The 45,835-nt window shown below is 62.8% G+C and carries 46 protein-coding genes, 3 tRNA genes and 1 pseudogene; 40 read left to right on the top strand and 10 right to left on the bottom strand.

All coding sequences use genetic code 11. The features are described from left to right. The 16 genes from V7N12_RS03685 to V7N12_RS03760 all read left to right on the top strand — a co-directional run. Nucleotides 1-537, top strand: a 537-nt coding sequence (locus tag V7N12_RS03685) for a DUF1326 domain-containing protein (RefSeq protein WP_333712777.1), incomplete at its 5' end; no start/stop codon positions are given. Between the two features lie 11 nt (nt 538-548). Further along, nucleotides 549-1,049 carry a DinB family protein gene (locus tag V7N12_RS03690; protein WP_333712778.1) on the top strand — a complete coding sequence of 167 codons (501 nt, stop codon included), beginning with the start codon at nt 549-551 and terminating at the stop codon, nt 1,047-1,049. Nucleotides 1,050-1,054: 5 nt separating this feature from the next. Then, nucleotides 1,055-2,155, top strand: coding sequence for a dimethylsulfoniopropionate demethylase (locus V7N12_RS03695; RefSeq protein ID WP_333712780.1), 1,101 nt, complete (start codon nt 1,055-1,057; stop codon nt 2,153-2,155). Nucleotides 2,156-2,220: 65 nt separating this feature from the next. Beyond that, nucleotides 2,221-3,204 (top strand): acryloyl-CoA reductase, encoded by a 984-nt coding sequence (gene acuI / locus V7N12_RS03700; RefSeq protein WP_333712781.1) that lies wholly within the window; start codon nt 2,221-2,223, stop codon nt 3,202-3,204. Between the two features lie 268 nt (nt 3,205-3,472). After that, the gene (locus V7N12_RS03705; RefSeq protein ID WP_333712782.1) at nt 3,473-3,892 is read left to right on the top strand and encodes a universal stress protein; all 420 of its coding nucleotides are present in this window, start codon (nt 3,473-3,475) and stop codon (nt 3,890-3,892) included. Between the two features lie 47 nt (nt 3,893-3,939). Continuing rightward, nucleotides 3,940-5,592: a BCCT family transporter gene (locus tag V7N12_RS03710; RefSeq protein WP_333712784.1), complete on the top strand. Its 1,653-nt coding sequence runs from the start codon at nt 3,940-3,942 to the stop codon at nt 5,590-5,592. Between the two features lie 73 nt (nt 5,593-5,665). After that, the gene (locus V7N12_RS03715; protein ID WP_333712785.1) at nt 5,666-6,883 is read left to right on the top strand and encodes an aminotransferase class V-fold PLP-dependent enzyme; all 1,218 of its coding nucleotides are present in this window, start codon (nt 5,666-5,668) and stop codon (nt 6,881-6,883) included. 19 nt (nt 6,884-6,902) lie between these two features. Continuing rightward, nucleotides 6,903-8,321, top strand: coding sequence for a cryptochrome/photolyase family protein (locus tag V7N12_RS03720; RefSeq protein WP_333712787.1), 1,419 nt, complete (start codon nt 6,903-6,905; stop codon nt 8,319-8,321). A gap of 125 nt (nt 8,322-8,446) precedes the next feature. Beyond that, a complete protein-coding gene (locus V7N12_RS03725; RefSeq protein ID WP_333712789.1) occupies nt 8,447-9,658 on the top strand; it encodes a cyclopropane-fatty-acyl-phospholipid synthase family protein in 1,212 nt (403 codons plus the stop codon). A 41-nt stretch (nt 9,659-9,699) separates the two neighbouring features. Continuing rightward, nucleotides 9,700-10,140: a TrgA family protein gene (locus V7N12_RS03730; RefSeq protein ID WP_333712791.1), complete on the top strand. Its 441-nt coding sequence runs from the start codon at nt 9,700-9,702 to the stop codon at nt 10,138-10,140. Nucleotides 10,141-10,143: 3 nt separating this feature from the next. Beyond that, entirely contained in the window at nt 10,144-11,262 is a 1,119-nt protein-coding gene (locus tag V7N12_RS03735) for a gamma-glutamylcyclotransferase (protein WP_333712793.1), read from the top strand. Between the two features lie 54 nt (nt 11,263-11,316). After that, nucleotides 11,317-12,345, top strand: coding sequence for a cysteine synthase A (locus V7N12_RS03740; protein WP_333712794.1), 1,029 nt, complete (start codon nt 11,317-11,319; stop codon nt 12,343-12,345). Further along, nucleotides 12,342-14,702, top strand: coding sequence for a mechanosensitive ion channel domain-containing protein (locus tag V7N12_RS03745; RefSeq protein WP_333712796.1), 2,361 nt, complete (start codon nt 12,342-12,344; stop codon nt 14,700-14,702). The genes V7N12_RS03740 and V7N12_RS03745 overlap by 4 nt, the downstream gene beginning before the upstream one ends. After that, nucleotides 14,699-15,415, top strand: coding sequence for an alanyl-tRNA editing protein (locus V7N12_RS03750; RefSeq protein WP_333712797.1), 717 nt, complete (start codon nt 14,699-14,701; stop codon nt 15,413-15,415). The genes V7N12_RS03745 and V7N12_RS03750 overlap by 4 nt, the downstream gene beginning before the upstream one ends. A 14-nt stretch (nt 15,416-15,429) precedes the next feature. Continuing rightward, the gene (locus V7N12_RS03755) at nt 15,430-16,062 is read left to right on the top strand and encodes a M35 family metallo-endopeptidase (protein ID WP_333712799.1); all 633 of its coding nucleotides are present in this window, start codon (nt 15,430-15,432) and stop codon (nt 16,060-16,062) included. Between the two features lie 79 nt (nt 16,063-16,141). After that, nucleotides 16,142-16,231, top strand: a tRNA-Ser gene (locus tag V7N12_RS03760). A 32-nt stretch (nt 16,232-16,263) separates the two neighbouring features. Here V7N12_RS03760 and V7N12_RS03765 read toward each other — a convergent pair. Further along, nucleotides 16,264-16,872 carry a response regulator transcription factor gene (locus tag V7N12_RS03765; RefSeq protein WP_333712801.1) on the bottom strand — a complete coding sequence of 203 codons (609 nt, stop codon included), beginning with the start codon at nt 16,870-16,872 and terminating at the stop codon, nt 16,264-16,266. A 192-nt stretch (nt 16,873-17,064) separates the two neighbouring features. On the opposite strand from V7N12_RS03765, the gene V7N12_RS03770 reads away from it, so the two are divergent. The 4 genes from V7N12_RS03770 (at nt 17,065) to V7N12_RS03785 (ending at nt 22,518) form a co-directional block, all read left to right on the top strand. After that, nucleotides 17,065-17,547, top strand: coding sequence for an oxidoreductase (locus V7N12_RS03770; protein WP_333712802.1), 483 nt, complete (start codon nt 17,065-17,067; stop codon nt 17,545-17,547). A gap of 78 nt (nt 17,548-17,625) precedes the next feature. Next, a complete protein-coding gene (locus tag V7N12_RS03775) occupies nt 17,626-20,139 on the top strand; it encodes a hybrid sensor histidine kinase/response regulator (RefSeq protein WP_333712803.1) in 2,514 nt (837 codons plus the stop codon). A 59-nt stretch (nt 20,140-20,198) separates the two neighbouring features. Continuing rightward, the gene (locus tag V7N12_RS03780) at nt 20,199-20,393 is read left to right on the top strand and encodes a hypothetical protein (RefSeq protein WP_333712804.1); all 195 of its coding nucleotides are present in this window, start codon (nt 20,199-20,201) and stop codon (nt 20,391-20,393) included. Continuing rightward, the gene (locus V7N12_RS03785; protein WP_333712805.1) at nt 20,368-22,518 is read left to right on the top strand and encodes a methyl-accepting chemotaxis protein; all 2,151 of its coding nucleotides are present in this window, start codon (nt 20,368-20,370) and stop codon (nt 22,516-22,518) included. The genes V7N12_RS03780 and V7N12_RS03785 overlap by 26 nt, the downstream gene beginning before the upstream one ends. A 502-nt stretch (nt 22,519-23,020) precedes the next feature. Here V7N12_RS03785 and V7N12_RS03790 read toward each other — a convergent pair. After that, a tRNA-Asn gene (locus V7N12_RS03790) sits at nt 23,021-23,095 on the bottom strand. A gap of 88 nt (nt 23,096-23,183) precedes the next feature. After that, a complete protein-coding gene (locus tag V7N12_RS03795) occupies nt 23,184-24,086 on the bottom strand; it encodes an MBL fold metallo-hydrolase (RefSeq protein WP_333712806.1) in 903 nt (300 codons plus the stop codon). A 50-nt stretch (nt 24,087-24,136) separates the two neighbouring features. Between V7N12_RS03795 and V7N12_RS03800 the strand changes: the two genes are divergently transcribed. The 6 genes from V7N12_RS03800 to V7N12_RS03825 all read left to right on the top strand — a co-directional run bounded on the left by V7N12_RS03800 (nt 24,137) and on the right by V7N12_RS03825 (nt 30,382). Then, nucleotides 24,137-25,453 (top strand): ATP-binding protein, encoded by a 1,317-nt coding sequence (locus V7N12_RS03800; protein WP_333712807.1) that lies wholly within the window; start codon nt 24,137-24,139, stop codon nt 25,451-25,453. Between the two features lie 99 nt (nt 25,454-25,552). Beyond that, complete coding sequence (locus tag V7N12_RS03805) at nt 25,553-26,977, top strand: circularly permuted type 2 ATP-grasp protein (RefSeq protein WP_333712808.1); 1,425 nt, start codon at nt 25,553-25,555, stop codon at nt 26,975-26,977. A gap of 1 nt (nt 26,978) precedes the next feature. Continuing rightward, nucleotides 26,979-27,920 carry an alpha-E domain-containing protein gene (locus V7N12_RS03810; protein WP_333712809.1) on the top strand — a complete coding sequence of 314 codons (942 nt, stop codon included), beginning with the start codon at nt 26,979-26,981 and terminating at the stop codon, nt 27,918-27,920. Beyond that, nucleotides 27,920-28,717: a transglutaminase family protein gene (locus tag V7N12_RS03815; RefSeq protein WP_333712835.1), complete on the top strand. Its 798-nt coding sequence runs from the start codon at nt 27,920-27,922 to the stop codon at nt 28,715-28,717. Before V7N12_RS03810 ends, V7N12_RS03815 begins: the two co-directional genes overlap by 1 nt. Before the next feature lie 35 nt (nt 28,718-28,752). Further along, a complete protein-coding gene (locus V7N12_RS03820) occupies nt 28,753-29,484 on the top strand; it encodes a peptidase (RefSeq protein WP_333712810.1) in 732 nt (243 codons plus the stop codon). A gap of 130 nt (nt 29,485-29,614) precedes the next feature. Next, nucleotides 29,615-30,382 carry a hypothetical protein gene (locus V7N12_RS03825; RefSeq protein WP_333712811.1) on the top strand — a complete coding sequence of 256 codons (768 nt, stop codon included), beginning with the start codon at nt 29,615-29,617 and terminating at the stop codon, nt 30,380-30,382. A gap of 85 nt (nt 30,383-30,467) precedes the next feature. On the opposite strand, the gene V7N12_RS03830 is transcribed toward V7N12_RS03825, so the two are convergent. The 3 genes from V7N12_RS03830 to V7N12_RS03840 are packed head-to-tail and all read right to left on the bottom strand — an operon-like array spanning nt 30,468 to nt 32,666. Then, nucleotides 30,468-30,692, bottom strand: coding sequence for an acyl carrier protein (locus tag V7N12_RS03830; RefSeq protein ID WP_333712812.1), 225 nt, complete (start codon nt 30,690-30,692; stop codon nt 30,468-30,470). Then, nucleotides 30,682-31,299, bottom strand: a complete 618-nt coding sequence (locus V7N12_RS03835) for a GNAT family N-acetyltransferase (RefSeq protein WP_333712813.1) — start codon at nt 31,297-31,299, stop codon at nt 30,682-30,684. The genes V7N12_RS03830 and V7N12_RS03835 overlap by 11 nt, the downstream gene beginning before the upstream one ends. Continuing rightward, nucleotides 31,290-32,666 carry a class I adenylate-forming enzyme family protein gene (locus tag V7N12_RS03840; RefSeq protein ID WP_333712814.1) on the bottom strand — a complete coding sequence of 459 codons (1,377 nt, stop codon included), beginning with the start codon at nt 32,664-32,666 and terminating at the stop codon, nt 31,290-31,292. The genes V7N12_RS03835 and V7N12_RS03840 overlap by 10 nt, the downstream gene beginning before the upstream one ends. Before the next feature lie 177 nt (nt 32,667-32,843). Here V7N12_RS03840 and V7N12_RS03845 point away from each other — a divergent pair, with 177 nt between their 5' ends. After that, nucleotides 32,844-33,104 (top strand): hypothetical protein, encoded by a 261-nt coding sequence (locus V7N12_RS03845; protein ID WP_333712815.1) that lies wholly within the window; start codon nt 32,844-32,846, stop codon nt 33,102-33,104. 218 nt (nt 33,105-33,322) lie between these two features. Here V7N12_RS03845 and V7N12_RS03850 read toward each other — a convergent pair. Next, a tRNA-Ser gene (locus V7N12_RS03850) sits at nt 33,323-33,412 on the bottom strand. Nucleotides 33,413-33,558: 146 nt separating this feature from the next. On the opposite strand from V7N12_RS03850, the gene V7N12_RS03855 reads away from it, so the two are divergent. Continuing rightward, nucleotides 33,559-34,395 (top strand): DUF2059 domain-containing protein, encoded by an 837-nt coding sequence (locus V7N12_RS03855; protein WP_333712816.1) that lies wholly within the window; start codon nt 33,559-33,561, stop codon nt 34,393-34,395. Here the strand turns inward: V7N12_RS03855 and V7N12_RS03860 are convergent. Then, the gene (locus tag V7N12_RS03860) at nt 34,392-34,721 is read right to left on the bottom strand and encodes a hypothetical protein (protein ID WP_333712818.1); all 330 of its coding nucleotides are present in this window, start codon (nt 34,719-34,721) and stop codon (nt 34,392-34,394) included. The genes V7N12_RS03855 and V7N12_RS03860 overlap by 4 nt on opposite strands. Nucleotides 34,722-34,895: 174 nt before the next feature. Between V7N12_RS03860 and V7N12_RS03865 the strand changes: the two genes are divergently transcribed. The 6 genes from V7N12_RS03865 (at nt 34,896) to V7N12_RS03890 (ending at nt 40,003) form a co-directional block, all read left to right on the top strand. After that, the gene (locus V7N12_RS03865; RefSeq protein ID WP_333712820.1) at nt 34,896-35,516 is read left to right on the top strand and encodes a 50S ribosomal protein L21; all 621 of its coding nucleotides are present in this window, start codon (nt 34,896-34,898) and stop codon (nt 35,514-35,516) included. A 12-nt stretch (nt 35,517-35,528) separates the two neighbouring features. Then, nucleotides 35,529-35,798, top strand: coding sequence for a 50S ribosomal protein L27 (gene rpmA / locus V7N12_RS03870; protein ID WP_333712822.1), 270 nt, complete (start codon nt 35,529-35,531; stop codon nt 35,796-35,798). A 123-nt stretch (nt 35,799-35,921) separates the two neighbouring features. Beyond that, nucleotides 35,922-36,464, top strand: a complete 543-nt coding sequence (locus V7N12_RS03875) for a GNAT family N-acetyltransferase (RefSeq protein ID WP_333712823.1) — start codon at nt 35,922-35,924, stop codon at nt 36,462-36,464. Nucleotides 36,465-36,582: 118 nt separating this feature from the next. Further along, on the top strand, nt 36,583-37,632 hold the full coding sequence (gene obgE / locus V7N12_RS03880) for a GTPase ObgE (protein WP_333712825.1): 1,050 nt from the start codon (nt 36,583-36,585) through the stop codon (nt 37,630-37,632). After that, a complete protein-coding gene (gene proB, locus V7N12_RS03885; RefSeq protein ID WP_333712826.1) occupies nt 37,620-38,726 on the top strand; it encodes a glutamate 5-kinase in 1,107 nt (368 codons plus the stop codon). Before obgE ends, proB begins: the two co-directional genes overlap by 13 nt. Before the next feature lie 14 nt (nt 38,727-38,740). Further along, nucleotides 38,741-40,003, top strand: coding sequence for a glutamate-5-semialdehyde dehydrogenase (locus V7N12_RS03890; RefSeq protein WP_333712827.1), 1,263 nt, complete (start codon nt 38,741-38,743; stop codon nt 40,001-40,003). Here V7N12_RS03890 and V7N12_RS03895 read toward each other — a convergent pair. Next, entirely contained in the window at nt 40,000-40,590 is a 591-nt protein-coding gene (locus tag V7N12_RS03895) for a histidine phosphotransferase family protein (protein ID WP_333712828.1), read from the bottom strand. The two genes, V7N12_RS03890 and V7N12_RS03895, sit on opposite strands and share 4 nt — an antisense overlap. Nucleotides 40,591-40,619: 29 nt before the next feature. On the opposite strand from V7N12_RS03895, the gene V7N12_RS03900 reads away from it, so the two are divergent. The 3 genes from V7N12_RS03900 (at nt 40,620) to V7N12_RS03910 (ending at nt 42,514) form a co-directional block, all read left to right on the top strand. After that, nucleotides 40,620-40,814: a DUF3553 domain-containing protein gene (locus tag V7N12_RS03900; protein WP_333712829.1), complete on the top strand. Its 195-nt coding sequence runs from the start codon at nt 40,620-40,622 to the stop codon at nt 40,812-40,814. Nucleotides 40,815-40,892: 78 nt separating this feature from the next. After that, entirely contained in the window at nt 40,893-41,687 is a 795-nt protein-coding gene (locus tag V7N12_RS03905; protein WP_333712831.1) for a GNAT family N-acetyltransferase, read from the top strand. Continuing rightward, nucleotides 41,684-42,514 (top strand): lysophospholipid acyltransferase family protein, encoded by an 831-nt coding sequence (locus tag V7N12_RS03910; RefSeq protein ID WP_333712832.1) that lies wholly within the window; start codon nt 41,684-41,686, stop codon nt 42,512-42,514. Before V7N12_RS03905 ends, V7N12_RS03910 begins: the two co-directional genes overlap by 4 nt. Here the strand turns inward: V7N12_RS03910 and V7N12_RS03915 are convergent. Beyond that, complete coding sequence (locus V7N12_RS03915) at nt 42,491-43,117, bottom strand: thiamine phosphate synthase (protein WP_333712833.1); 627 nt, start codon at nt 43,115-43,117, stop codon at nt 42,491-42,493. The two genes, V7N12_RS03910 and V7N12_RS03915, sit on opposite strands and share 24 nt — an antisense overlap. Before the next feature lie 136 nt (nt 43,118-43,253). Here V7N12_RS03915 and V7N12_RS03920 point away from each other — a divergent pair, with 136 nt between their 5' ends. From V7N12_RS03920 to V7N12_RS03930, 3 genes and pseudogenes are all read left to right on the top strand, one after another. Beyond that, complete coding sequence (locus V7N12_RS03920; protein ID WP_333712836.1) at nt 43,254-43,994, top strand: RNA methyltransferase; 741 nt, start codon at nt 43,254-43,256, stop codon at nt 43,992-43,994. Nucleotides 43,995-44,078: 84 nt separating this feature from the next. Next, nucleotides 44,079-45,212, top strand: coding sequence for a heme A synthase (gene ctaA, locus V7N12_RS03925; protein WP_333712834.1), 1,134 nt, complete (start codon nt 44,079-44,081; stop codon nt 45,210-45,212). Nucleotides 45,213-45,214: 2 nt separating this feature from the next. Beyond that, nucleotides 45,215-45,835, top strand: a pseudogene (locus V7N12_RS03930) (carboxypeptidase M32); the annotation flags it as partial.

Here is a 45,835-nt window from a genome sequence, read left to right on the forward strand (position 1 = left end):
CTTGGCAAACACGCGCCGACCGAAGGCTATTGCCAGGCTTGGTCGGGCATCCGCATCGACAGCGGCCATTACGGCGACGAGGACCTGAGCGGGCTGAACGTCGGGCTGGTGCTGGAAATTCCGGGCCTGATGGCGCGCGGCAACTGGAAGGCCGCCGCCTATATCGACGAGCGCGCAAGCGAGGCGGCCTATGACGGATTGCTGAATATCTTTACCGGCAAGGCGCGCGGGACCACGGGGCTCTTCAAGGTGCTGGTCAGCGAGTTCATCGGTGCCGAGCGCGCCCCCGTGATCTTCGAGACCGAAGGCAAGACACGCCGCCTGATGGTCGGCAAGGCCATTCAGGGCGAGGTCGTCCCCGTCGAGGGCAAGCGCGCGGATGAGGACATCGTCGTCACCAACACCGGTTACTGGATGGGGCCGGACATCACCGTCGCCACCGCCAACAAGGGCCGCGTGCGCGCCTATGGCCGCGTCTGGGATTTCGATGGCCGCAGCGCCGAGATCTGCCAGATCGACTGGCATGGCCCGAACTGACGGGTGCCGTGATGATCACGCCGGAATACTGCCGTTTGATGGCGCGCTACAACGCGTGGCAGAATGACGGGCTGCGCGGGATGGTCGGCGGTATGGACCGCGAGACACTGTTGCATGATCGCGGCGCCTTTTGGGGGTCGATCATGGGCACGCTGAACCATCTGCTTTGGGCGGACCTGATGTGGATCAGCCGTCTCGATGGCGAAGAGGGAACGGATGTGCGCTTGAAGGGCAGTCCCGATTTCACCCCGACACCTGCGGTCTGGGCCGCGGAGCGGTTCCGGATGGATGCGCGGATCAGGCTCTGGGCCGATGCGGTGCATGCGCTGGATCTTGTCGGTGATCTGGCGTGGTATTCCGGCGCGGCTGGCCGCGAGATCACCAAGCCCAAGGCGCTTTGCGTCATACAGATGTTCAATCACCAGACCCATCATCGCGGTCAGGTCCACCAGATGCTGACGTCGCTGGGGCTGAAGCCCGGCGACACCGATCTCCCTTTCATGCCGGAGTAGCCACCATGGCCACCATCGCCCCTTCCCGCCGCGTGCGGCGCACGCCTTTTTCCGACGGTGTCGAGGCCGCCGGTGTCAAGGGCTATACCGTCTACAACCGGATGCTGCTGCCGACGGTCTTTCGCAGCATCGTCGAGGATTACCATCACCTGAAATCCGCCGTGCAGGTCTGGGATGTCGCCTGCGAGCGGCAGGTGGAACTGCGCGGCCCCGATGCCGCGCGCCTGATGCAGATGCTGACGCCGCGCGATCTGCGCGGGATGCTGCCGGGGCAGTGCTTTTATCTGCCCATCGTCGATGAAACCGGCGGCATGTTGAACGATCCGGTGGGGCTGATGCTGGCGGACGACCGCTGGTGGATTTCGATTGCCGACAGTGATCTTCTGTTGTGGGTCAAGGGCCTTGCCTATGGCTATCGTCTCGATGTGCTGGTGGATGAGCCCGATATTTCGCCCTTGGCCGTGCAGGGACCGCAGGCCGAGACGCTGATGGCGCGGGTCTTCGGCGATGCGGTGCGGGCGATCCGGTTCTTCCGGTTCGGCTGGTTCGATTTCAACGGTGTCAGCATGGCCATTGCGCGCTCGGGCTATTCCAAGCAGGGCGGCTATGAGATCTACGTGGACGGGACGCAAAACGGGATGCCCTTGTGGCATGCGCTGATGGAGGCGGGCAGGGATCTGGATGTGCACGCCGGTTGTCCCAACCTGATCGAGCGGATCGAGGGTGGCTTGCTGTCCTATGGCAACGACATGACCCGCGAGAACACGCCGCATGAATGCGGGCTGGGCAAGTTCTGTTCCACCCAGACCGCGATCGGTTGTGTCGGGCGCGATGCGCTGTTGCGCGTGGCCAAGGAAGGGCCGACGCAACAGATCAGGGCGATTGCGATCGATGGCGACATACCGCCTTGCGACCGCGCCTGGCCCTTGATGGCGAAGGGCAAGCGCATCGGGCAGGTGACATCGGCGGCGAAGTCCCCCGACTTTGGAACGAATGTGGCGATCGGCATGGTCCGCATGACCCATTGGGACGCAGGCACCGCTTTCGAGGTGCACACACCCGACGGGGTCCGTGCCGCGACGGTGCAGGACAAATTCTGGCTATGATCACGGGGGCACGCGCCGGAGCCTCCGGCGGGAGTGTCCTGGGAGAAAGAAGAGGAGAGACGGGAATGTTCAACGCTTTGGTGGTCGAGAAGACCGAAGACGGAAAGACCAGCGCGTCGGTGCGGCAGATCAGCGAGGATCAGTTGCCCGAAGGGGACGTGACCGTCGCTGTCGACTATTCGACGGTGAACTACAAGGACGGGCTCTGCATCGGTCCGGGCGGCGGGCTGGTGCGCAACTATCCCCATGTGCCGGGGATCGATCTTGCCGGGACGGTCGCGGCCTCGGAGGATGCGCGTTACAAGCCAGGCGACAAGGTGGTTCTGACCGGCTGGCGCGTGGGCGAGGTGCATTGGGGCGGCTATGCCCAGAAGGCGCGGGTCAAGGCCGACTGGCTGGTGCCGCTGCCTGCGGGGCTGGATACGCGCGCGGCGATGGCGGTGGGCACGGCGGGCTTTACCGCGATGCTGGCGGTCATGGCGCTGGAGGATCACGGCATTAAGGACGGCCCCGTTCTGGTGACCGGGGCCGCGGGCGGTGTCGGGTCCGTGGCGACCGCGATCCTTGCCAATCTGGGCCACGAGGTAGCCGCAGTCACCGGGCGGCCCGAGACGGCGGATTACCTCAAGGGCCTCGGGGCCAGCCGGATCGTCGCCCGCGACGAGATCAACGAGACGGTGAAACGCCCGCTCGAGGCCGAGACCTGGGGCGGCTGCGTCGATGCCGTCGGTGGCGAGATGCTGGCGCGGGTTCTGGGCCAGATGCAATACGGCGCCTCGGTCGCGGCTGTCGGTCTTGCGGGCGGGGCGGGTCTGCCTGCGACGGTCATTCCATTCCTGCTGCGTGGGGTGAACCTTTTGGGCATCGACAGCGTGATGCAACCCTACGCCAACCGTCTGCGCGCATGGGAGCGGATCGCGCGTGATCTGCCGCTCGACAAGCTGGAGGCGATGATCCAGCCCGCGACTCTGGCCGACCTTCCGGACCTCGGGCGGGGTATCCTGAAAGGCCAGGTGAGGGGCCGTGTCGTGGTCGATGTGAACGCCTGAAAAAGGGGCCTTTGCCAAACAAGCGGGCCGCGCGGGCATCACCTGCGCGGCCCTTTTCTGTCTGGGTCTGGTGGTGGTTTGACAGGTCCGAAACCGACATGGGATGTCGCGAAATCTTCTTTTCCTGTCCCGTTTGGTTGTGAAAGGGGGTGTCTTGCTGTTAGGCTTTGCCTGAAATCGCGGGTTTTCCGCTGTTTCGGGAACAAGGCAACACCCGCCGAAACTGCGCAAACGACGCGAGGCGGCAAGGTTGCGACAGGAGGGAAAGATGTTTGACAAGATCATGGTGCCGATTGATCTGGCACATGTCAGTCGCATGCAGAAAGCCGTCGATATGGCGGCGGATCTTGCGAAGGTCTACAAGGCGGATGTCTGCTATGTCGGTGTGACCAGCGCCCCCCCGAGTGCCGTGGCGCATACCCCCGAAGAGTATCGCAGCAAGCTCGATGAGCTTGCCCGAAAGCAGTCGACCGCGCATGGCCAGCGCGGCTCGGCCCATGTCGTGATTTCGCATGACCCTGTCGCCACGATGGACGATGATCTGGTGCAGGCCGTCGACGAGGTCGGCGCCGATCTGGTGGTCATGGCCACGCATGTTCCGAATGCCGGTGATCTGGTCTTCGCCTCGAACGGCGGCAACCTTGCACGGCACACAAACGTATCGGTTTGCCTTGTGCGCGCCGCCTGAGACGCGCGCGACGGGACACCAAAGAACAATCAAAAAAGGACGCCAACATGGCAGAAAATACCACCAATCTGGGAATACCCGAACCGGAGGGCGTGTCGGATGTGATCGAGACCGATTACGAGATCGGTCAGGACAATATCGAAGCGCAGGTCGGACCGTTCGGGCTGGACATCCACAATCCGGTCTTTCTGATATCGGGCCTTTCGGTCGTGGTCTTCGTGGCCTACGCGCTGATCGCGCCGACACAGGCGGCTGAATTCTTCGGCTGGCTGCGTCCGGCCCTGACATCAACCTTTGACGGCTTCTTTCTGGTCTCTGCGAATATCTTCGTGATCTTCTGTCTGCTGCTGATCGTGTCGCCCTATGGGTCGGTGCGTCTTGGCGGTGCGGATGCGACACCGGATTACGGCTATCCGGGCTGGTTCGCGATGCTGTTCGCGGCTGGTATGGGTATCGGGCTGATGTTTTTCGGCGTGCTGGAACCGGCCTATTACTCCGGCACCCCCTGGGGCGACGAGCCGCTGCGCGCTGTCCGGCCCTTTACCGAGGACGGTGTGCTGATCCCCGAGAACGTCGAGGCCGCCAAACGCATGGCGCTGGCCGCGACCTCTTATCATTGGGCGCTGCACCCTTGGGCGATCTATGCGGTCGTTGCACTGGCGCTGGCGCTGTTCAGCTACAACAAGGGTCTGCCGCTGTCGATCCGCTCGGCCTTCTATCCGATCCTGGGCGAGCGTGTCTGGGGCTGGTGGGGCCATGTGATCGATATCGTGGCGGTCTTCGCGACGCTCTTCGGTCTGGCGACTTCGCTGGGGTTGGGCGCGCAGCAGGCCAATGCCGGGCTCGACTTTGTCTATGGCATCCCCAGCAGCGTCACCACGCAGGTGATCCTGATCATCCTGATCACCGCGATTGCGCTGATTTCGGTGCTGCGCGGTCTGGATGGCGGGGTCAAGGTCCTGTCCGAGGCCAATATGGTGCTGGCCCTGATCCTGATGGCTTTCGTCGTGATCACGGCGGGCGCTGTCGGCATTTTCCGCGACTTCGGCGCGACACTTATGGCTTACGGGCAAGAGATACTGCCGCTTTCGAACCCTGTCGGGCGTGAAGATGACGGCTACCGCGAGGGCTGGACGGCCTTCTACTGGGCGTGGTGGATCAGTTGGTCACCTTTCGTCGGCATGTTCATCGCGCGGGTGTCGCGCGGGCGGACCGTGCGCGAGTTCGTGACCTGCGTGCTGATCATTCCATCGCTGGTCTGCGTCTTCTGGATGGCGACATTCGGGGGCACGGCCATCAACGAGATGATCGCCAATGCCGACGCGAGCGCGGTGAAGGCCAACGTCATCGACACCTACCGGCCCGAGCTGTCGCTTTTCGCGATGTTGCAGGGACTGTCACTGGCGTCGATCACCTCGACGATCGGGATCATTCTGGTGATCGTGTTCTTCGTGACGTCCTCGGACTCAGGCAGTCTTGTGATCGACACGATCACGGCGGGCGGCAAGATCGATGCGCCTTTGCCGCAGCGGGTCTTCTGGTGCACCTTCGAGGGACTGGTCGCGATTGCGCTGCTGATCGGGGGCGGTCTGGCCTCGTTGCAGGCCATGGTGATCTCGACCGGATTGCCCTTCACTGTCGTCCTCTTGCTGATGTGCTGGGCGATCTTCCGCGGGCTTCAGGCCGAAAAACGCGCCTGAACGCGCAGGCGTCGTAAAAGAAATCAGGGCCCCGGTGCTTGCGCATCGGGGCTTTTTTCTGATCCATGGCGCCATGACACTGGATATCGCATGGGTGCGGGGCCAATTCCCCGCTTTCGCGCAGCCTGACCTGCAAGGCCAGGCTTTCTTTGAAAACGCGGGCGGGTCCTATACCTGCCGGCAGGTGATCGACCGCCTGCATCGCTTTTATACCGCAAGGAAGGTGCAACCCTATGCGCCTTACGCGGCCTCCAGGCTTGGCGGCGCGGAAATGGACGAGGCCCGCGCGCGGTTGGCCGCGATGCTGGGGGTCAAGACCCATGAGCTGTCCTTCGGACCCTCGACCACGCAGAATACCTATGTGCTGGCGCAGGCGGTCCGCAAATGGATCAAGCCGGGGCAGAGCATCGTCGTCACCAATCAGGACCACGAGGCCAATTCCGGACCATGGCGGCGCTTGGCCGACGAAGGGATCGTGATACTGGAGTGGCGGATCGATCCCGAGACGGGCGCGCTTGATCCTGCTGACTTGAAGGACCTGCTGCAACGGGACGTGGCGCTGGTGTGCTTTCCCCATTGCTCGAACGTGGTGGGCGAGATCAACGACGTGGCAGCCATCACCGCCATGGCCAAGGCGGCAGGCGCGCGGGTCTGTGTGGATGGTGTGTCCTACGCCCCGCATGGCTTTCCCGACGTGGGGGCGCTGGGGTGCGATGTCTATCTGTTCAGCGCCTACAAGACCTACGGGCCGCATCAGGGGATCATGGTGATCCGCGAGGACTGGGGGTTCGAGCTGCCCAATCAGGGGCATCATTTCAATGGCGAGAGCCTTTACAAGCGCTTCACGCCGGCCGGTCCCGATCATGCGCAGGTGGCGGCCAGCGCAGGCATGGCCGATTATATCGAGGCCCTGTCGGCCCATCATGGTGGCGGGCAGGGGGCTGCGGCGGCGCGGCAGGCCCATGACCTGATGCGCGCGCATGAGGTGGCCTTGCTGCAACCCCTGCTGGACTATGTCAGCGCCAAGAACTCTGTCAGGTTGATCGGCCCTTCCGATGCCGAGCAGCGGGCGCCGACCGTGGCGCTGGCGCTAGAGGCGGACGGTGAAGCGGTGGCGGCAAGGCTGGCCCCCCATGGCATCATGGCGGGCGGCGGGGATTTTTATGCGCAACGCCCGCTTGGCGCCTTGGGTGTCGATCCGGTCAAGGGTGTGCTGCGGCTCAGCTTTGTGCATTACACCCAAAAAGCCGAGGTTGACGCCCTGATGGCGGCGCTAGATCAGGTCCTGTAACGAAAAAGGCGCAGACCTGATGAGCAATTCCCCCATCCTGCTATGGTTCCGGCGCGACTTGCGTCTGGGTGACCATGAGGCGCTGAGCGCCGCGGTCGCCTCGGGCCATCCGGTGATCCCCGTCTTCATCCATGACGAGATGGTCGCGTCGCTTGGTGCCGCGCCGAAGATGCGCCTGGGGCTGTCGGTCGAGAGCCTCGGACAGGAACTTGCCGCGAAGGGATCGCGGCTGGTCCTGCGCCGCGGCGATGCGCAGAAGGTGTTGCGCGACCTTGTGGCCGAGACAGGGGCAGGGGCGGTCTATTGGTCGCGGCTCTATGATCCCGCCACGCGGCAGCGGGATACGGCGCTGAAGGCCGCGCTGCGCGATGATGGCGTTGCCGTCGAAAGCTTTGCCGGTCATGTCCTATTTGAGCCATGGCGCGTGCAGACCAAAACCGGCGGTTTCTATCGCGTCTTCACGCCCATGTGGAAGGCGGTGCGGGGCACCGACATTACCTCCGATCTGCCTGCACCCGCCAAGGTTCCCGCACCGGACACTTGGCCCGCAAGCGATCGCTTGACCGATTGGCGGATGGCGGCCCCGATGCGGCGCGGCGCGGATATTCTGGCCAGCCATTGCACCGTGGGCGAAAGGGCCGCCTCCGACCGGCTGGGGGCCTTCATGGCGCATCGTGTCGCGGATTACGCGCAGAACCGCGATCTTCCGGCGGTGGACGGCACCTCGCGCCTGTCCGAGAACCTGACCTACGGCGAGATCAGCCCGCGCCGCTGCTGGCACGCGGGCTGGCGCGCATTGCAGGCAGGCAAGGCCGATGCCGAGGTGTTCCTCAAAGAGCTGGTCTGGCGCGAGTTCGCCTATCACCTGGCTTTCCACACGCCGCAGATCACCAGTGGCAACTGGAAAGAGGACTGGGACGCCTTTCCATGGAACGCCGATGAGGGCACGCCAGAGGTCAGGGCGTGGCAGCAGGGGCGCACGGGGATGCACTTCGTCGATGCGGCCATGCGCGAGATGTATGTCACCGGCACCATGCACAATCGCGGCCGGATGATCGTGGCATCATACCTGACCAAGCACCTCATGACCCATTGGAAGATCGGTCTGGACTGGTTCGCCGATTGCCTGATCGACTGGGACCCTTGCAGCAATGCGATGGGCTGGCAGTGGTCGGCGGGGTCGGGGCCGGATGCGACACCCTATTTCCGCGTGTTCAATCCCGTCACGCAGCTGGACAAATTCGACAAGGACCGCGCCTATGTCCGGCGCTGGATCGCCGAAGAACAGAAGGCACCGACCAAGACAGCGCTGTCGTATTTTGATATGATCCCGAAATCCTGGGGCCTTTCGGCGGGTGATCCCTATCCCGCTGCGGTCGTCTCGGCCGAAGAGGGTCGCAAACGCGCGCTTGCCGCCTATGCGGAACGGGGCTTCTGAGGCAGGCCGACCGAAAGTCACGAACTGTTAATGTTTTCCGTGACTTCGGGCGGGCAAGCGTTAATTATTGCAAAACGGACGATGTGCCGGACAAAAGCAGGTTGGGCGCGATGGAAACAGGAACCATGACGATTTTGACAAGTACCAGTGGTCAGAGCAATCTGCCCCGTTATTTTGCCCGGGTCTTTGACCAGATCAAGGATCTCAAGAAAGGGCGGGTCGATATCGTTTTGCCTGATGACAGGCGGTTCCGCGCGCAAGGACCCAATCCCGGTTACGTGGCCGAGGTGCATGTCAACAATCCTGATCTCTTTGCCCGCGTGGTCCGCGAGGGCGACATCGGCTTTGCCGAGGCCTATATGGACGGGTGGTGGACCACGCCGGACCTGATGGCGGTCATGGATTTCATGCATGACGACGCAGACCACATCTACGACGGTTTCCCCGCCCAGCGCCTTGTGCAGATCTATGAACGTCTGCGGTTCTGGATGCAGCGCAACTCGAAGGCGCAGGCGCGCAAGAACATCAGCTACCACTACGATCTCGGCAATGATTTCTACAGTCTGTGGCTGGACGACACGATGACCTATTCGTCGGCGATCTTCGCCACGGGTCAGGAAAGCACAGAAGCCGCCCAGATCGCGAAATACGCCAGCATGATCGACCAGATGGGGGCGAAGGCCGGTGATCATGTGCTCGAGATCGGCTGCGGCTGGGGCGGTTTCGCCGAATATGCCGCCAAGGAACGCGGCATCAAGGTGACCGGTCTGACGATCAGCCGCGAGCAACATGATTATGCGGTGGCACGGATGGCCAGGGCGGGCCTGTCCGATATGGTCGAGATCAAGATGCAGGACTACCGCGACGAAAAGGGCCGCTATGACGGCATCGCCAGCATCGAGATGTTCGAGGCGGTGGGCGAGAAATACTGGCCGACCTACTTTCAGACCGTCTGCAATTGTCTGAAACCCGGCAAGAACGCCACCTTGCAGATCATCACGGTCAAGGAAGAACGCTTTGAGAGCTATCGCAAAGCGGTTGATTTCATTCAGAAATACATCTTCCCCGGCGGTATGCTGCCCAGCCCCTCGGTGCTGCGCCAAGAGGTCGAGAAGGCCGGCATGACGGTGCAGGGCTCGATCGAATTCGGCAAAAGCTACGGTCTGACCCTGCGGCGGTGGCACGAGACGTTCAACGAAAAATGGGATCAGGTCTCGGCGCTCGGGTTCGATGATCGGTTCAAGCGGATGTGGGATTTCTATCTCACCTCTTGTGCTGCGACATTCGATAGCAGAAACTGCGACGTGACGCAGATTACTGTGACGCGGCCCGCCTGATTGCCGGATGGTCCGTCACAGCCAAGCGAGGATGTGATCAGATGCCCACAGCGGGACGACTGGCCGGTGCCGTGCTCTTTGGACTTTTCGGATGGTATCTTGCGACCATAACGGTGCCCGCATTTCCCGAAGGCCGCCCGCCGGGCTACTGGTTTCCGGTGTCGATCCTGTTCGGCGTGGTGATCGGCTGGCGGATCTGCGGCGCAAGGGCGGGCTACGGTCTGAGCAGATCGACAGGGTTGGGCCTGACCATGGGGCCGTTGCTGGCCTTTTGCATGGTCTTTGCGCTGGCCTTCGATCAGATGGTCAAAAACGCGATGCGTCTGCGCTATGACGGGCCGACCGCTGCGATCATCGACACATTCGCCCTGATCGCCGAAAAGGCTGTGGATTTCTACACCAGCAACCTTGTCATCACGATCCTCGTGGGCGGCCTCGTCTGTGCTTGGATCACCGAGATCGTCGCCCGGCGGCTGCCCTGATCGATGGACCTTTTCGTCTACGGGACGTTGCGCGCGCCTGCGCTGATGGCGGCGGTGGCGGGGGCAGGGGCCTCGGGTCCTGTTGCCGCGACGCTGGCGGATTTCGCCGTCTTCCCTGTCGGGGGTGACGTGGTGCCTTGCATCGCACCTCTGCCCGGCGCACAGGCCGACGGGGTGGTCTGGCGTGATCTGACCCCCGATCAGGTGGCGCGACTGGATCTTTACGAAGGCGCCTTTGGCTACCGCAAAGAGACCGTGACCGTGATGACGCCTGCCGGCCCGCAAGAGGCGCAGGTTTATCTGCCGCCCAGCGATCTTGCCCGGGCCGAGGGGGACTGGTCGCTGGCCCGTTGGGAAGCGGGCCATCTTGCGCCTGCGATCATGGCCGCGACCGAGCTTTTTACCCACGACCCCCTGCCGGATCATGCGACCTTGCGTGCCATGTGGCCGATGATCGAGGCGCGGGCCTGGGCCAGACACCGGGCCGCCCTGGTGCCCGCAACGCAGCGCCATGCGGCGCAAGAGGGCGACTTTCTGGCGGAAGCGGTCACGCCGCCCTTGGGCCAGTTCTTTCGCTTTCAGGCGTTTTCGATCAACCACCGGCGTTTTGCGGGGGCCATGTCGGGTCCGATGCGGCGCGAGGCTTTCCTTGGCATCGATGCCGCGATGGTCCTGCCTTATGATCCTGTCCGCGACCGTGTCCTTCTGGTCGAACAGGCGCGCATCGGGCCGGCCCTGCGGCACGATCCCAACCCCTGGATGCTGGAGCCGGTCGCCGGCATCATCGACGCCCGCGAGACCCCCCAAGAGGCCGCCCTGCGCGAGGCGAAGGAAGAGGCGGGGCTGTCGCAGGTCACCCTGCACGAGGCCGGAAGCTTTTATATCTCGCCGGGCAACATGACCGACTATTTCTACACCTTCGTCGGTATCTGTGATCTGCCGCAGGACAGGCCCTATCTCGGCGGCCTGCCTCAAGAGGGCGAGGATCTGCGCCTGCATCCCATGTCTTTCGACACTGCGCTGGCGCTAGTGGACAGCGGCGAGATCGCGACGGCCCCCGCGGTGCATCTGATCTACTGGCTGCTGCGGTTTCGCGATGATTTGCGCCGCAGCGCGCCTTGAGTTTGCACCGATCGCCGCCTACACCTTGGAACAGGTAGTCAAGAAGGGGTCGGCATGACAATTCGAAATGATCTGGCGGCAGCCGTCGGCAATACGCCATTGATCAAACTGCATGCGGCCTCTGCGGCGACCGGATGCACGATCCTTGGTAAGGCCGAGTTCCTGAACCCCGGCCAGTCGGTCAAGGACCGTGCCGCGCTGTTCATGATCAAGGATGCGATGGCGCGCGGCGCCTTGAAACCCGGCGGCACGATCGTCGAGGGCACGGCGGGCAATACCGGGATCGGGCTTGCGCTGGTGGGGGCCTCGATGGGGTTCAAGACGGTGATTGTCATCCCCGAGACCCAGAGCCAGGAAAAGAAGGACATGATCCGCGTCGCCGGTGCGCATCTGGTCGAGGTGCCTGCAGTGCCTTACGCCAATCCGAACAACTACGTGAAATACTCGGCCCGGCTGGCGGAAGCCTTGAACAAGACCGAACCGCATGGGGCGGTCTGGGCCAACCAGTTCGACAATACCGCCAACCGGCAGGCGCATATCGAAACGACCGGACCCGAAATCTGGGACCAGACCGGCGGCAGGATCGACGGCTTTACCTGCGCCTGCGGATCCGGCGGCACGCTTGCCGGTGTCGGCACCTATCTGCAGCCCAAGGGCGTGAAGGTGGGGTTGAGCGATCCGGATGGATCGGGGCTCTACAAGCTTTATACCGGTCAGGTGCCGCCTGCGGGCGATTCAATCACCGAAGGCATCGGGCAGGGGCGCATCACGGCGAACCTTGAAGGGTTCACGCCCGACTTCGCCTACAAGATCCCCGATGCCGAGGCGCTGCCCATCGTCTTCGACCTTTTGCAGAACGAGGGTCTGTGCATGGGCGGATCGACGGGGATCAACATCGCGGGGGCGATCCGCCTTGCCCGCGACATGGGCCCCGGCCACACAATCGTGACGATCCTGTGCGACTATGGCACGCGCTACCAGTCGAAGATCTTCAATCCCGCTTTCCTGCGCTCCAAGGGCCTGCCGTTCCCCGCTTGGCTTGAGGCGCAGATCGACGTGCCGACGGTCTTCGAGGACGTATGATCGCAACGCTTCGGATAAGGATTTGCGCGGCACTTTTCTGTCTGGCGCTGCCGCTGTCGGCATGGGCGCAGGGCGAGGCGATCCCCTTGCCCGATGCCGCCGTGCTGGAAGACGGTGCGACGAACGCGGTCGAGACCCAAACGGATCCCTTCGATCCTGCGGCCTTCGACAGGCTGGCCCGGCGGGCCGAGGATCTGGCGGCCAGCGAGACCGCCTCGCCCTTTGCGATCGGGCGTCTGCGTGCCGAACTGGTCGTGTGGCGGGATCACTTTCTGGCCAAGTCGCGACAGAACGCAGGGCGTCTGGCCACGCTCAATGCGCAGATTGCCGCCCTTGGGCCGGTGCCTGAAAACGGACAAGAGCCGCAACAGGTCGCCGATCGCCGCGCCGATCTTGTGGAGCAACGCAATGACCTGATCGCGCCGCGCCTTCTGGCACAAGAGGCCTATGTCCGCGCCGAGGGGCTGATCCGCGAGTTCGACGCCCGCGCCCTGCAACGCGACACGGCAGCCCTTGTCCAGCGTGGTCCGGTGCCTTTCGGCCTGTCGGCGATGCACGAGGCGGTGGGCGGGATCGGCGGTCTGGTCCGCATCGTCTCAACCGAAGTGACAGGCCGGATCCGCACGGGCCTTGCGGCGGGAACGCTCTTGCAGGTTCTGCCACAGGCGATCCTGTTGTTTGCGGTGGGGATCGGCCTGTTGAGTTTCGGCAGGTCCATGGTCACACGCTGGCGCGGCAGATTGTCCGAAATGCAGGGCCGATGGGTGCCCCTGCTGCGGTTTTTCGTGTCCTTTGCGCAAATCATCGTGCCCCTGATCGGGCTGACAATCGCGACCCAGGCGCTGGAACTGTTGGGCATCTTCGGGCTGCGCGGCACCGATATCGTCGATGCGATCCCCTCGGCGGGCTTTTGCGCGATCTTCGGCTGGTGGCTGTCGCGGCAGATTTTCCCGCAGGGCGCGGAGGCCGGTTATCTCAGATATGATCCTGCGGTCAGGGCGCGGGGGCGGATCTATGTCATGGCCATCGGCTGGATCGCGGCCGTGGTTGTGCTGGTCAGCGCCGGTCTGCGCACCATCGATCTGTCAGAGGCCGCACGAGCGGTCGCCCAATGGCCAGTGCTGGTCGTCACCGGCCTCTGTCTTTGGCGGCTTGGCCGGTTGATCCGGACACCCCCCATGCCCACGCCAGAGGATGCGCCATCCTCCGGCGGAAGATCGCGGCTTCTGGTCGGGCGCTTTTGCATTGCCGTGGCGCTTGTCGCGCCGACCATCGCGGCTTTCGGTTTCGGGTTCGCCGGGCGCAGCCTGCTTGTCTCGTCGATCCTGTCCCTCAGTCTGGCCGCCGTGCTCTATCTGATGCAACGGATCATCCAAGACCTGCTGGAGCGGCCAAGCGAGGACGAGGACAACCGTGGGATCTATGCCTTGCTGCCGGTCTTCGTGACCTTCGCGCTCTTCGTGATCAGCGCACCGTTCTTCGCCCTGATCTGGGGGGCGCGCGTCGAGGACCTGTTGGAGATCTGGACAAGGTTCCGCGAAGGTTTCGCGATCGGCGAAACGCGCCTCTCGCCGACCGATTTTTTGATGTTCGTCTTTGTCTTCGCGCTTGGCTATCTGCTGACCCGGTTCGTGCAGGGGCTGCTGCGCCGCTCGGTCCTGCCACGCACGCGGCTTGATCTGGGGGCGCAGAATGCGCTGGTGGCGGGCCTTGGCTATGTCGGGATCATCCTTGCCTCGGTCTTTGCCATCACCACGGCGGGGCTGGATTTGTCGAACCTTGCGATCGTGGCCGGTGCCCTGTCGGTCGGGATCGGCTTCGGCTTGCAGACGATCGTCTCGAACTTCGTCTCGGGGATAATCCTGCTGATCGAGCGCCCGGTCTCGGAAGGTGACTGGATCGAAGTCGGCGGGCAGATGGGTGTCGTGCGCTCGATCTCGGTCCGCTCGACCCGGATCGAGACCTTCGACCGCCGCGACGTCATCGTGCCGAACGCCGATCTTGTCAGCGGTCAGGTGACGAACTGGACACGCAACAACTGGGCGGGGCGGATCATCGTTCCGGTGGGCGTCGCCTATGGGACCGATACCGAAAAGGTCGCGCGGATCCTGCAGGAAATCGCCGAGGCGCATCCCGTGGTGCAAAAGATGCCGCCGCCGAATATCCACTTTGCCGGTTTCGGGGCGGATTCGCTGGATTTCGAAATCCGCGCGATCCTGAACGACGTGAATTTCGTCATCTCGGCGAAATCCGACATCAACCATGCGATTGCCAAACGGTTCGCGGAAGAGGGGATCGAGATACCCTTTGCCCAGCGTGACATATGGCTGCGCAACCCGGAGGCCCTGAAAGGATGACCGAGCTTTTGTTCCGGCGCGACGGTTACGCGCGCGAAGCGACCGGCAAGGTCCTGTCGATCACCGACGAGGGCGGGCTTGTTCTGGACGGCTCGCTTTTTTATCCCACGTCGGGCGGTCAGCCCGGTGATAGCGGTGTGCTGCGCTGGAACGGGCGGGAAATCGAGATCGCTACGGCTGTCAAAGGCCTCGGTGATGCGGTGATCCTGATCCCGGCCGAACCGGCGGGTTTGCCGCAGGTCGGCGACGCGGTCGTGCAGGTGATCGACTGGGACCGTCGCTATCGTCACATGCGCGTGCATACCGCCTTGCATCTGTTGTCGGTCGTGATCCCCCTGCCGGTGACCGGTGGCGCCATCACCGCCGACAAGGGCAGGCTCGACTTCGATATGCCCGAGACCCCCGAGGACAAGGCAACGATAGAGGACGATCTGAACCGCCTGATCGCCTGCAACATGGATGTCACCGAAGACTGGATCAGTGACGCCGAGCTCGACGCCCAGCCGGACCTCGTCAAGACCATGTCGGTCCGGCCGCCGCGTGGGTCCGGGATGATCCGGCTTGTGCGCATCGGGGTCGGTGCGGAAACCGCCGACCTGCAACCCTGCGGCGGAACCCATGTCGCCAATACCGCCGAGATCGGACGGGTGCGTCTGGGCAAGATCGAAAAGAAGGGCCGCCAGAACCGGCGTGTCTATCTGCATCTGGTGTAGCTGTGCGGTCTGTGATGCTCTTTCTGCTGGTCGTCCTTGGTGCCCCGCTTCATGCGGATAAATTCCGCGACTGTTCGCCAACCGAGACCCGGGTCCTGGCGCAGGCGCTGGATCAGGCCAAAGCGCTGACCGTGGATGCCGCCGCTGCCGTGGGCGACACACGCGAATACGCGCGCTGGTTCGGTGCCTATTCGCCCGCGAACGCAGAGCATGTCCGCGCGAACCTCAAGGCGATCGTCGCCGCGATCCGGCGCGGTGCCGTGACGGTGCAATGCGAGCAAATCGAGCCTGACGGCTGTGCATCGGGCGAATATGCCTTCGTCTATACCAACCGGCCCTACAACCTGCATGTCTGCCCGTCCTTCTTTGACCTGCCCAGCCTCTCGGCCCTGCGCCCGGGCGCGCGGCAAAGCGATTTCGGGACCCGCGAGGGGACGATCGTGCATGAGTTGTCGCATTTCGAGCATGTGGCCGATACCGAAGACCATTGCTATTCGCGCAGGGAATGTGCGGCCATGGCGCGCAGCTCTGCCGCATTGGCCATCGAGAACGCTGACAGCTATCAGTATTTCACCGAGGACGTGACCTATTTCTCGCGCCAGCCCGTCACCGGCAAGCCGCCACCGGCACCGCGCCCCTTGCGCTAGCGGCCTGCCTTTGGCGCCGCCATTTTTGTGCGAGTAGGCCTTGCATTTCATCCGGTGAAGCGGCTAAACCCCCGCCCACGGACAGGTGGCCGAGTGGTCGAAGGCGCACGCCTGGAAAGTGTGTAGGCGGGAGACCGTCTCCAGGGTTCGAATCCCTGTCTGTCCGCCATCCCGTCCAGCCCTTGCCAGACCCCTGCCGCGTCAGAGAAGCTTGCGGTCGCGCGCGATCATCGCGGCCTGGGTCCGGTTCTTGGCACCCAGCTTGCGCAACAGCGTCTTGACATGCAGTTTGACCGTGACTTCCTGCAATTCCAGTTGCCGGGCGATCTCTTTGTTGGCCATGCCGGCGGCCAGCGCCTTGAGAACCTGTGTCTCGCGGGGGGTCAGCCCTTCGATGGAAGCGGCGGTGGTTTGCTGGGTGTAGTTGAAGGGCACGAAGACTTCGCCCAGCATCATCAGCCGGATCGCCGCGATCATCGACGAGGCCCCAAGCGTCTTGGGCACGAAGCCCGCCGCACCGGCCGCGATGGCCTGATCGACGACGGTCGCAGAGGCATCACCCGACAAAAGCGCGACCGGCGTGTCACCACCTGCGGAAATCGTTCTCGACAGGCCCTGCAACCCGTTCATGCCGGGCATGTTGTAGTCCAGCAGGATAAGGTCGAAGGCGCCATCTGTGCCCATGACATCCAGTGCCGCATCGACGCTGCTGACGGCGGTCACATCGCATTCGCCCTGCGCCTGCATGAAGGATGCAAGTGTGTCGCGTACCAGGTCATGGTCGTCCGCCAGAAGAATTCGCGTGGTCATGAATGAAATTTAGCTGATTGGCGTGAGTGTCAAATTTAAAGGGCAAATAGGTGTAGAAATCATGGAATGCACCCCCTAGACGTAAAGTGCTATGCAAAAGGACAGGCGGGGGCCATCTTACCGAACGGAAGGTATGGCGGAAGCTGCCTTTTTGGGGCCAAATGGATATCGTGCGCTTAAGGGAGTGGGGCGATGCGGAAGAGGGTGCAACTGACGGGACTGCTGGGTCTTTGGCTGCTGGGTTCGCTTGCGGGTCCGGCTGCGGCAGAGGATCCTGTCCTGACCGTCGCCGTTCTTGAGGCCGAGCATGCGCTGACGCTTGATAATCTGCGCGAGATGGACCAGGAAAGCTTCGAGACGACAACGATCTGGACCGAGGGGGTCCAGACCTTTTCCGGCGTGCCGCTGTGGGTGCTTGTCGCCCGGTACGGCATCACGGATGGGGAATTGATCGCAACAGCCATCAATGACTATGCGATCAGCTTTCCGGTTCAGGACGCACTCCAGCAAGGTCCGATTGTCGCTTTCCTGCGGAATGGCAAGGAAATGTCGGTGCGCGACAAGGGGCCGCTCTGGATCGTCTATCCCTATGACAGTTCAGAGGCGTTCCAGACCGAAATCGTTCATGCCCGCAGTATCTGGCAGTTGAACCGGATCACGATCAGGGCCGACTGACCGGTGGGCTTTTTCGGCACTCAGGCAGGGCGAGGCGGGCCGAGCGGGTGGGTCCGGTTCCGCGTCGCGGTCTGTGTCGTGGTTCTGGTCGGCTTGCTTGTCTCGCTGGCCGGGGTCTGGCGCGTCGGCGTCGAGGCGCGCGCAGAGATCGACCGGCTTGCCGTGGCCAGTGCCGACAGCAGCCTGTGGACCCTCGCGCAGTCCGAGGTCGAACTTCTCACGCTGCGGGACAGGTTGTTCGATGCGGCCTTGGCCCCCGAAACGCGCGATCTTGCGGATGTGCGGCGGCGTTTCGATATCTTTTTCGCACGGATGAACATTCTGGCCGAAGGGCAGGTTCTGGCGATCCTGCGCACCGATCCGGGGGTCCGTGCAGCGCTGGATGATGTGCAGACCGGGCTTCGGGCGCTGGTGCCGCTGATCGACGGACCGGACGACGCTTTGCTGGCCGCGCTTCCGCAGGTGACCGCCGAGCTGGACCAGATGACAACGGCGCTGCGCGAGATTTCCCTGCGAGGTGTGCAACAGTTTTCCGAAGTGGCGGTAGAGCGGCGCACCCGTGTGTCGCAGGTGCTGACGGATCTGGCGATTTTCGCGGGCGTCCTTGTCGGGCTCTTGCTGGTGGTTCTGACCGGATTGCTGCTGCAACTTTTTCAGCTCCGCCGCGCCCGCATGAAAAGCAAGGCGGCAGAAACCCGTTTGCGCACCGTGATCGAGACGGCGCTGGATGCCGTCGTGGTCACGGACAGCAATGGGTTGATCCTCGATTGCAACGGCGCGGCAGAGGCGATGTTCGGCTTTGCGCAAAGCGACATGATCGGCCGCCCCGTCTCGGTCATCATCCAACCGCCCGCCGATGCCTTGCAGACAGAGACCGCAGATGTCGCAAGGCACCTTTTGGGCGGACGCGGGATCGCGCAGTTCGAGGCGCGCGACACATCCGGCCGGAGTTTTCCTGTCGAGGTGGCCACTTCCTTGGCGCGGGACACCGATCAGGATGTGGTGGTCTCGTTCATGCGCGATATTTCCGCACGCGCCGCGGCGGAACAAGAACTGGTCGACGCCCGCGACAAGGCGCTGGCGGGCGAGAAGGCGAAGTCCGATCTGCTGGCCGTCATGAGCCACGAAATGCGCACCCCGATCAATGGGATCATGGGCAGTCTCGAAGTGCTTGCCGATACCGCGCTTTCGGACAAGCAGCACCGGTTCGTCGATGCGATCCACAGCTCGGGCGAGATGCTCTTGCGGCATGTGAATGCGGTGCTTGATATCTCGCGGATCGACGCCGACGGTGCCGTCATCGTCCAAGAGGTCTTTGCGCCGCTCGACGTCATCGAGACCGCCATACGCGCGCTGGATGGTCAGGCGGTGGCGCGGGGAAATGTGGTCGTTCTGGACGTCCTGACAGAAAGTCTGGGGCTGTGCCGCGGGGATGCGACCAGTCTTGCGCAGGTGATGCTGAACCTGATCGGCAATGCGATCAAGTTTACCAAAAACGGAAAGATCACCGTCGAGGTCGAACGCATCCTGCAATCGGACAACGTGGAAATCCGCATCACCGACACCGGTGTCGGGATCGCCCCCGAGGATCACGACCGGATCTTTTCGGAATTCGTGACGCTCGACACCCGCTATGCCCGTGAGGTCGAAGGCAGCGGCCTCGGGCTGGCGATCGTGCGGCGGCTCTGCCATCTGATGCAAGGCGAGGTCGGCGTCGAAAGCGAACCGGGGCAGGGCAGTGTCTTCTGGGTGCGGGTGCCATTGACTGCGGTCGTGGATGGCGCGGATCACGAAAGGTCCGACTGCGCGGATGGCCCCGTCGCGCCATGTGAAGGGGCAAGGGCCCCGCGCATCCTGCTGGTCGAAGACAACGAGATCAACCTTCTCGTCGCGCGTGAGATGCTTGCATCCTTGGGCTGGCATGTGACCGAGGCGCAAGATGGACAGGCGGCCATCGCCTGCGCCCGCAAGGCAGCTTTCGATCTTGTCCTGATGGATATCAGCATGCCCGGGATGAGCGGTCTGGACGCCACCGCTGCGATCCGGTCCGGCTGCGCCCTCAACCGGTTGACGCCCATCGTGGCGATTACCGCGCACGACCCGGGGGCCGACCTGTCCCGTTTTTGCAGCGCTGGTATCTCCGAGGTCGTGACCAAACCCGTGGGCAAGCAGGCGTTGCGTGCCCTGCTGGCGCGGTTTGTCGCAAAAGACAGCGCCCGCCGCGAACCCGATGTCGCGCTTGCGCCGGGATCCTCCGACGCGCAGACCGAACTTGCCGCGACCTTGGGTCCGCAAGAGGCCGCACGGATCACCGCGATTGCCCACCGCGAGATCGTGCAAACGCTGGGTCGGCTGACGCAGATGAAGCCGGATCACGTCGCCTGCCAGAGCGGGTCCGACATCCATCACCTTGCCGGGCTGGCCGGGATCGTGGGCTTTGCAGGCGTGCGGACCGAGTTGCTTGCAGCGCAGGCGGCGGCAGGTCAGGGCGATGGCGCGGCGCTGATGGCCCGGCTGACCAAGGCGCAACAGGCCCTAGCGATGTCCTATGAGGCTGCGCCGGACCTGCCTCCGCCGTCGTCCCGGACTTAATCTGATTCTAAAGGCTCATGCGCCACAACCACGTTGGAGTGAGTGGACATGAGGTCGAAATGCGAATCCTGACGGCAATTCCCATCGCACGCAAACTGCCCGCAATGATTGTCGGCCTGTGTCTGATTTCCAGCCTCTCGATTGCCGTTGTGGGTTATCGGGACATTCAGCACAATATCCGGCTTGGCATGGATCGCAGCCTTGCACTGATGACGCAGACCCGGGCCGATGCGCTTGCCCTGTGGTTTCGATGATCTTGGGTCGGATGTCGTCGCACTGGGACGCGATCCGACGGTGATCGAGGCGACGAAGGCGTTCCAAAGCGCCTATAATCTGATGATCGATCCGGCCGGTCTGCAGGCGGCCTATATCGCGGACAACCCGAACCCCATCGGCGAAAGGCACCTGCTGGATCAGCCGCCCGGTGCCGTGCCCTATCATTTTCAGCACGGGCGCCTTCATCCCTACCTCCGGCAGGTCTGGCAGACGGCGGGTTACGACGATGTCTTCATCTTCAACATTGATGGCGACATGATGTATTCCGTCACGAAAGAGCCCGACTTTGCGACGAATTTCCTGACCGGTCCCTATGCGGACAGCGGATTGGCCAAGGCCCTGCGCGCAGCTGTCGAGGGGGAGGTGGGTCAGGTCTATTTCGCCGACTTCGCGCCCTATGCCCCCAGTCCGGTCGCGGCGGCCGGCTTTGTGGCGACCCCTGTCGCTGCCGAAGACGGCGGCATCATGGGTGTCTTTGCCATTCAACTGCCCAGTGAACAAATCGCGCGGATCGTCAACGACCCCTTGGGGCTGGGCGAAACAGGCGAAATATATGTGATCGGCCCCGATCAGCGGACGCGCAGCCCTTCGCGCTTTGCAGACCGTTTCGGGCTTTATGAACCCGTCGATGGTCTTGCGCAGGTCGCGGCCGCACTCGCGGGCGAAGCCGGACATGTGATGTCGGCACACCGGCAGGACGGGACCGAGGTTTTCGCAATGGGGCAGGCGCTTGCGGTTTTCGGTCAGGATTGGGGCCTTGTCGCCGAGATCGACCGCACCGAGGTGAACGCCCCGATGATTGCGGCCCGCAACAGGATGGTGCTTGTCAGTCTGATTGTTGCGGGGGCTGCCGTGCTGATCGGGATCCTTGCGGCAAGGTCCTTTGTCCAGCCGCTCGCCCGCGTTGGACAGACGATGCAACTGGTGGCCGACAAGCAATACGACATTGATCTGGCCGACCAGCACCGGCGCGACGAAATCGGCAGGCTGGCGCAGGCTTTGCTGTCATTTCGGGACAGGTTGCAGGCGTCAGACGCAGCCCAGATGGAACGGGACGCGGAACAGGCGACGCAAAAACAGGTCGTCGAACGATTGAGCCGTGCACTGGACCACATGGCGCGGGGTGACCTGACCCACCGGATCACCCAGTCCTTCGAGGGACCCTATGATCAGCTGCGTCAGGACTTCAACGGGGCCGTCGACAAGCTGAACGCGACACTGGGTGCCTTGCGCGACAGCGCAGACGAGATCAGACAAAGGGCGGACGGCATGTCGGGGGCTGCCGATGATCTGTCGCGCCGGACCGAAAGCCAGGCGGCTACGCTGGAACAGACCGCTGCGGCCCTTGACGAGATGACAGCAAGCGTGCGGTCGGCGGCATCCGGAGCCAAGGAGGTCTCGGGCGTGGTGCATCATGCGCGTCAGGATGCCGATGCCAGCGGTCCCGTCGTCAGCCGTGCGGTCGAGGCGATGCACGCCATCGCCGGGTCCTCGGACGAAATCTCGAAGATCATCGGCGTGATCGACGATATCGCCTTCCAGACCAACCTTCTGGCGCTGAACGCAGGCGTCGAAGCGGCGCGCGCCGGTGAAGCAGGGCGCGGATTTGCGGTGGTCGCCTCGGAGGTGCGGGCCCTGGCGCAACGGTCATCCGAAGCGGCCAAGCAGATCAAGGCGCTGATCGGACAAAGCGCCGAACAGGTGCAGGGCGGGGTGGAACTGGTCGGCAAGGCCGGAGAGGTCCTGACCAAGATCGCCGGTCACATCAATCACATCTCGGACCTGATCAGCGATATCGCATCGGGCGCAGAGGAACAGTCGATCGGCATCGGCGAAATCAACATCGGCGTCACTCAGCTTGACAAGGTCACTCAGCAGAACGCGGCCATGGTTGAAGAGTCCACCGCGAACAGCCACGCGCTGAAAGGGGATGCGCAAAGTCTGGCAGAACTTGTCAGCCGCTTTGCTCTCGGATCGTCACGTGGCGAGGTATCCGCTTTCGAGGCGGATGGATACGCGGATGCTGCCGTGCCGGTGGCGACAGTTCCATGGCACGCGACCCGGGAAGAGACACGATATCGCCCTGCGGCGCAGGCAGTTTAGGTGCTGAACCCATGGTGCATCCCGCCCGATGCGCCGATAGTCGTCATTTTTCCCTGTCCGGACCAGTCGTTCCCATGTTGAAACAAGGCCGGCCGGGGCCGCCAGCCAACCCTTGGATGATCTGCCCTGTCAGCCGGCGTTTCGACATGGCGACGGACATTGACGTGGTGTTGCGATGAGATCTCTTGCAGGAAGGCGGGCGCGATGCCGGTCCTGACAACGATCCCGAAGCGCCAAGTGATTGGCTTTGGTATCCTTCGCGGCTTCTTCACTGCGGGCCGGATAGCAAGCCCTGCCCGGTGGGGGTGAATTCCAGCCCAAAGCGGCCTTGCACCAAGTGGCGCGGGGATATCCGCGGCTAGGTGGTATGACTGCGCCGTCTTCCAAGCCTTCCGGCCGATCGTATAGCCCGCAGGCCTGAATACCGCGTAGCCCTGCAAGCATGACGCACGTGGCACCTGTGCAGTATACCAGCCTAAAATCTTGATTTATTTTTGATTTTTGGCTCCGACGGTAGGGATCGAACCTACGACCAATTGATTAACAGTCAACTGCTCTACCGCTGAGCTACGTCGGAACACGGGCGTCGTATAGCAATGCGAGTCCGTGGCGTCCAGAGGGTAATGCAGGGTATTTGCGAAAGTTCTGCGCAGCCTTCATGCCCGTCAGACCAGCCGGAAAACCGACTGCACATGCAGCGCGCCATCCGGCCTGACCTGGCCCTTGTCATGCAGGTGCAGCAGATGCGCCAGGACATTCCGCTCGGCCGCCTTCAGAAGGGCGGCGGGCGTCTCGCGATAGATGTGCAGCGTCAGGCTGCGTGCATCGGCCGGTCCTTGCCCGAGCGCCGCAAGAATAGCGCGTGTCCGCGAATGCCGGTGTTGCACCAGCCAGTCCAGCCGGGCCCGGGGCGTGTCGATCGTCGCTCCGTGGCCGGGGAAAAAGCGGCTTGCCCGCGTTTGCGACAGACGGGCACAGGAGGCAAGAAAATCCCCCAGATCCCCATCGGGCGGCGACACAAGCGAGCTGGCCCAACCCATCACATGATCGCCGCAGAACAATCCGTCCTGCCAGAGAAAACACATGTGGTTGCCGATATGGCCCGGCGTATGCAGCGCCGTGATCGGACCGGCACCGCTGTCGATCACTGCCCCATCCGCCAGGGTCACATCCGGCGCGAAAGCGTGATCCAGCCCCTCGCCACCACCCACAAGCCCGCCCTGCGCCAGCGACGTCATCATCGCGCTGCGCCCGTCGGTGCTGCGCCCGAAGGCGCAGACTGGCGCGCCGGTCTGTGCGGCCAATCTGGCGGCAAGCGGGGAATGGTCCAGATGGCTGTGGGTGACCAGAATATGGCTGACGCGGCGCCCGGCCATGGCCGCAAGCAGAGCTTCGTAATGCGCGGGCAGGTCGGGTCCCGGATCAATCACGACAAGATCGCTTTCGCCCAGAAGATACGCGTTCGTCCCCCAATAGGTCATCGGCGAGGGATTAGGCGCAACAATCCGCACAATACCCGGGGCGAGCGTTTCGGGGACGCCGGGCACTGGATTGTCCCCCGTCTTCATGCCCTCAAAGACCGCTTTGCGGCCGGTCTGTCAGGCGTTAGCTTGCAGGCATGTTTGGATGGCTCAAGAACGTGATGCCGCGTGGCATCTATGCGCGTGCCGCGCTGATACTGGTGATGCCGGTGGTGTTGCTGCAATTGCTGGTCTCGGTTGTCTTCATCCAGCGCCACTTTGACGGCGTGACCCAGTCGATGACAAGGGCCATGAACATCGAGCTGCGGTTCCTGATCGACATCGCCGCAGCAGAGCCGCAGCTTGACGCTGCGCTGCGCAGCCTGCGCGCCATCGCCGTGCCGCTGGAAATCGAGGTGACGCTTCCCGCCGCGGATGCGCCCGAGGCGGATATCAAGCCGCTTGAGGATCTGACCGGCAACAACGTGATCGCGGCCCTGCGACAGGATCTGCCTGAAATCGCTGTCGTCTCACTTGCCGACAGGCGGCGCGTGGTGCTGTGGACGGACACACGACACGGCCCGATGAAGCTTGAATTCAACAGACGGCGCGTGTCGGCATCGAACCCGCATCAGTTGATCGTGATCATGGTCTTTTTCGGCGCGATCATGACGGCGGTCGCCTATTTCTTCCTGCGCAATCAGCTGCGCCCGATCAAGCGCATGGCCGCGGCGGCGGCCGACTACGGCAGGGGGCGCATCACGCCCTTCACGCCAACCGGCGCGGTCGAGGTCAGGGCCGCCGGAACCGCATTTCTCGACATGCGCAACCGGTTGGAACGGCAGGCCCAGAGCCGCACCATGATGTTGTCGGGGGTCAGCCATGACCTGCGCTCGCCCTTGACGCGGTTGCGGCTGGGTCTGTCGTTGATCGATGAACAAGAGGCGGCACCGCTGTTGCGGGATGTCGACGATATGGAACGCTTGCTGAACGCCTTCCTTGATTTCGCGCGCAGCGATGCGGGGGATGCGCGCGAAGAGGTCGCGCCGGGCGCGCTTGTCGATCAGGTGATCTCGGATGCGCAAAGGATGGGTCAGAACGTGACCCTTGCCGGGATCGAGGGACCTGCCGCTCCGGTCAGCCTGCGCCCGCTTGCCATTCGCCGCGCGCTTGACAATCTGATCGGGAATGCGCTGCGCTATGGCACCCAGGCGCGGATCGGCGTGACAATGACCGATCGCACGGTGCGGTTCACGGTCGAGGATGACGGCCCCGGCATTCCCCCGGACCGGCGCGACGAGGCGCTGAACCCCTTTGTAAGGCTCGATCCCGCGCGCAATCAGGACAAGGGCAGCGGGGTCGGCCTTGGCCTGTCGATCGTCGCGGATATCGCGCGCAACCACGGTGGTGTCCTGCGGTTGGGGGAAAGCGCGACACTCGGCGGGCTGAAGGCGGAACTTGTGATTGCTCGGTGATGCGTGTTTTTTGTGCATATGCCCGCAATTTCCCCCTGATTGCAGCCGCTCGCATGGATATCGAGTTGCAGTCGGGCGTCAGGCCGATAGTCTTGGTTCATGAAGAAAGAGATGCGCTTTTTTGACGAGATGTCGACCGACGCAGGTGTGCGCGCACCCTATGCCTCTTACGACACATGGTTTCAGTCGCAGGATACCGACAGGCTGCGCGCCAAGGCGCAAGAGGCCGAGGCCTTCTTTCGCAGAACTGGGATCACGTTCAATGTCTATGGACAGGCCGACGCGGAAGAACGTCTGATCCCCTTCGATCTTGTCCCGCGCATCGTATCGAGCAGCGAGTGGGGCAAGCTTGCCAAGGGGATCGACCAACGCGTGCGGGCGATCAACGCCTTTCTGCACGATATCTACAATCGTCAGGAAATCCTGAAGGCCGGCGTCGTGCCGGTCGAGCTGATCGCCAAGAACGACGCCTACCTGCCGCAGATGATCGGTTTCGTTCCGCCGGGGGATGTCTACACCCATATCGTGGGCACCGACATTGTCCGGACGGGCGAAGACGAGTTCTATGTTCTGGAAGACAACGCGCGCACCCCATCCGGCGTCAGCTACATGCTCGAAAACCGCGAGACCATGTTGCAGATGTTCCCCGAGCTTTTCAGCAAGATCAAGGTGCAGGCCGTCAGCGATTATCCCAAGGCCCTGCGCCGCTCGCTCGAGGCCTCGGCGCCCAAGTCATGTCCGGGCAGGCCCACCGTCGCCGTGCTGACGCCGGGGATCCACAACTCGGCCTATTACGAGCATAGCTTTCTGGCCGACCAGATGGGGGTCGAACTGGTCGAAGGGCATGACCTGCGCGTGGTCGATGGTCATATCGCGATGCGCACGACGCGCGGCTACAAGCGGATCGACGTGATCTATCGCCGTGTGGACGATGAATTTCTGGACCCGCTGACATTCAATCCACAGTCGATGCTGGGTGTGCCGGGGATCATGGATGTCTACCGCGCGGGCAATATCACGATCGCCAACGCGCCGGGCACCGGGATTGCCGACGACAAGGCGATCTACAGCTACATCCCCGATATCGTGCAGTTCTACACCGGCGAAAAGGCGATCCTGAAAAACGTCGAGACCTATCGATGCTCTGAGCCGGACATGCTGTCCTATGTGCTCGACAATCTGTCCGAATTGGTCGTGAAAGAGGTCCATGGATCAGGCGGTTACGGGATGCTGGTGGGCCCCGCCGCCAGCAAAAAGGAACTGGCCGATTTCGCCGAAAAGCTGCGCGCCCATGCCTCCAATTATATCGCGCAGCCGACGCTGTCCCTGTCGACCGTTCCGATCTTCACCGAGACGGGGCTTGCCCCGCGCCATGTGGACCTGCGGCCCTTCGCGCTTGTCTCGCCTGCGGGTGTCAACATCACGCCCGGGGGGCTGACACGGGTGGCGCTGACCGAAGGCAGCCTTGTGGTGAACTCCAGCCAGGGTGGTGGCACGAAAGACACTTGGATATTGGAAGACTAGGATGCTGGGAAAAACCGCAGGTGGTCTTTATTGGATGTTCCGTTCGCTTGAACGGGCCGAAAACACCGCGCGTCTGGTGGATGCGGGGTTCCGCATCGCCTTGACCCGGTCGAACAGTTCCGAATCCGAATGGCGGTCCGTCATCGCGACCTCTGCCGCGCAGGGGCCCTTCGAGGCGCGCTATCCGGCCTACGACAGTGAATCGGTCGTGAATTTCCTGCTGCGCGATCCCGAGAATCCCAGCTCGGTCCTGTCGGTGATCAAATCGGCGCGCGACAACGCGCGTCTGGTCCGCACCGCCCTGACGACCGAGGTCTGGACCGGCGTGAACGAGACATGGATGGTTCTGACACGGCTTCTGAAGGATCCCATCCCGCAGACGGAATTGCCTGCCGTGCTGGCCACGATCCGGCAGCAATCCGCCGTTGTCCGCGGCGCCCTGCACGGCACCATGTTGCGCAACGACATTTATGATTTCTGCCGTCTGGGGACGTTTGTCGAACGGATGGACAGCACGGCGCGCATCGTGGACGTCAAATATTATGCGCTCTTGCCTGCCTCGTCCTTTGTCGGCAGCCGCCTCGACAACGTGCAATGGGAGACGATTTTGCGGTCGGTCTCGGCGCATCGGTCGTTCCGCTGGGCCGTGGACGAGGATTTCACCGCCCCCGCCATTGCAAGCTTCCTGATCCTCGACGGGCGGATGCCGCGGTCCTTGCGGTTTTGCGCGGGCAAGCTGGTCGACAACCTTGGCTACCTCGGGATGGACGACGACGACCCCAAGCCCTCTTGTGTCATGGCCAAGCAGCTTTACGAAAGATTAAGCGGGCACGACATCGGGTCGATCTTCGAAGAGGGGCTGCACGAGTTCCTGACCAGCGTGATCAACGACAACGCCCGGATCGGCGTGCAGATCGAGGAAGACTACAGGTTCAACAGTTGATGCAATTGAAAATCTGCCACAAAACGACCTATCGCTACGATGCTCCGGTTGTTTATGCCCTGCAAAAAGTGCGTCTGCGCCCGCTGCAATCGCGCTTGCAGAAGGTCGATGCCTGGGAGGTGCGGATCGATGGCGGCACCATCGAGGCCGAGTATATGGATCACTACGGCAACAACGTCGATCTGGTGAATGTCGATCGCGATGCAACCAGTGTCACGATCACCGCGGAAGGAACCGTCACGACCGCCGACGCGCATGGTGTCTTCGGCTGGTCAAGCGGGCGTGCGCCGCTTTGGCATTTCCGCGAACCGACACATGCCACATCGCCGAATGGCGCGATTGCGGCGCTGGCGGGCGATCTGGCGCAGACCTCGGACCAGATCACGGCCCTGCACGTGCTTTCCAGCCGCGTGATCGACGCTATTCCCTACCAAATCGGTGTCACACATGCGCTGACCACCGCGCGCGAGGCCCTGGCGGCCGGGGCGGGGGTCTGTCAGGACCATGCACAGGTCTTTATCGCGGCCGCGCGTTCTGCGGGTCTTCCGGCGCGGTATGTCAGCGGCTATCTGATGATGGATGACCGGACCGATCAGGATGCAAGCCACGCCTGGGCCGAGGTCTTTGTCGAGGGGCTGGGTTGGGTCGGCTTCGATATCTCCAACGGCATCAGCCCCGATGAACGCTATGTGCGCGTGGCCACCGGGCGCGATGCGCGGGATGCGGCGCCCGCCGAAGGCATGCGCGTGGGCGATGCAAGCGAACACATGATTGTATCGCTTCAGGTTCAGCAGTAAGGATCGCGGGTCGGAACACGTAAAGGTATGCGCGCATGACATATTGCGTTGGCTTGCGGCTCAATCATGGGCTTGTCTTCATGTCGGATACGCGCACCAGCGCGGGCGTGGACAATTTCGCCACCAGCAAGAAGATGTTTTCATGGACCGTCCCCGGCGAGCGGATGATCACCCTCATGACCGCCGGCAACCTTGCAACGACGCAGGCGGTGATCAGCCTGCTCGAGGAACGCTCGAAGACGAAGGAAGAGCGCGACCCAAGCATCCTGCAGCAAGAGACGATGTTTCAGGTCGCCCGTCTGATCGGGGCGACGCTGCGCGAGGTGATCGACGAAACCACCGGCGACGGGCAGGTGAAGCAGGAACAGTTCTCGGCCTCGATCATCGCGGGCGGCCAGATCAAGGGCGGCAAGCCGACCATTTTCTTGATCTATCCGCAGGGCAATTTCATCGAGATCACCGCGGACACGCCCTTTTTCCAGATCGGCGAGACGAAATACGGCAAGCCCATCCTCGTGCGGGCCTATGATCCGGATATGAGTTTCGAAGACGCGGTCAAGCTGCTGTTGGTCTCGTTCGATTCGACTGTGAAATCCAACCTTTCCGTGGGGTTGCCTTTCGATCTTCAGGTCTATTCCAGCGACAGTTTCACCCAAGGCAAGACCCTGCGCATCGACGAGAACGACCACGTCTACTGCGCCATCTCGCAAGGCTGGGGCGATGCGTTGAAAGATGCCTTCCAGCAGTTGCCGACGTATAGGCTATAGGGCCAGACCCCGGCACCGTGAGGCGAGCGCGAATTCGGTTTGACATCAGACGGCGCTTGCCACCACCTTTGAAAAAAACGGCACCTGTCGTCGCATGGGACAGGCAGAGAGCCAAGAACCCAAGGGGCGCATGACATTGAAACTGGCCTTCAAACACCTGCGCAACACCGAGAACACCGGCGACAGATACTGCTGTCCCTACGATTATTTCGACTGGCCGGATGCCAGTGTGGAAGACATCCGCAACAAGAGCGATGATTACACGGTCGGCGTCTATGGCGGTGGCAAGATTTTTGGCGGATTGTCCGAATACGAGGGCGTTATCCAAAGTCCCGGCACAACGCATATCGCCTGGGGTGTCGGCACGTTGCAGCGGTTTCTGATTTCCCGCCGATATAGCCGTGCGCGTCGGCTGATGGATCTGGTGGGGTCGCGTGACTATGGCGACAGGCATTTCCCTTGGGTGCCTTGTGTCAGTTGCATGTCAGAGGGTTTTGACGACCCCTCGGCCCCCGAGCATGACGTTGTCTTCTATTACCACGGTGGCAAGACGGACAGCCAGGGGATTACGATCCCCGATGACATGCCGCGACTGGGCAACGATCGCGGCAACCTCGATGAAGCCCTGTCCTTCATCGCCTCTGGCCGCACCGTGGTCTCGAATTCATACCATGGTGTCTATTGGGGGCTCTTGATGAAGCGGCGCGTGTTGTGCATCCCGTTTTCCTACAAGTTCTCGGCATTCCGAAAGCCGCCGGCCTATGCAAAACCGCAGGACTGGCTGAACAAGCTGGATACCGCCGTCGCCCATCCCGACCTGCTTTCACTCTGCCGAGACCGCACGCTGGAGTTCAAGGCCGAAGTGGATGCCGTCATCGCGAAACGGGCGCAGGCCTGAGGATGCGTGATCCGCGCTGCGGCGACGGCCAACGCATCTCTGATGGGGCAAGTCATGGCCGGGGTCGCGAAAGGCGAGGGGGGCATCATGCGGTCGACCGCAACAGGCGCGATACCGTCTGAAAGTCGCGCACCGATACCACTTCGACAGGTGTCAGTTTGCGTCCCAGATGTTCCTCGAGCGCCAGCATAAGTCTGAAATGCGCAAGGCTGTCCCATGTCGGCGTTTGATCGATGCTGACATTCTCATCCACCGCTGCGGGGTCCAGACCAAGCGCCTCGGCCAGCAATCTGGTTGCGTTATCGGTCATCGGCGTCAACCTTGATGTGCCTTTGCGCGATCCAGTCATCTGCCATCATCTCGAACTGGACGGTATCCAACAGGGTCTCGCTGAACGGCGAAAGCCATGATTTGTTCTCGTAGCCGACAAGGCGGAACCCGAGTTTCTGGTAGTTGTAGATGGAACTGACGTTGCGTGCGAGGACGTGCCCCTCGAATCTGGTGACCCGTTCGGAGACTGCAAAGTGGTCCATGATGCCACGCCGGACTTCTTCGAAGACGCCTTTGCCCCACCAGCTGCGGGCATGAATGACGATGGCAAGGCTGACTGTTCCCGACCGGTTGATGCTCAGCCGATGTGCCCCGATGGTGCCGCCGCCTTCTTTTGGCATGATGGCGTGAAAGAAGCGCGTCTGGCCATCCGGGCGTCCGACGCTGCGCACCCATGCGAAGGCAGAATAGCTGCGCTGGCCATACATCAGGTTCTCCAGAATTTCGGGGTCTGCGCGCCATGGGGCGGTCACCTTGATCGCATCCCGGAGATTGCAGTTTGCCAGAACGAAGCGGTCCGTCCGGATGGGCTGACACAGGTATGGATCGGGCGGTTCCCGCCGCAGCAAGAGCTTGTCTATGCCCATTTCGCCACCATCATCCTCTGGATATCCCGGCGCGAGATTTTCCCGCGATCGTTCTTGGGGATGTCCTTTGTGATCTCGACCTTGGCGGGAATTGCGTCTGGCCGTGCTTGCTCTCTGCACCACGCGATCAAGGCGGCGGCATCGACGGTGTCATCGGACAGGCGGACAACCGCACCAACCCTTTCGCCTGCAATCGGATCGGGAATGCCGAAACTACAGGCCTCCAGCACCGAAGGGTGACGTTCCAGCAGCATGTCGACCTCTTCTGCAAGGACCTTGATGCCGGCCACGTTGATCTCGTTCTTGGTGCGCCCGACCAGCCTTAGGGTTTGGTCGGCCTCCAGAACGCCCAGATCGCCCGTCATCATGTAGTCACCGCGCAAGACCGCCGCCGTCTGGTCTGGCTGCCCCCAAAAACCGATCATCTGACCCGGTGTCTTGACGGCGATCTCACCAGCGCCGGTGTCGCGAAGCCTGCCCTCCCGCCAGACCTTGAATTGCCCACCCCAGGGCCGACCGACATAGCCGTCCGCGGATCGGTCGTCATGCAGTGCCCCGCCCGAGATCCAATTCGCCGTCTCGGTCATGCCGTAGGTATTGTGGACATTGGTCGTGCCGCACCAGTCAGAGACCTTGTTCCACAGCTCTTTGGACAGCGGGGCTGATCCGATGTGGACACGTTGTGGCGGGTGCTTCGGCTTCGGGCTTGCCATCAGGACCATGCGCCAGAACGAAGGCACCGAACTGAAGAAAGTTATCCCCAGGTCGTCAAGCGTTTCGCCGAAGCGCCCGATCTCGTCCAATTGCATCTTGGGCATCAGTGACAGGTGCTTGCCTGCATAAAGGGCCGTCAATGCGTTCCCGATCAACCCATGCCCAAAGAAAAGCGGCAGAGTGCAGAACGTCCGGTCCAAGCTTGCCGCGCCGATCTCGGCCAGATTGGCTGCCAGACGGGCGTGCAATGTCGCAAAGGAGTGGGTCACCCCCTTGGGCACACCGGTGGTCCCCGAGGTCATGAGAATAAGGGCCGCCTCGCGAGGACCGAACTGTCGCATACCGGACCCATGCATCTGCTGAACTGCGTCATCCGAAACAAGCAGCCTTGCGCCTGTCGCCTTTGTCACGGTTGCGCGTTCCAGATCGGTGATGGCCGGGTTCACCATGACCGCGCAACATCCCATTTGCCAAACGGCAAAGAGTGTCGTCAGACATTTCAACGGGTCATTGACAGAGACGATGACACGATCGCCGGCCCCGGTCCGCAACTCCCGCAGCTTGCAAAGGGATCGTTCGACATCTTGCCGGAATTCCGCGCGATCCACCCTGCGGCCTGACCGGACGCAGCTTAGGACAAAGTCCTTTGGCATCAGCGCAGAGACATCCTTGGCATCAGCTTTTGTCAAACAACGATACCCCGCATTGCGGTTTGGCTTGATTTTCGCCAAAAACCTTCTTTTTTCGTCAAATCCGCGATTTTAGCTTGCTCCAAAGTTGATACTTGCCGCACCATCGCCGCACTCTGTGTTGGAAAGAGGATAGGGAAAATGTTCAAAAGAACAAAGGTTGCTGTTGCATCGCTGGCGGCACTTGTGGCGGCTGGATCAGTTGCGCAGGCAGGCGGGTTGAGCGACCAGATCATGGAAGCACCGGTCGTGCAGGATCCGGTCGAAGTCGCCCCCGCGGCAGGAAGCATACCCGGCTGGGTCATTCCGCTTGCGATCATCGGTTTGATGGTTGGTATTGCGTCAAGCGGCGATAGCGACGGGAAGAAAAAGTCAAAACGGAAAAATCTTTCGTCAGATTGACGAACAGGCGCTGACCGGCGCGCCGCAGGTCATCTGCAAGGAAACGGCATCGGATCAGGTCCGCGAACCAAAAATGACGGTTGCGGCATGATCTCTTGTTCCCAGAGAAACCTTGTCGCATGCTAAGCGGCGCGCAGGCTACCCCGGTCCTCGGGGCTGATCGATTTCTGATCACGATGTCGCCGGTTGCATCACTGACGCTGACTGTCGTGATGAAATGGCGGAGAGACAGGGATTCGAACCCTGGGTGGAGTTGCCCCCACAACGGTTTTCGAGACCGCCCCGTTCGACCACTCCGGCACCTCTCCGCGGGGGTCGGGGTGGGGTTACTCTGCAGGCAAGGCCTGCGCAAGAGGCAATCGGCTGATTTCCTGACATTTGCGTGCATGGTCTTGGAACCGCGGGGAAGGACACCTATCGTCCGCGTCAGGAAAATCGACACAGAGGCCCCGCCATGCAGTTCTTCCGCCTTACCGTGCTGGCCTTTGCCAGCCTCCTTGCCGTCCCGGCGCTGGCCCAGCAAGGGACGCGCGCCGCCGATATCGACCGACTTTACGACGCCCTGGGCTTGCCCGAGATCATCGCGATCATGCAGCAGGAAGGCATCGATTACGGCCAGGAACTTGCCGCCGAGATGTTGCCCGGCGGCGGGGGCGCGGACTGGCGCAACATGGTGGCTGCGATCTACGATCTGGACACCATGGAAGAAGAGGTGCGCGGCGCCTTCGCGGAAGGGATCGTCGATGCCGATCTCGACAGCATGCTGGATTTCTTCACCTCCGACCGCGGGGCGCGGATCATCGGGCTGGAAATCACCGCACGGCGGGCGATGCTGGATGAAAGCGTCGAAGAGGCCAGCCGTGACGCCGCCGCCTTGCAGATCATGGATGAAACGCCCCGCTATCAGGCCATCAGGGCGTTTATCGAAACCAATGACCTGATCGAGAACAATGTCGTGGGGGCGCTGAACTCCAGCTATGCTTTCTACATGGGGCTGATCGACGGCGGTGTGATGCCGCCCGGTGTGACCGGCGATACCGCGCTCAATGATGTCTGGGCGCAAGAACCCGAGATTCGCGACAAGACGACCGAATGGGTCTATGCCTTCCTGTTGATGGCCTATCAGCCGCTCTCGGACGAGGATCTGGCCGCCTATCAGGCCTTCAGCGAAACCGCTGCAGGGCAGGCGCTGAATGGGGCCTTGTTCACGGCCTTCGACGGCATGTTCGAGGATATCTCGCGGGCGCTTGGCCTTGCCGCCTCGCGGTTCATGCAGACGCAAGAGCTTTAACCCGCATAAAGCATCAGCACCGAGACGAGCGCCCCCGGCGAGGCGCGATAGGCCGCGTTGTCCGATCTGAGCTGGATCTGGCGGGTGGGGCGTTCGGCAAGCGGGATACCGGCGATATCCATCGCTCTGGTCAGGGTCGGGCCGCCGCCTGCGTCGATCTCATCGACGAGTGCGGGGTGGTTCGTCTTGACGTAGACCTCGACCGCGCCGCGCCGGTCAAGGGTCTCGGCAGCTTGTGCGGGCGTCATCAACGGCAGCGGAAAAAGCACGGCATCGCCACTGCATGCGGCCAAGGGAACAAGGAGGATCAGGATGCTGCGTTTCATGTTTCTGCGCGCCTTTTGACTTGACTTACAAGGGTATTGGTCAGATAAGCCGCCAACTTCGCAAGGGTCTTGCGGGGAACTAAGCTTAAACTCGCCCAAGGGCGCGCTGTCCACAGGTACCAAACGCCGGATGAAACCGGGGCCTTAGAGACGCGGAAAATGAAGGAAAACCATATGTTTGCGGTTCTGAAAACCGGCGGCAAACAGTATCGCGTCGCAGCAGGCGACGTACTGCGTGTCGAAAAGCTGGCAGCCAATGCCGGCGACAAAGTCCAGTTCAACGAGATTCTGATGGTCGGCGCGACCGTGGGCACACCATTGGTCGAGGGCGCCGGCGTCCAGGCCGAGGTGATTGATCAGATCAAGGGCGCCAAGACCATCAACTTCGTCAAGCGTCGCCGTAAGCATGGCTCGCAGCGCAAGAAGGGTCACCGTCAGCAACTGACACTGGTCCGTATCTCCGAGATTCTCGAAAAGGGTGCGGACAAGTCGGGCGTCATGGCGGCTGTTTCGGGTGCCGGCATGGTTGCGGCCCCTGTCGCGGCCAAGCCTGCCGCCAAGAAAGCGGCGGCCCCCAAGGCTGCGGCTGCCGCAGGCGGGGACGATCTGAAGCAACTGTCGGGTGTCGGCCCGGCGCTGGAAAAGAAGCTGCATGACGCGGGTGTCACGACTTTCGCCCAGATCGCAGCATGGACCGAAGCAGACGTGGCCGCGATGGACGAAAAACTGTCGTTCAAGGGCCGCATCGAACGTGAAGGCTGGATCGCCCAAGCGGCTGAGCTGGCAAAAGGCTAAGGAGACACACCAATGGCACATAAAAAAGCAGGCGGTTCATCCCGTAACGGACGCGACTCGGCCGGGCGCCGTCTCGGCGTCAAGAAGTTCGGCGGCGAGGCCGTGGTTCCCGGCAACATCATCATGCGCCAGCGCGGCACGAAGATGTGGCCCGGCGCAGGCGTCGGCATGGGCAAGGACCACACGATCTTTGCAACCGCCGAAGGCGCCGTGAAGTTCCACAAAGGCCTGAAGGGCCGCACCTTCATTTCGGTTCTCCCCGTGGCGGAGGCCGCCGAGTAAACCGAAAAATCCAAGGTAACGCATTTGGGGGGATCGGTGAAAACCGGTCCCCTTATTGTTTCATGGTTCTGCCACCATATGGAGGTATGGGTAGTGCCAAGGTTGTTTTCGAGGAGGGAAAACATGCTGCAAGAGGACATCACCGTTCAGGACAGTATTCAGGCGGACCGCTTTGTGTTGCGCCCCTTGCGCAAGTCTGACGCGGGGCTGCTGACGATGTATGCCAGCGACGACCGCGTCGCCCGTGGCACCCGCGCGGTGCCGCATCCGCTGCCGCCCGGCACGGTCGAGGCGATGATCGACCGTGCGGCAAAGCCAGACCGGACCGAGGATATCTGGGTGATCGACGGATCCGCACAAGGCCATGCCGAGGCGCTGGGTCTGATCAGCCTCGAACGGATGGACCGCGGCCAGTCAGAGGTCTTCTACTGGATCGCGCCCGCCTTCTGGAACACGGGCTTTGCCACCGAAGCCCTGCGCGCCCTGATCGCCGCGAACCCGCACCGCTCCGACCGAATCTTTGCCGAGGTGTTTCAGGACAATCCGGGCTCTGCCCGCGTGCTGACCAACTGCGGGTTCGACTATCTGGGCGATGCCGAGGCGTTCTCTGTCTCGCGCAATGCAACGGTGCCGACCTGGACCTATACCCTGAAGATCGCAAAGTAGCGGTGCAAACCACCACGGCAGGGCCCAACCGACGCTATGCAGGCGTCGCCCGCGACCGCTTGAGAAGCGCGGCACAGTAGTTTATCGGCAAGGTCTGACGCCGACGAAAGCCAAATCCATGAAGTTTCTCGATCTTGCCAAAGTCTATATCCGCTCGGGGACGGGCGGTGCGGGCTGTATCTCGTTCCGGCGCGAGAAGTTCATCGAATATGGCGGTCCTGACGGCGGCGACGGCGGCAGGGGCGGCGATGTGATCGTCGAAGCGGTCGAGGGGCTGAACACGCTGATCGATTTCCGCTACCAGCAGCATTTCTACGCGACCAGCGGCCAGCACGGCATGGGTGGCCAGCGCACCGGCAAGGACGGCGAGGACAAGATCCTGCGCGTGCCCGTCGGAACCGAGATCATCGACGAGGATGAGGAAACCCTGATCGCCGACATGACCGAGGTCGGCCAGCGCGTGATCATCGCCAAGGGCGGGAATGGCGGCTGGGGCAACCTGCGTTTCAAGTCGGCGACCAATCAGGCCCCCCGCCGCGCCAATCCCGGCCAAGAGGCGGTTGAACGCACGATCTGGTTGCGGTTGAAACTGATTGCGGATGTGGGGCTTCTGGGGATGCCCAATGCGGGCAAGTCCACCTTTCTGGCCGCCACATCGAATGCGCGGCCCAAGGTGGCCGACTATCCCTTCACGACGCTGGTGCCGAACCTCGGCGTTGTCGGCATCGACGAGGTCGAATTCGTCGTGGCCGACATCCCCGGTCTGATCGAAGGGGCCAGCGAGGGCAGGGGGTTGGGCGATATGTTCCTTGGCCATGTGGAACGTTGCGCGGTGCTGTTGCACCTGATCGACGGCACCTCGGGTGATCCGGCGGGCGATCTGACAACCATCATCCATGAAATCGAGGCTTATGGCGGCGCGCTGGCCGACAAGCCGCGCATCACGGTGCTGAACAAGATCGATGCGCTCGACGTCGAGGAACGCGCCTTTCTGACTGAAGAAATCGCGGCTGTCGCTGAAGGCCCCGTGATGCAGATGTCCGGCGTCAGCGGCGAGGGTATCCCCGAGGTGCTGCGCGCCTTGCGCGAAAAGATCGACGCCGACCGATTGCGCCACCGCAAGGAGGCGGCGCCCGAGGCGTACGGGGACGCGCCATGGCAACCTTAGGCGACGCCAAGCGGCTGGTGGTCAAGATCGGCTCGGCCCTGCTGGTCGATGCCGCCACCGGTGCCCTGCGGCAGGACTGGCTTTTGTCGCTGGCCGCGGACGTGGCCCGCATCCGCAAGCGCGGGACCGATGTGATCCTTGTCTCGTCCGGCTCGATCGCGCTTGGGCGGGGTATTCTGGGGCTGCCCGTCACCGCCTTGCCGCTGGAACAATCGCAGGCCGCCGCAGCCGTCGGCCAGATCCGTCTGGCCCGCGCCTATGAAGAGGCACTGCGCCCGCATGGCATCGTCACCGGACAGGTGCTTGTCACGCTGGAAGATTCGCAGGACCGTCGCCGCTATCTCAACAGCCGTGCGACGATGGAGACGATGCTGGGCTTCGGCGTGACGCCGATCGTGAACGAGAACGACACGGTGGCCACCGATGAAATCCGCTACGGCGACAATGACCGGCTTGCCGCACAGGTGGCGGTGACAGCGGGGGCGGATCAATTGGTGCTGCTGTCCGATGTGGACGGGCTTTACACAGCGAACCCCAAGCTTGATGCGCAGGCGCGCCACCTTCCGATGATCGACCGCATCACGCCCCAGATCGAGGCGATGGCGGGCGATGCCGGATCGGGCCTGTCCAAGGGCGGGATGATCACCAAGCTGATGGCCGCCCGCATGGCGACCGAGGGCGGATGCGCGATGGCGATCACGCTGGGGTCCGAAATGCATCCCTTGCGGCGGCTGGAAGAGGGCGCGCGCGCGACGTGGTTTGCCGCACAGACCGATCCGCAGACCGCCCGCAAGCGCTGGATCGCCGCGATGAAACCGAAAGGCGCCTTCATCGTCGATGCCGGCGCGGCGCGGGCGCTTGGGCAGGGCAAGAGCCTGCTGCCCGCCGGTGTCAGACAGGTCACCGGCACCTTTGGTCGCGGCGAGCTGGTGGCGATCACCGATCGCGAGGGGGCGCATTTGGGTCAGGGGCTGACCCGCTACACCAGCGCCGAGGCGCGCCGGATCATGGGGCGGCACTCGGCTGACATTGCGGCGATCCTCGGGTATGAGGGGCGCGCGGCATTGATCCACCGCGACGACATGGTGCTTTAGGACAGGATGAAGCCATGAATGACCAGACCGCAATCGGACCGATGATGGCCAGGATCGGGGCGGATGCCCGCGCCGCCGCAACCGTGCTGGCCACGGCACCGGCCAAGGTCAAGACCCATGCCTTGAACGCGGCCGCCGATGCCGTCTGGGACCGGCGGGCCGAGATCATCGCGGCCAACAAGGACGATCTGGCCTATGGCGCGGACAAGGGTCTGTCGCCTGCCATGATGGACCGGTTGATGCTGGACGAGGCGCGCATCAAGGGCATCGTTGCGGGCCTCAGGTCCGTGGCCGGGCAAGACGATCCCATCGGCGTCGTCACCGAAAGCTGGGACCGCCCCAACGGGTTGCATATCCAGCGTGTGCGGACACCCATCGGGGTGATCGGCGTGATCTACGAAAGCCGCCCCAATGTGACGGCGGATGCAGGCGCGTTATGCCTCAAGTCAGGCAATGCGGTCATCCTGCGTGGCGGATCGGAAAGCTTTCAGTCCAGCCGCGCGATCCATGCCTGTCTGACGGCGGGGCTGCAATCTGCCGGGCTGCCTTCGGCCGCAATCCAGCTTGTGCCGACGCGTGACCGTGCCGCGGTGACGGCGATGTTGCAGGCGACGGACCATATCGACGTGATCGTGCCGCGCGGCGGCAAAGGGCTGGTCGGTCTGGTCCAGCGCGAGGCACGGGTGCCCGTTTTCGCCCATCTCGAAGGCATCTGCCATATCTACATCGACGCCGATGCCGATCTGGAAAAGGCGCGGCGCGTCCTTGTGAACGCCAAGACCCGCCGGACGGGCATCTGCGGTGCGGCCGAGACGGTGCTGGTCGATGCCGCCTTTCATCACAAACACGGTGATATCCTGATCCGCGACCTGATCGCCGCGGGCGTCGAGGTGCGGGCCGATGGCATACTGGCGATTGCGGGCACAACCCCTGCAGCAGCAGACGACTTCGGCAAGGAATTTCTCGACATGATCATCGCGGCCAAGGTCGTGGACGGGGTCGATGGGGCGATTGCCCATATTCGCCAGTTCGGATCGAACCACACCGATGCGATCATCACCGAGAATGACGCCACTGCTGCGCGCTTTTTCCAGCAACTCGACAGCGCGATCCTGATGCGCAATGCCTCGACCCAGTTTGCCGATGGGGGCGAGTTCGGCATGGGCGCGGAAATCGGGATCGCGACGGGCAAATTGCATGCGCGCGGGCCGGTGGGGGCGGTGCAGCTGACCAGCTTCAAGTATCTGGTCACCGGTGACGGAACGGTCCGCCCCTAGAGTTCGACCCGCAGCCTCGTGTCGTCTGCCGAGGCGCGCACCCTGCGGTCAATCGCACCGATGATGTCGGGCAAAAGCGCGAATTGCACCAGCGCGGCGGAATGGGTCTGGGGTTCGGACCGCCGGTTCAGGCCGTCCCAAAGCGACGGGTCAAAGGCGATCCGCCGTCCGGTGGCGGTGATGACGATGGTCTTGCCGGTGGCGGAAACGGTGATCTGTCCCCCGAGGGGCAATGCGGTCTCGACCGCCTGCAGCAGCAAGAAGATGCAGCGCACCAGAGGTCGGTCCTGATCATCTTCGAGGTGCCAGTCATAGGCCACACGACCCCCCGCGGAGAGACCGTCGAGGATCTGCTTGATTTCGGCCTTCTGGGTGGTTTGCCCCGCCGTGGCCGCCCCATAGGCGATGCGGAAGAACTTGATCCGTGCCGCGGCGCTGTTGACGCTTTGCTGGATCAGCGCCATTTCCTCGCCCGCGGTATTGTCGGTCAGCGACATCAGTTCGACGCCGTTGCTGATCGCCCCGATCGGGCTGATCAGGTCATGACAGATACGCGATCCGACGAGGGCGGCGAGATCAGCTTGCATTGGCGGCTCCTTGCTGCAAGGAAAGTGGGATGAACGACCTGAACGCAATGCTGGAACCCGGGATGCTGGTGCGCAATCCTGCCTGTCCCCACTGGGGCGTGGGGCAGGTGCAGTCCAATATCGGTGGCAGGATCACCGTGAACTTTCGGGAAGAGGGCAAAGTCGTCATCGATGGTGTTGTTGTCCCGCTTGAGATCGTCTTCGACGAAAACAACCTAAGGTAGAGAATTGCAATCCACAAGTGGTCACTTAAAGCCTTGGCCGGGAATGGTTACCAATCGGTTAAGGCGCGAGGACAAAAGATGACCGGCGTCGCCCCGCACAGGCAAGGTGCGGATTGCCGCTTTGCGGTTGCCCTTGCGTCCTGTCAGGCCGATATCCACGCAGCCCAACGCCTGCGCTATGACGTCTTCGTTGCCGAAATGGGCGCAGACGGTCCGATGGTCGATCATGCGCAACGGCGCGAGGCCGACAGGTTCGATGCTTTCGCCGATCATCTGATCCTGCGCGATCTCGACCGTGACGAAGACGACCGTGTGATCGGCACCTATCGCCTGATGACATGCGAGATGGCCCGTGCCGCAGGTCAGTTCTATTGCGCCGACGAATACGATCTGACTGTTTTGTTGCAAAGCGGCCTGCGTCTGCTGGAACTGGGGCGGTCGTGCCTGCACCCTCAGTATCGCGGCGGTCCGGGGATGCAGCAGATGTGGGCGGCCCTTGCCGATTACATCGAGGCACACGCGATCGACGTGATGTTCGGCGTGGCCTCGTTTCGCGGGACGGATACGGCCAGACTGGCGCAGCCCCTGTCCTATCTGGCGCAGCGGCATCTGGCGCCCGAATACCTTCGGGTGACCGCGAAGGGGCCCGATGCGGTCCCACTGGAACAGCTTGCATCCGACAGGATCGAACGCATCGCGGCGGTGCGCGGGCTTCCGTCCTTGATCAAGGCCTATCTGCGGCTTGGCGCCACGGTCGGCGAGGGGGCCTTTGTGGACCATGCGTTCAACACCACGGATATCTGTCTGATCCTTGAGAAATCCGCCATCGGCGCTTTGCAAAGGGCGATCTACACCCGACGGGCCCCGGCATGAGTGCCACATGGCAGGGCACACCCGACCTTGAACCGGCAGGGCCGGGCGCGGGGGGATGGATCCGCGCGCTCCTGCGGGCCGTGCCCCTGGTCATCTTGATCTTCGGCTGTCTGGGGCTATTGCTGCTGGTGCGCTTGATCGAGCGCCCGCTGAACGGCACCCGCAGGCCGGTCACACCCTATATCACCCAGTTCGTCTGCCGGACGTCCTTTCTGATCCTCGGGATCCGCTATGTCGTCGAGGGCGAGGTCATGACCGGACCGGGGGCGGTCGTGTCGAACCATGTCTCGTGGCTGGACATCTTCGCGCTGAATGCGCGCAAGCGGATCTACTTCGTCTCGAAGTCCGAAGTGGCGGGCTGGCCGGGGATCGGCTGGCTGGCCCGGGCGACGGGGACGGTCTTCATCAACCGCGACCGACGCGAGGTGGCGGACCAGATCGGCCTCTTCCGTGACCGACTGGCGGCGGGGCATAAGCTGTTGTTCTTTCCCGAAGGCACCTCGACCGATGGTCTGCGCGTCCTGCCGTTCAAGCCCGCGCTCTTTGCGGCATTTCTTGACGACAGGTTGCAAGACACGCTGATGATGCAGGCCGTCACCTTGAACTATCGCGCACCCGAGGGTGAAGACGCGCGGTTCTATGGATGGTGGGGGAACATGGCCTTTGGCCCGCATCTGTTGGCGACGCTTGCCGCGCGCAGGCAGGGTGCGGTCCATGTCGTCTACCATCCCCCTGTCCGTGTCGCGGATTTCGCGGACCGCAAGTCGCTGGCCAGCGCGATGGAGAAAACGGTGCGGGCGGGTCTAGCCCAGCATGGCGCTGCGTAGCTGTGTCAGCGTTTTCGCCGGTGTGTCGGTGGCCCAGATCTCGTCCCCGATCCCGAAGAAATCGGTATGCGGCGCAAGCTGGCGGATCAGGGTCTCGGTCAGCGCACCTTCGGCGACCACGGGCACCTCGATCATCTGCGACCACCATTCAAAGAGGTCGGCTTCCGCAATGCGGCCATCGCCCAGCGGAGTGTCGCCCACGGGGCCGAAGCTGACGTAATCGGCACCCAGCTCGCCCGCTGTCATCCCGTCATGGCGGGAATTGCCGCAGAAGCTGCCGACGATCGCATCCTCGCCCAGATCCTTGCGGACCTTGCGGATGCTGCGCGCGGCGTCCTGCAAATGCACCCCGTCCAGTCCCAGACGCCCGACCAGCATGATGTGGCTGTCGATCACAAGGGCGACGTCGCGGTCATGGGTGACTTCGCGCAAGGCGTCGGCGGCCTTGGCGATCCGGCTTTCGTCCTTCGTCGCCAGGGCCAGCCTAACGCAGGCGACCTCGGTGCTGTCGAGACAGGCGGCAAGCTGGCCGGGGAACGTCGAGAGATCGAAGTCCGGCGGGCTGATCAGGTAGATCTGGGGATGGTCTTGGGCGTCGGGCATGATGGCCGGTCCGGATTTGTCTTTGGTCTCGTGCTTCTAGCGGGGAATAGCGGGCTTGGCCATGGGGTAAGGGGGGTGTTCTTGCCCTTGCGTTCTGCGCACAGTATCACCGCGCCAGCGCGTTCCAGAGGTGATGATGCCCAGCCCCGATCCCCAGCCAGCTTTCGTCCTGATCCGCCCGCAAATGGGCGAGAACATCGGCGCGGCAGCCCGTGGCATGTGGAATTTCGGCCTAGACCGGATGCGCATCATCGACCCGCGCGACGGCTGGCCGAACCAGAAGGCCGTCGCCATGGCCAGCGGGGCGGGCCGTCTGCTGGACGCGGCGCAGATCTTTGCGGATACGCCTGCAGCGATTGCCGATTGCGATTATGTCTATGCCACCACGGCGCGTCCGCGCGGCCTGACCAAGCTGGTCCTGACGCCAGAGGCCGCGATGCAGGATGCGCGTCGCCGGATCGCCGAAGGCCAGAGGGTGGCGGTGATGTTCGGGCCGGAACGCTCGGGCATGGAAAACGTCGATATCGCACGGGCGAATGCGATCATCTCGGTTCCGGTGAACCCCGATTTTCCGTCCCTGAACCTTGCGCAATGTGTCCTGCTGACCGGCTACGAATGGCGGCGCGAGACGGTGCCGGCAGAGGCTGCGCGCGTCGATGCGCTCGCCGATTGGGCCGAGAATATCGAGATCGAGAAGCTGGCCGATCATTACGAGACGCAACTGGCGGAGGCGGGGTTCTTTTATCCCAAGGCCAAGGCCGAGAACATGAAGATGAACCTGCGCAACCTGTGGTCACGCATGCCGCTGACACGGGCCGATGTGCAGATGCTGCACGGGATCATGCGGCAGATGGTGCGCTGGAAGACCCGCGACTGAGGCGACCCACCTTGCGGCACCCTGACGCTTGCAGCCTCCCTGATGCAGGCCTAGGTTCCGTCCCAACACGAAACGAGGACCGTCATGGCTGAGAAGCGCTCTATTTTCCAAGAGGTCGGCGATACCCCCAAGCAGGCCGCCGCCCCGGGCGGGATCGACAAGGCGCGTGGCGGCGCGCGCGGGTTGATCCGCGGCTGGCTGATGGTGCTTTTCGGGCTTGTGGTGGTGATGATCGTTGTCGGCGGGCTGACACGGCTGACGGACAGCGGCCTGTCGATCACCGAATGGAAGCCGGTCACCGGTGCCCTGCCGCCCATGTCCGAGGCCGCGTGGCAGGCGGAATTCGACCTTTACCGCGCGATCCCGCAATACCAGTTGCAAAACCGCGGCATGTCCCTGTCCGAGTTCCAATTCATCTATTGGTGGGAATGGGGACACCGCCAGTTGGGCCGGTTCATCGGCTTGGTCTGGGCCCTGGGCTTTGGCTATTTTCTTGTCACGCGCAAGATCCCGGCGGGCTGGACGGGGCGGCTTTTGTTCATCGGTGCGCTCGGCGGGCTTCAAGGCGCGATCGGATGGTGGATGGTGTCCTCGGGCCTTGAAGAGGGGATGCTGAGCGTTGCGTCCTATCGGTTGGCGACCCATCTGGGTCTGGCCTTCGTGATCTTCGGCTTCATCGCGTGGTATGTCTATCTCTTGGGGCGACCGCAGGCTGACCTGATGCAATCGCGGCGCAGCGCTGATGCGGGGCTGATGCGGCACGGGTCGGTCCTTGCTGCGTTCGCCTTCGTGCAGATCCTGCTTGGCGCGCTGGTGGCCGGTATCGACGCAGGCCGCGCCTTCCCCGACTGGCCGCTGATGGCGGGCGGCTTTCTGCCGCCTGATCCCTTGGCGCTGCAACCGGTCTGGCGGAATTTCTTCGAGGATGCGGGCCTTGTGCAGTTCATGCACCGGATGGCGGGGTATTTCCTTTTTGCTTACGGTCTTTTTGTCTGGGTCAAGGCGCGCCGGTCGGCCAATGGCCACACACGCTTTGCCTTCAATGCGATGATGGCGATGATGCTGATCCAGATGTGTATCGGCATCGTGACCGTCATCTACATGGCCCCATGGCAGATCGCGATTGTCCATCAGTTCGGCGCGGTGGTCCTCTGGGCGCTGATCCTGCGGGGCCGTTTCCTTGCCCAATATCCCCTTGCCCAAAGCATCCGAGGCTGACCATGACCGCATATGACGATCTGATGGCGTTCCAGCGCGAGACCGAAGCCCTGGGCGAGGTTGCGGGCCGCCTTGGCTGGGATCAGGAAACCATGATGCCCGAGGGCGCGACACCGCAGCGCGCCGAAGAGCACGCGGCCCTCGCCAAGGTGCTGCATGCGCGGCGTATCGATCCGCGCATCGGGGACTGGCTGGAAAAGGCGGAAGCGGCGGACGATGTCGCCGCCGCCAATCTGCGCCACATCCGCCGTGATTTCGAACGCACCGCCAAGGTCCCCGCCGATCTTGCGGCGGCACTCGCCAAGACCACGTCACTTGCGCATCGCGTCTGGGCGAACGCCCGGGCAGACGAGAACGTGGCCGCCTTCCTGCCCATGTTGGCACAGGTGGTCGCCCTGCGCATCGAAGAGGCACAGGCCGTCGCAGGCAATACCGATCCCTATGATGCCTTGCTTGACGACTATGAACCCCAGGCGACGGGGGCCACGATCGCCGCGATGTTCGACAGCCTGCGCCCGCGTCTGGTCGCCCTGCGTGCTGCGATCCTCGACAAGCCCGCACCACAGACGCTGGTGGGTGAATTCGACGAGGCGGCGCAACTGATGCTGTCAGAAAAGCTCGCG

The organism is Yoonia sp. (assembly GCF_036770585.1).
Taxonomy (GTDB): Bacteria; Pseudomonadota; Alphaproteobacteria; order Rhodobacterales; family Rhodobacteraceae; genus Yoonia.

Coding starts and splice junctions, on each gene's coding strand:
- V7N12_RS03810 (WP_333712809.1), top strand. CDS start 26,979: ATGCTGGGAAAAACCGCAGGTGGTCTTTATTGGATGTTCCGTTCGCTT.
- V7N12_RS03690 (WP_333712778.1), top strand. CDS start 549: ATGATCACGCCGGAATACTGCCGTTTGATGGCGCGCTACAACGCGTGG.
- V7N12_RS03855 (WP_333712816.1), top strand. CDS start 33,559: ATGCAGTTCTTCCGCCTTACCGTGCTGGCCTTTGCCAGCCTCCTTGCC.
- V7N12_RS03725 (WP_333712789.1), top strand. CDS start 8,447: ATGACGATTTTGACAAGTACCAGTGGTCAGAGCAATCTGCCCCGTTAT.
- rpmA (WP_333712822.1), top strand. CDS start 35,529: ATGGCACATAAAAAAGCAGGCGGTTCATCCCGTAACGGACGCGACTCG.
- V7N12_RS03785 (WP_333712805.1), top strand. CDS start 20,368: ATGCGCTTGCCCTGTGGTTTCGATGATCTTGGGTCGGATGTCGTCGCA.
- V7N12_RS03860 (WP_333712818.1), bottom strand. CDS start 34,721: ATGAAACGCAGCATCCTGATCCTCCTTGTTCCCTTGGCCGCATGCAGT.
- V7N12_RS03815 (WP_333712835.1), top strand. CDS start 27,920: ATGCAATTGAAAATCTGCCACAAAACGACCTATCGCTACGATGCTCCG.
- V7N12_RS03805 (WP_333712808.1), top strand. CDS start 25,553: ATGAAGAAAGAGATGCGCTTTTTTGACGAGATGTCGACCGACGCAGGT.
- V7N12_RS03715 (WP_333712785.1), top strand. CDS start 5,666: ATGACACTGGATATCGCATGGGTGCGGGGCCAATTCCCCGCTTTCGCG.
- V7N12_RS03830 (WP_333712812.1), bottom strand. CDS start 30,692: ATGACCGATAACGCAACCAGATTGCTGGCCGAGGCGCTTGGTCTGGAC.
- V7N12_RS03865 (WP_333712820.1), top strand. CDS start 34,896: ATGTTTGCGGTTCTGAAAACCGGCGGCAAACAGTATCGCGTCGCAGCA.
- ctaA (WP_333712834.1), top strand. CDS start 44,079: ATGGCTGAGAAGCGCTCTATTTTCCAAGAGGTCGGCGATACCCCCAAG.
- V7N12_RS03730 (WP_333712791.1), top strand. CDS start 9,700: ATGCCCACAGCGGGACGACTGGCCGGTGCCGTGCTCTTTGGACTTTTC.
- V7N12_RS03795 (WP_333712806.1), bottom strand. CDS start 24,086: ATGAAGACGGGGGACAATCCAGTGCCCGGCGTCCCCGAAACGCTCGCC.
- V7N12_RS03800 (WP_333712807.1), top strand. CDS start 24,137: ATGTTTGGATGGCTCAAGAACGTGATGCCGCGTGGCATCTATGCGCGT.
- acuI (WP_333712781.1), top strand. CDS start 2,221: ATGTTCAACGCTTTGGTGGTCGAGAAGACCGAAGACGGAAAGACCAGC.
- V7N12_RS03755 (WP_333712799.1), top strand. CDS start 15,430: ATGCTCTTTCTGCTGGTCGTCCTTGGTGCCCCGCTTCATGCGGATAAA.
- V7N12_RS03840 (WP_333712814.1), bottom strand. CDS start 32,666: ATGCCAAAGGACTTTGTCCTAAGCTGCGTCCGGTCAGGCCGCAGGGTG.
- V7N12_RS03895 (WP_333712828.1), bottom strand. CDS start 40,590: ATGCAAGCTGATCTCGCCGCCCTCGTCGGATCGCGTATCTGTCATGAC.
- V7N12_RS03835 (WP_333712813.1), bottom strand. CDS start 31,299: ATGGGCATAGACAAGCTCTTGCTGCGGCGGGAACCGCCCGATCCATAC.
- V7N12_RS03875 (WP_333712823.1), top strand. CDS start 35,922: ATGCTGCAAGAGGACATCACCGTTCAGGACAGTATTCAGGCGGACCGC.
- V7N12_RS03820 (WP_333712810.1), top strand. CDS start 28,753: ATGACATATTGCGTTGGCTTGCGGCTCAATCATGGGCTTGTCTTCATG.
- obgE (WP_333712825.1), top strand. CDS start 36,583: ATGAAGTTTCTCGATCTTGCCAAAGTCTATATCCGCTCGGGGACGGGC.
- V7N12_RS03905 (WP_333712831.1), top strand. CDS start 40,893: ATGACCGGCGTCGCCCCGCACAGGCAAGGTGCGGATTGCCGCTTTGCG.
- V7N12_RS03720 (WP_333712787.1), top strand. CDS start 6,903: ATGAGCAATTCCCCCATCCTGCTATGGTTCCGGCGCGACTTGCGTCTG.
- V7N12_RS03750 (WP_333712797.1), top strand. CDS start 14,699: ATGACCGAGCTTTTGTTCCGGCGCGACGGTTACGCGCGCGAAGCGACC.
- V7N12_RS03900 (WP_333712829.1), top strand. CDS start 40,620: ATGAACGACCTGAACGCAATGCTGGAACCCGGGATGCTGGTGCGCAAT.
- V7N12_RS03710 (WP_333712784.1), top strand. CDS start 3,940: ATGGCAGAAAATACCACCAATCTGGGAATACCCGAACCGGAGGGCGTG.
- V7N12_RS03890 (WP_333712827.1), top strand. CDS start 38,741: ATGAATGACCAGACCGCAATCGGACCGATGATGGCCAGGATCGGGGCG.
- V7N12_RS03745 (WP_333712796.1), top strand. CDS start 12,342: ATGATCGCAACGCTTCGGATAAGGATTTGCGCGGCACTTTTCTGTCTG.
- V7N12_RS03845 (WP_333712815.1), top strand. CDS start 32,844: ATGTTCAAAAGAACAAAGGTTGCTGTTGCATCGCTGGCGGCACTTGTG.
- V7N12_RS03825 (WP_333712811.1), top strand. CDS start 29,615: ATGACATTGAAACTGGCCTTCAAACACCTGCGCAACACCGAGAACACC.
- V7N12_RS03915 (WP_333712833.1), bottom strand. CDS start 43,117: ATGCCCGACGCCCAAGACCATCCCCAGATCTACCTGATCAGCCCGCCG.
- V7N12_RS03770 (WP_333712802.1), top strand. CDS start 17,065: ATGCGGAAGAGGGTGCAACTGACGGGACTGCTGGGTCTTTGGCTGCTG.
- V7N12_RS03740 (WP_333712794.1), top strand. CDS start 11,317: ATGACAATTCGAAATGATCTGGCGGCAGCCGTCGGCAATACGCCATTG.
- V7N12_RS03705 (WP_333712782.1), top strand. CDS start 3,473: ATGTTTGACAAGATCATGGTGCCGATTGATCTGGCACATGTCAGTCGC.
- V7N12_RS03780 (WP_333712804.1), top strand. CDS start 20,199: ATGCGAATCCTGACGGCAATTCCCATCGCACGCAAACTGCCCGCAATG.
- proB (WP_333712826.1), top strand. CDS start 37,620: ATGGCAACCTTAGGCGACGCCAAGCGGCTGGTGGTCAAGATCGGCTCG.
- V7N12_RS03765 (WP_333712801.1), bottom strand. CDS start 16,872: ATGACCACGCGAATTCTTCTGGCGGACGACCATGACCTGGTACGCGAC.
- V7N12_RS03920 (WP_333712836.1), top strand. CDS start 43,254: ATGCCCAGCCCCGATCCCCAGCCAGCTTTCGTCCTGATCCGCCCGCAA.
- V7N12_RS03910 (WP_333712832.1), top strand. CDS start 41,684: ATGAGTGCCACATGGCAGGGCACACCCGACCTTGAACCGGCAGGGCCG.
- V7N12_RS03695 (WP_333712780.1), top strand. CDS start 1,055: ATGGCCACCATCGCCCCTTCCCGCCGCGTGCGGCGCACGCCTTTTTCC.
- V7N12_RS03735 (WP_333712793.1), top strand. CDS start 10,144: ATGGACCTTTTCGTCTACGGGACGTTGCGCGCGCCTGCGCTGATGGCG.